General features: G+C 45.2%; 53 protein-coding genes (1 of these 53 running past the window's edge). 49 read left to right on the top strand and 4 right to left on the bottom strand.

Annotated features, from left to right (window positions below):
• The 29 genes from Q4486_RS07340 to rplQ form a co-directional block, all read left to right on the top strand.
• The coding region (locus Q4486_RS07340) for an elongation factor Tu (RefSeq protein WP_303518912.1) at positions 1–876 on the top strand (876 nt) is incomplete at its 5' end.
• Positions 877–1,093: 217 nt separating this feature from the next.
• A complete protein-coding gene (gene rpsJ, locus Q4486_RS07335) occupies positions 1,094–1,405 on the top strand; it encodes a 30S ribosomal protein S10 (RefSeq protein WP_067984205.1) in 312 nt (103 codons plus the stop codon).
• 119 nt (positions 1,406–1,524) lie between these two features.
• Positions 1,525–2,172, top strand: a complete 648-nt coding sequence (gene rplC / locus Q4486_RS07330; RefSeq protein WP_303416075.1) for a 50S ribosomal protein L3 — start codon at positions 1,525–1,527, stop codon at positions 2,170–2,172.
• Between the two features lies 1 nt (position 2,173).
• Positions 2,174–2,779, top strand: a complete 606-nt coding sequence (gene rplD / locus Q4486_RS07325) for a 50S ribosomal protein L4 (RefSeq protein ID WP_303416076.1) — start codon at positions 2,174–2,176, stop codon at positions 2,777–2,779.
• Entirely contained in the window at positions 2,776–3,072 is a 297-nt protein-coding gene (gene rplW / locus Q4486_RS07320) for a 50S ribosomal protein L23 (RefSeq protein ID WP_067862875.1), read from the top strand. The genes rplD and rplW overlap by 4 nt, the downstream gene beginning before the upstream one ends.
• A gap of 15 nt (positions 3,073–3,087) precedes the next feature.
• Positions 3,088–3,915, top strand: a complete 828-nt coding sequence (gene rplB / locus Q4486_RS07315) for a 50S ribosomal protein L2 (protein ID WP_303416078.1) — start codon at positions 3,088–3,090, stop codon at positions 3,913–3,915.
• A gap of 12 nt (positions 3,916–3,927) precedes the next feature.
• Positions 3,928–4,203, top strand: a complete 276-nt coding sequence (gene rpsS, locus Q4486_RS07310; protein WP_067862871.1) for a 30S ribosomal protein S19 — start codon at positions 3,928–3,930, stop codon at positions 4,201–4,203.
• Between the two features lie 11 nt (positions 4,204–4,214).
• A complete protein-coding gene (gene rplV, locus Q4486_RS07305) occupies positions 4,215–4,544 on the top strand; it encodes a 50S ribosomal protein L22 (RefSeq protein WP_067983794.1) in 330 nt (109 codons plus the stop codon).
• A gap of 23 nt (positions 4,545–4,567) precedes the next feature.
• The gene (gene rpsC, locus Q4486_RS07300; protein ID WP_067983795.1) at positions 4,568–5,248 is read left to right on the top strand and encodes a 30S ribosomal protein S3; all 681 of its coding nucleotides are present in this window, start codon (positions 4,568–4,570) and stop codon (positions 5,246–5,248) included.
• A gap of 11 nt (positions 5,249–5,259) precedes the next feature.
• The gene (gene rplP / locus Q4486_RS07295) at positions 5,260–5,673 is read left to right on the top strand and encodes a 50S ribosomal protein L16 (protein WP_067862864.1); all 414 of its coding nucleotides are present in this window, start codon (positions 5,260–5,262) and stop codon (positions 5,671–5,673) included.
• Positions 5,673–5,864, top strand: coding sequence for a 50S ribosomal protein L29 (gene rpmC, locus Q4486_RS07290; protein ID WP_067862863.1), 192 nt, complete (start codon positions 5,673–5,675; stop codon positions 5,862–5,864). The genes rplP and rpmC overlap by 1 nt, the downstream gene beginning before the upstream one ends.
• Before the next feature lie 2 nt (positions 5,865–5,866).
• Entirely contained in the window at positions 5,867–6,130 is a 264-nt protein-coding gene (gene rpsQ, locus Q4486_RS07285) for a 30S ribosomal protein S17 (protein ID WP_067862856.1), read from the top strand.
• Positions 6,131–6,204: 74 nt separating this feature from the next.
• Positions 6,205–6,573, top strand: coding sequence for a 50S ribosomal protein L14 (gene rplN, locus Q4486_RS07280; RefSeq protein WP_067983797.1), 369 nt, complete (start codon positions 6,205–6,207; stop codon positions 6,571–6,573).
• A 102-nt stretch (positions 6,574–6,675) separates the two neighbouring features.
• Entirely contained in the window at positions 6,676–6,990 is a 315-nt protein-coding gene (gene rplX, locus Q4486_RS07275; protein ID WP_067862852.1) for a 50S ribosomal protein L24, read from the top strand.
• Between the two features lie 14 nt (positions 6,991–7,004).
• Positions 7,005–7,544, top strand: a complete 540-nt coding sequence (gene rplE / locus Q4486_RS07270; RefSeq protein WP_067862850.1) for a 50S ribosomal protein L5 — start codon at positions 7,005–7,007, stop codon at positions 7,542–7,544.
• A gap of 12 nt (positions 7,545–7,556) precedes the next feature.
• Positions 7,557–7,862, top strand: a complete 306-nt coding sequence (gene rpsN / locus Q4486_RS07265) for a 30S ribosomal protein S14 (protein ID WP_303416081.1) — start codon at positions 7,557–7,559, stop codon at positions 7,860–7,862.
• A gap of 83 nt (positions 7,863–7,945) precedes the next feature.
• Positions 7,946–8,338, top strand: coding sequence for a 30S ribosomal protein S8 (gene rpsH, locus Q4486_RS07260; protein ID WP_067983804.1), 393 nt, complete (start codon positions 7,946–7,948; stop codon positions 8,336–8,338).
• A gap of 11 nt (positions 8,339–8,349) precedes the next feature.
• Entirely contained in the window at positions 8,350–8,883 is a 534-nt protein-coding gene (rplF, locus tag Q4486_RS07255) for a 50S ribosomal protein L6 (protein ID WP_303416083.1), read from the top strand.
• Between the two features lie 13 nt (positions 8,884–8,896).
• The gene (gene rplR / locus Q4486_RS07250; protein WP_067983808.1) at positions 8,897–9,247 is read left to right on the top strand and encodes a 50S ribosomal protein L18; all 351 of its coding nucleotides are present in this window, start codon (positions 8,897–8,899) and stop codon (positions 9,245–9,247) included.
• Between the two features lie 11 nt (positions 9,248–9,258).
• Positions 9,259–9,759 (top strand): 30S ribosomal protein S5, encoded by a 501-nt coding sequence (gene rpsE / locus Q4486_RS07245; RefSeq protein ID WP_067862841.1) that lies wholly within the window; start codon positions 9,259–9,261, stop codon positions 9,757–9,759.
• A 6-nt stretch (positions 9,760–9,765) separates the two neighbouring features.
• Positions 9,766–9,945, top strand: coding sequence for a 50S ribosomal protein L30 (gene rpmD, locus Q4486_RS07240; RefSeq protein WP_067983812.1), 180 nt, complete (start codon positions 9,766–9,768; stop codon positions 9,943–9,945).
• 16 nt (positions 9,946–9,961) lie between these two features.
• Positions 9,962–10,396 (top strand): 50S ribosomal protein L15, encoded by a 435-nt coding sequence (gene rplO, locus Q4486_RS07235; RefSeq protein ID WP_067983814.1) that lies wholly within the window; start codon positions 9,962–9,964, stop codon positions 10,394–10,396.
• Positions 10,397–11,725, top strand: a complete 1,329-nt coding sequence (gene secY, locus Q4486_RS07230) for a preprotein translocase subunit SecY (RefSeq protein WP_067862834.1) — start codon at positions 10,397–10,399, stop codon at positions 11,723–11,725.
• 21 nt (positions 11,726–11,746) lie between these two features.
• Positions 11,747–11,863 carry a 50S ribosomal protein L36 gene (gene rpmJ / locus Q4486_RS07225; RefSeq protein WP_007021200.1) on the top strand — a complete coding sequence of 39 codons (117 nt, stop codon included), beginning with the start codon at positions 11,747–11,749 and terminating at the stop codon, positions 11,861–11,863.
• 155 nt (positions 11,864–12,018) lie between these two features.
• Positions 12,019–12,375 (top strand): 30S ribosomal protein S13, encoded by a 357-nt coding sequence (gene rpsM, locus Q4486_RS07220; protein ID WP_303416084.1) that lies wholly within the window; start codon positions 12,019–12,021, stop codon positions 12,373–12,375.
• 25 nt (positions 12,376–12,400) lie between these two features.
• Positions 12,401–12,790, top strand: coding sequence for a 30S ribosomal protein S11 (rpsK, locus tag Q4486_RS07215; protein WP_067862832.1), 390 nt, complete (start codon positions 12,401–12,403; stop codon positions 12,788–12,790).
• A 15-nt stretch (positions 12,791–12,805) separates the two neighbouring features.
• Positions 12,806–13,426 (top strand): 30S ribosomal protein S4, encoded by a 621-nt coding sequence (gene rpsD, locus Q4486_RS07210; protein WP_067862831.1) that lies wholly within the window; start codon positions 12,806–12,808, stop codon positions 13,424–13,426.
• Positions 13,427–13,450: 24 nt separating this feature from the next.
• Positions 13,451–14,455 (top strand): DNA-directed RNA polymerase subunit alpha, encoded by a 1,005-nt coding sequence (gene rpoA, locus Q4486_RS07205; protein ID WP_067862830.1) that lies wholly within the window; start codon positions 13,451–13,453, stop codon positions 14,453–14,455.
• Positions 14,456–14,493: 38 nt separating this feature from the next.
• Complete coding sequence (gene rplQ, locus Q4486_RS07200; RefSeq protein WP_303416086.1) at positions 14,494–14,877, top strand: 50S ribosomal protein L17; 384 nt, start codon at positions 14,494–14,496, stop codon at positions 14,875–14,877.
• Between the two features lie 116 nt (positions 14,878–14,993).
• Here the strand turns inward: rplQ and uvrA are convergent, their stop codons facing one another.
• On the bottom strand, positions 14,994–17,816 hold the full coding sequence (uvrA, locus tag Q4486_RS07195) for an excinuclease ABC subunit UvrA (RefSeq protein ID WP_303518910.1): 2,823 nt from the start codon (positions 17,814–17,816) through the stop codon (positions 14,994–14,996).
• A gap of 292 nt (positions 17,817–18,108) precedes the next feature.
• Here uvrA and ssb point away from each other — a divergent pair, with 292 nt between their 5' ends.
• From ssb to rfbD, 12 genes are all read left to right on the top strand, one after another.
• Positions 18,109–18,663 (top strand): single-stranded DNA-binding protein, encoded by a 555-nt coding sequence (ssb, locus tag Q4486_RS07190; protein ID WP_303518909.1) that lies wholly within the window; start codon positions 18,109–18,111, stop codon positions 18,661–18,663.
• A gap of 271 nt (positions 18,664–18,934) precedes the next feature.
• Positions 18,935–20,677, top strand: coding sequence for a sensor histidine kinase (locus Q4486_RS07185; RefSeq protein ID WP_303518908.1), 1,743 nt, complete (start codon positions 18,935–18,937; stop codon positions 20,675–20,677).
• A 2-nt stretch (positions 20,678–20,679) separates the two neighbouring features.
• Positions 20,680–22,035, top strand: coding sequence for a sigma-54 dependent transcriptional regulator (locus Q4486_RS07180; RefSeq protein WP_303416090.1), 1,356 nt, complete (start codon positions 20,680–20,682; stop codon positions 22,033–22,035).
• Positions 22,032–23,276 (top strand): ABC transporter substrate-binding protein, encoded by a 1,245-nt coding sequence (locus Q4486_RS07175; RefSeq protein WP_303416091.1) that lies wholly within the window; start codon positions 22,032–22,034, stop codon positions 23,274–23,276. The genes Q4486_RS07180 and Q4486_RS07175 overlap by 4 nt, the downstream gene beginning before the upstream one ends.
• Positions 23,277–23,590: 314 nt before the next feature.
• Positions 23,591–24,880 (top strand): ABC transporter substrate-binding protein, encoded by a 1,290-nt coding sequence (locus Q4486_RS07170; RefSeq protein WP_303416093.1) that lies wholly within the window; start codon positions 23,591–23,593, stop codon positions 24,878–24,880.
• A 77-nt stretch (positions 24,881–24,957) separates the two neighbouring features.
• Positions 24,958–25,854: a branched-chain amino acid ABC transporter permease gene (locus Q4486_RS07165; protein WP_067983832.1), complete on the top strand. Its 897-nt coding sequence runs from the start codon at positions 24,958–24,960 to the stop codon at positions 25,852–25,854.
• Position 25,855: 1 nt separating this feature from the next.
• Entirely contained in the window at positions 25,856–26,794 is a 939-nt protein-coding gene (locus Q4486_RS07160; protein WP_303518907.1) for a branched-chain amino acid ABC transporter permease, read from the top strand.
• A complete protein-coding gene (locus Q4486_RS07155) occupies positions 26,791–27,573 on the top strand; it encodes an ABC transporter ATP-binding protein (RefSeq protein WP_303416095.1) in 783 nt (260 codons plus the stop codon). Before Q4486_RS07160 ends, Q4486_RS07155 begins: the two co-directional genes overlap by 4 nt.
• Positions 27,566–28,228 (top strand): ATP-binding cassette domain-containing protein, encoded by a 663-nt coding sequence (locus tag Q4486_RS07150; protein ID WP_303416096.1) that lies wholly within the window; start codon positions 27,566–27,568, stop codon positions 28,226–28,228. The genes Q4486_RS07155 and Q4486_RS07150 overlap by 8 nt, the downstream gene beginning before the upstream one ends.
• Entirely contained in the window at positions 28,228–29,388 is a 1,161-nt protein-coding gene (locus Q4486_RS07145) for an iron-containing alcohol dehydrogenase (RefSeq protein ID WP_303518905.1), read from the top strand. Before Q4486_RS07150 ends, Q4486_RS07145 begins: the two co-directional genes overlap by 1 nt.
• A 158-nt stretch (positions 29,389–29,546) precedes the next feature.
• A complete protein-coding gene (locus Q4486_RS07140; RefSeq protein ID WP_303416099.1) occupies positions 29,547–31,001 on the top strand; it encodes an NAD-dependent succinate-semialdehyde dehydrogenase in 1,455 nt (484 codons plus the stop codon).
• A 532-nt stretch (positions 31,002–31,533) separates the two neighbouring features.
• Positions 31,534–32,451, top strand: coding sequence for a dTDP-4-dehydrorhamnose reductase (rfbD, locus tag Q4486_RS07135; protein ID WP_303518904.1), 918 nt, complete (start codon positions 31,534–31,536; stop codon positions 32,449–32,451).
• A gap of 5 nt (positions 32,452–32,456) precedes the next feature.
• On the opposite strand, the gene Q4486_RS07130 is transcribed toward rfbD, so the two are convergent.
• A complete protein-coding gene (locus tag Q4486_RS07130) occupies positions 32,457–32,834 on the bottom strand; it encodes a SirB2 family protein (protein WP_303416104.1) in 378 nt (125 codons plus the stop codon).
• 162 nt (positions 32,835–32,996) lie between these two features.
• Between Q4486_RS07130 and moaA the strand changes: the two genes are divergently transcribed.
• Genes moaA through Q4486_RS07095 form a run of 7 tightly spaced genes read left to right on the top strand, consistent with a single transcriptional unit; the run spans position 32,997 to position 38,484 of the window.
• A complete protein-coding gene (moaA, locus tag Q4486_RS07125; protein ID WP_303518903.1) occupies positions 32,997–33,998 on the top strand; it encodes a GTP 3',8-cyclase MoaA in 1,002 nt (333 codons plus the stop codon).
• 44 nt (positions 33,999–34,042) lie between these two features.
• Positions 34,043–34,579: a molybdenum cofactor biosynthesis protein B gene (gene moaB, locus Q4486_RS07120; protein ID WP_067862802.1), complete on the top strand. Its 537-nt coding sequence runs from the start codon at positions 34,043–34,045 to the stop codon at positions 34,577–34,579.
• A gap of 11 nt (positions 34,580–34,590) precedes the next feature.
• The gene (gene glp / locus Q4486_RS07115) at positions 34,591–35,808 is read left to right on the top strand and encodes a gephyrin-like molybdotransferase Glp (protein ID WP_303518902.1); all 1,218 of its coding nucleotides are present in this window, start codon (positions 34,591–34,593) and stop codon (positions 35,806–35,808) included.
• Positions 35,809–35,863: 55 nt separating this feature from the next.
• A complete protein-coding gene (locus Q4486_RS07110; RefSeq protein WP_368500063.1) occupies positions 35,864–37,006 on the top strand; it encodes a 1-acyl-sn-glycerol-3-phosphate acyltransferase in 1,143 nt (380 codons plus the stop codon).
• Between the two features lie 2 nt (positions 37,007–37,008).
• Positions 37,009–37,488 carry a cyclic pyranopterin monophosphate synthase MoaC gene (moaC, locus tag Q4486_RS07105; RefSeq protein WP_303416113.1) on the top strand — a complete coding sequence of 160 codons (480 nt, stop codon included), beginning with the start codon at positions 37,009–37,011 and terminating at the stop codon, positions 37,486–37,488.
• A gap of 2 nt (positions 37,489–37,490) precedes the next feature.
• Positions 37,491–37,742, top strand: a complete 252-nt coding sequence (gene moaD / locus Q4486_RS07100; protein ID WP_303518900.1) for a molybdopterin converting factor subunit 1 — start codon at positions 37,491–37,493, stop codon at positions 37,740–37,742.
• Position 37,743: 1 nt separating this feature from the next.
• Positions 37,744–38,484, top strand: a complete 741-nt coding sequence (locus Q4486_RS07095; protein ID WP_303518899.1) for a 1-acyl-sn-glycerol-3-phosphate acyltransferase — start codon at positions 37,744–37,746, stop codon at positions 38,482–38,484.
• A 66-nt stretch (positions 38,485–38,550) separates the two neighbouring features.
• On the opposite strand, the gene fabB is transcribed toward Q4486_RS07095, so the two are convergent.
• A complete protein-coding gene (gene fabB / locus Q4486_RS07090) occupies positions 38,551–39,768 on the bottom strand; it encodes a beta-ketoacyl-ACP synthase I (RefSeq protein ID WP_303416116.1) in 1,218 nt (405 codons plus the stop codon).
• A gap of 128 nt (positions 39,769–39,896) precedes the next feature.
• Positions 39,897–40,412: a 3-hydroxyacyl-[acyl-carrier-protein] dehydratase FabA gene (gene fabA, locus Q4486_RS07085; RefSeq protein ID WP_067862790.1), complete on the bottom strand. Its 516-nt coding sequence runs from the start codon at positions 40,410–40,412 to the stop codon at positions 39,897–39,899.
• A gap of 128 nt (positions 40,413–40,540) precedes the next feature.
• Between fabA and Q4486_RS07080 the strand changes: the two genes are divergently transcribed.
• A protein-coding gene (locus tag Q4486_RS07080) for a thiopurine S-methyltransferase (RefSeq protein WP_303416117.1) crosses the window boundary here: on the top strand, positions 40,541–40,577 show its 5' end (the start). It continues 602 nt past the right edge of the window; only the first 37 of its 639 coding nucleotides appear in the window; the start codon lies at positions 40,541–40,543; its stop codon lies beyond the right edge, outside the window.

The raw sequence follows: 40,577 nt of genomic DNA, 5'->3' as shown, positions 1-40,577 counted from the left end.
CGTGAGCACATCCTGCTTTCTCGTCAGGTAGGTGTACCTTACATCGTGGTATTCTTGAACAAAGCTGACCTTCTTGCAGAAGATTGTGGCGGCGCTGATTCTGAAGAATACGAAGAGATGCTTGAATTGGTTGAAATGGAGCTTCGTGAGCTTCTAGACCAGTACGACTTCCCAGGTGATGACACACCAATCATCGCAGGTTCTGCTCTTATGGCATTGAACGGCGAAGATGAAAATGAGCTAGGTACTACTGCAGTTAAGAAACTAGTTGAAACACTAGACTCTTACATTCCTGAGCCAGAGCGTGCAATCGACGGTGCATTCATCATGCCTATCGAGGACGTATTCTCTATCCAGGGTCGTGGTACTGTAGTAACAGGTCGTGTAGAGCGCGGTATTATCAACACAGGTTCTGAAGTTGAGATCGTTGGTATTCGTGAAACACAGACAACGACTTGTACAGGTGTTGAAATGTTCCGTAAGCTGCTTGACGAAGGTCGTGCAGGTGAGAACATTGGTGCACTTCTACGTGGTACTAAGCGTGAAGATGTTGAACGTGGTCAGGTTCTTGCTGCTCCAGGTTCAATCACTCCTCATACACGTTTCGAAGGTGAAGTGTACGTACTATCCAAAGAAGAGGGTGGTCGTCATACACCTTTCTTCAAAGGTTACCGTCCACAGTTCTACTTCCGTACAACGGATATCACAGGTGCTTGTGAGCTTCCAGAAGGTGTTGAAATGGTAATGCCAGGCGATAACGTTCAGATGGATGTTACGCTAATCAACCCGATTGCGATGGAAGAAGGCCTACGTTTTGCGATCCGTGAAGGCGGTCGTACAGTAGGTGCTGGTGTTGTATCTAAAATTATCGAGTAATAACTCTTTAATTTAAGAAAGCCCTCTTTGGAGGGCTTTTTTTTGCTCATTGCTAGTTTGTGCCGCAGTTGTTGCGGTGTTGGCTGATTATTGAGCAAATAAATGGTTGCTGGTCTTGACCTAAGGGTTTTGTATCAGTAGAATTTGCGTCCCCCTTATAGTAGGGGGAGGTCGGCATTGTGCCGTAAATAAAATTTTTTGGAAATGTGTGATCGAAATGCAGAATCAGAAAATTCGTATTCGTCTGAAAGCCTTTGATCATCGCTTGATCGACTCTTCTGCGCAGGAAATCGTAGATACTGCAAAGAGAACTGGCGCTCAAGTACGTGGTCCGATCCCACTTCCTACCCGCAAAGAACGTTTTACAGTTCTGATTTCACCTCACGTGAACAAAGATGCACGTGATCAATATGAAATCCGTACTCATAAGCGTGTTCTAGATATCGTTGAGCCAACTGAAAAAACAGTTGATGCTCTAATGAAACTAGATCTTGCAGCGGGTGTTGAAGTGCAGATCAGCCTTGGCTAAAGGCAACTGCGCAGAATTAATATTTATTAATGAAGCGCTTTATTAGTGTGGAATGCTCTGGAAAGGGCAGCCGTAGTGGGTAACAGCCCCGTACACAACTGGCAAGAGGTTTTAAAGAAATGTCTGTAGGTTTAATCGGACGTAAAGCGGGTATGACTCGTGTCTTCACTGAAGACGGCGTATCCGTGCCAGTCACCGTCATCGAAGTGGAACCGAACCGTGTTACTTCTGTTAAAACAGAAGAAGCTGACGGCTATGCAGCAGTGCAGGTTACTACTGGTTCTAAGAAGGCTAATAGCCTGACTAAACCAGAAGCTGGTACCTTCGCTAAAGCTGGCGTAGAAGCAGGACGTGGTTTATGGGAGTTCCGCCTGTCGGGTGGCGACGAAGTCAACGTTGGCGATGAGCTAACTGTTGCGCGCTTCGAAGCTGGTCAGAAAGTAGATGTAACTGGTCAATCCAAAGGTAAAGGTTTCCAAGGCGGCGTTAAGCGTTGGAACTTCTCCATGCAGGATGCGACTCACGGTAACTCTCTTTCTCACCGTGCTCCGGGTTCAATTGGTCAATGTCAGACTCCTGGTCGTGTTTGGAAAGGCAAAAAGATGGCAGGGCAGATGGGTAATGTACAGGTAACTGTTCAGACCCTTGAAGTTGTGCGTGTTGATGCTGAACGTAACTTGTTATTGATCAAGGGTGCTGTTCCAGGCGCTACTGGCGGTGACGTAATCGTTAAACTAGCTGTTAAAGCTGGCGCCAAGGGGGTTTGAAATGAATCTGAATTTAGCTGGAGCTAATGGTTCGGTAGAAGTTTCTGAACTTGCTTTTGGTAAAGAATTCAACGAAACGCTAGTCCATCAAGTAGTTACTGCTTATATGGCTGGCGGTCGTCAAGGCACTAAAGCACAGAAAAACCGTTCTGCGGTTTCTGGTGGTGGTGCTAAACCATGGCGTCAAAAAGGTACAGGTCGTGCGCGTGCGGGAACAAGTCGTTCTCCAATCTGGCGTGCCGGTGGTGTAACTTTTGCGGCTCAGCCGCGCGACCATTCTCAGAAAGTTAACAAAAAAATGTACCGTGCTGCTATGCGTTGCATCTTTTCTGAGTTAGTTCGTCAAGATCGCCTGGTTGTGGTTGAAGATTTCACTGTGGAGTCTCCAAAAACAAAACAGTTTGTGGCTAAGCTTAATGAGCTTGAGCTGTCTAACGCGCTGCTGGTTACTGCAGATGTAGAACAGAATTTGTTCCTTGCTGCACGCAATGTTCCACATGTGGATGTTCGTGACGCACAGGGAGTTGATCCAGTTTCACTGGTTGGCTTCGAAAAGGTACTTGTTACTGTTGCTGCTCTGAAGAAAATCGAGGAGAAGTTGTCATGAAACAGGAACGCATTTATCAAGTGCTGCTGGGTCCGCACATCTCCGAGAAAGCTACTATTGTAGCTGATGGTTCTCAGCAGGTTGTTTTTCGTGTAGCAAAAGACGCTACTAAACCAGAAATCAAAACAGCAGTTGAAGAATTGTTTGACGTTAAAGTTAAAGGCGTCAACGTTCTTAATGCTAAGGGTAAGACCAAGCGTACACAGCGTGGTCTTGGCAAGCGTAGCGATGTGCGTAAAGCATACGTTGCTCTAGCTGATGGCTCTGAGATTGATTTCTTGGGTGGCGAGTAATAGAGGGTTTGAAAAATGGCAGTGACTAAAACTAAGCCGACCTCTGCTGGACGCCGTCATGTAGTGACAGTGACTAACTCTGAGCTACACAAGGGCAAGCCGCATGCAGCTCTTGTTGAGAAGAAGAGCAAAAGTGGTGGTCGTAACCATCACGGTCGCATCACTACTCGTCATATTGGCGGTGGTCACAAGCAGCAGTACCGTGTTATTGATTTTCGTCGTAATAAAGACGGTATTCCAGCGACAATTGAGCGCTTGGAATACGACCCGAACCGTTCTGCACATATCGCACTAGTTGTGTATGCAGATGGTGAGCGTCGTTATATCATCGCACCAAAAGGTGTTTCTGCAGGCGCTAAGATTATTTCTGGTGATTCTGTAGATATTAAACCAGGTAATACTATGCCGCTTCGCAACGTACCAGTAGGTTCTACTGTACATTGTGTTGAGCTAAAACCAGGTAAAGGTGCGCAGCTTGCTCGTTCTGCGGGTACGTCTGCACAGTTAGTGGCGCGTGAAGGTGCTTACGCTACTCTTCGTCTACGTTCTGGCGAAATGCGTAAAGTCCTTATTGAGTGTCGCGCTACTCTGGGTGAAGTGAGCAACAGTGAGCATTCCTTGCGTCAGCTTGGTAAAGCTGGTGCTACACGCTGGCGTGGTGTTCGTCCTACCGTTCGTGGTGTTGCGATGAACCCAGTTGATCACCCACATGGTGGTGGTGAAGGTCGTACTTCCGGTGGTCGTCACCCAGTGTCGCCATGGGGTGTTCCGACTAAGGGTTATAAAACTCGTAAGAACAAGCGTACTGACAAGTTAATTGTACGCCGTCGTAACGCTAAGTAAGAGGATACAGCTGTGCCACGTTCACTGAAGAAAGGTCCATTTATCGACCTTCACCTGTTGAAAAAGGTAGAAGCTGCGATTGAAAGCAACGAGCGTCGTCCAATCAAAACTTGGTCTCGTCGTTCTACGATTTTTCCTAATTTCGTAGGTCTTACAATTGCAGTACACAACGGCCGTCAGCATGTTCCGGTATTTGTTACCGAAGACATGGTTGGTCATAAACTGGGCGAGTTTGCCGTGACACGTACATATCGTGGCCACGTAGCAGACAAAAAAGCCAAGCGATAAGGAGTTAGATGATGGAAGTTGCCGCTAAGCACATGGGCGCCCGCATCTCCGCACAGAAAGCACGTCTGGTCGTTGACCAGATTCGTGGTAAATCTGTAGGTGAAGCTCTGAACATCCTGGCGTTTAGTCCAAAAAAAGGTGCGGATCTTGTCAAGAAAGTACTCGAGTCAGCTATTGCTAACGCAGAGCATAACGACGGTGCAGATATTGACGAACTACGTGTTTCTACAGTCTTTGTTGATGAAGCAATGACTATGAAGCGTATTAAGCCGCGTGCGAAAGGTCGCGCTGATCGAATTTTGAAGCGCTCCTGTCACATCACTGTTAAAGTGGCCGACTGAGCTGACAGCTAGGAGAGTTCGTTATGGGTCAGAAAGTACATCCGACCGGTATTCGTCTCGGGATTGTTAAAGATCACACGTCTGTGTGGTATGCCGACAAGAACGAATACGCAAGCAAGCTGCTAAATGATCTAGAAGTACGTGAGTACCTAGATAAACAGCTTGAGAAAGCATCTGTGAGCCGCATCGAAATCGAGCGTCCTGCACAGAATGCAAAAATTACTATTCATACTGCTCGTCCGGGTATTGTGATTGGTAAAAAAGGCGAAGATGTTGAGAAACTACGTAATACCGTATCAGAAATGATGGGTGTTCCGGTGCATATCAATATCGAAGAAATTCGTAAGCCAGAGCTAGACGCACGCTTGGTAGCCCAAGGTGTTGCTAGTCAGCTAGAGCGTCGTGTTATGTTCCGTCGTGCTATGAAGCGCGCTGTACAGAATGCAATGCGTCTTGGTGCCAAGGGCATTAAGATTCAGCTGGGTGGTCGTCTAGGTGGTGCCGAAATTGCTCGTAGTGAGTGGTATCGTGAAGGCCGTGTGCCATTGCACACATTGCGTGCTGATATCGATTACGCTACATATGAAGCGCACACTACATACGGTGTGATCGGCGTTAAAGTCTGGATCTTCAAAGGCGAGATTCTTGGTGGCATCGAACAGGTGCGTGCTGAGAAGAATGCGCCTAAGAAGAAAGGTAAGTGAGGTAGACGTCGATGCTACAACCTAAACGTCTTAAGTTCCGCAAGATGATGAAAGGTCGCAACCGCGGCCTAGCACAACGCGGTAGCACTGTAAGTTTTGGTGAGTTTGCACTGAAAGCGACCGGTCGTGGTCGTATCACTGCACGTCAGATCGAAGCAGCGCGTCGTACCATGACACGTCATGTTAAGCGTGGTGGTAAAATCTGGATCCGTGTGTTCCCAGATAAGCCAATCTCTAAGAAACCGCTTGAAGTACGTATGGGTAAAGGTAAAGGTGCAGTTGAGTATTGGGTTGCTCAGATTAAGCCTGGTAAGGTTCTGTTCGAAATGAGCGGTGTACCTGAACAGCTTGCTTCTGAAGCATTCACACTTGCTGCTGCTAAATTGCCTGTTGCTACAACCATTGTTAAGCGGACGGTGATGTAATGAAAGCAATTGAACTACGTGAAAAGTCCGTTGATGAGCTTCAGCAGGAGCTATTAGGTCTTCTAAAAGAGCAGTTTAATCTGCGCATGCAGAAGTCTACTGGCCAGCTAGCACAGAACCACCTTTTAGGTCAGGTTCGTCGTGACATTGCTCGTGTGAAGACAATACTCAACGAAAAGGCAGGTAACTAAGTATGAGCGCCGAAAAACGTACTCGAACTGTTACTGGTCGCGTTGTTAGCGACAAGATGGATAAAACCATCACAGTTCTGGTTGAGCGCAAAGAGAAGCATCCGATTTACGGAAAATTCATGAAGCGCTCTTCTAAACTGCATGCTCACGATGAGAAAAATGAGTGTAAGCAAGGTGACTTAGTTACTGTTGCTGAAACTCGTCCTTTGTCCAAGAATAAATCTTGGGCGCTTGTTCGTATTGAAGAGCGTGCAGCAAAGGTGTAAACTATTGCGCCTTTGCTCCATTAAGCCGGCCCGTCCGTTTAACGGACGGCCTCTAAATGTTTATGGAGTAGACCATGATTCAAACTGAATCTATGCTTGATGTCGCTGATAACAGCGGTGCTAAGCGAGTACAGTGTATTAAGGTCCTTGGTGGTTCTCACCGCCGCTACGCTTCTGTAGGTGACATTATTAAAGTCACTGTTAAAGAAGCGATTCCTCGCGGTAAAGTGAAGAAAGGCCAAGTACTTAACGCCGTAGTGGTACGTACCCGTAAAGGTGTTCGTCGTTCTGATGGCTCAGTAATCCGCTTTGATACAAACTCAGCGGTATTGTTGAACGCAAATGACGCGCCTATCGGTACTCGTATCTTTGGCCCAGTGACGCGTGAACTTCGTAATGAGAAGTTTATGAAAATCATTTCCCTGGCGCCTGAAGTGCTATAAAGATTGAACAATTAACTGTTCAATTTATGTAAAAACGCTAACACTGAGAAGTGTTGGCGTTTTTGAGCATGAGAGGGTAGCAGGAAGCGATATAGGTATATTATGCGCAAAATTAAACGTGACGATGAAGTAATTGTCATCGCAGGAAAAGACAAGGGCAAGCGTGGCACTGTCATGCGAGTTCTGGACGATCGTTTGGTCGTTTCTGGTATCAACATGGTGAAGAAGCATACTAAGCCGAACCCAATGTTGGGCAAAGCTGGCGGCATCGTTGAAAAAGAAGCGGCAATTGCTGTTTCTAACGTAGCTATCTTCAACCCGCAGACTGGTAAGGGCGATCGTGTAGGCTTCAAGATTCTTGAAGACGGCACTAAATCTCGCATCTTTAAGTCTACCGGCGAAATAATTGGCGGATAAGGGGAGCTGATATCATGTCTAGATTAAAAGCGCTTTATAATGATTCCGTTAAGCAGCAGCTTAAAGATGAGCTGAACTGCCCTAACGTAATGGCTGTTCCACGTTTGACCAAAATCACTCTTAATATGGGTGTTGGTGAAGCGTTAGGGGACAAGAAACAGATGGAAAATGCTGTTGCAGATATGACTGCAATCGCAGGTCAGAAACCTGTTGTTTGTCTTGCACGTAAATCTATCGCGGGCTTTAAAGTTCGTGAAGGTTGGCCAATCGGCTGTAAGGTTACTTTACGCGGCGAGCGTATGTGGGAATTCTTGGATCGTTTGGTAGATATTTCTATCCCTCGTGTTCGTGACTTCCGTGGCTTGAATCCGAAATCTTTCGATGGTCGTGGCAATTACAGCATGGGTGTTAAAGAGCAGATTATCTTCCCTGAAATCGAATTCGATAAGGTAGATAAAATGCGTGGTATGGATATTACTATCACGACTACTGCTAAAAATAACGATGAGGGTCGCGCCCTGTTGGCTGCCCTGAACTTCCCGTTCCGTAAGTGATAGGCATACATCATGGCTAAAGAATCTATGAAGGCACGCGAAGATAAGCGTGCAAAACTTGTTGCTAAGTTCGCTGAAAAACGTGCTGAGCTTAAAGCAATTATTAGTAACCCTAACTCATCAGAAGACGAGATTTGGGATGCAGCAATGGCGCTTCAGAAGTTGCCACGCGATTCCAGTGCATCTCGTCAACGTCGTCGCTGTCAAGTGACTGGCCGTCCACACGGTGTATACCGTAAGTTTGGCTTGTCTCGTATTAAGTTACGTGAAGCTGCGATGCGTGGTGATGTTCCAGGTTTGAAAAAGGCTAGCTGGTAATCTCCAGTTAGTAAAATGGTAAGCGCAGTGGTCTGGCCCTCTTGAGGGTACCGCATTGTGCTGCACAATGAGGAAGTAAATGCATGAGCATGCAAGATACTCTAGCGGATATGTTTACACGTATTCGTAACGGTCATATGGCTGAAAAGCAGGCCGTATCTATGCCGTCTTCCAAAGTAAAAGTATCTGTTGCCGAAGTTCTAAAAGAAGAAGGTTACATCACTGACTACTCTGTAGAAGGTGAAGTAAAACCGGTTCTGAACATCGAGCTTAAATACTTTGAAGGAAAGCCGGTAATTGAAGAGATTAAACGTGTAAGTCGTCCAGGTTTGCGTATCTATAAGAACGCATCAGAGTTGCCAAAGGTTTCTGCTGGTCTGGGTGTAGCGATTATCTCTACAAGTAAAGGTGTCATGGCCGACCGCGCTGCACGTAGTGCTGGTGTGGGTGGCGAAGTAATCTGCACGGTATTCTAAGAGGTATTTCAATGTCACGTATTGCGAAAAGCCCCGTAGTTGTACCTGCAGGTGTTGAAGTTAAGGTTGACGGTCAGTCCGTTAACGTTAAAGGTAAGAATGGTCAGCTTTCTTTAGACGTTCATCCTTCTGTTTCCGTTTCTCAAGAAGAAAGCGGACTGAAGTTTGCAGCTAAAGAAGGTACTAAGCTGTCTCTTGCTCTGTCTGGTACTACTCGCTCACTAGTAAACAACATGGTTATTGGTGTGACTGAAGGTTTCAAAAAGACTCTTCAGCTTCAAGGTGTTGGTTATCGTGCTGCCGCTAAAGGCAAAACGCTTAATCTTAGCCTTGGTTTCTCACATCCAATCGATTACGAACTACCGGAAGGTATTTCTGCTGAGACGCCTAACGTTACTACGATCATATTGTCAGGTGCTGACAAACAGATCCTAGGTCAGGCTGCAGCTGAAATTCGCGCGTTCCGTCCGCCAGAGCCTTATAAAGGTAAAGGTGTTCGTTATGCTGATGAGTATGTTCGTCGTAAAGAAGCGAAGAAAAAGTAAATAGGGCAGGGTTATGAACACTAAGAAACAATCTCGTATTCGTCGTGCTCGCCGCTCCCGTCTGAAAATGCGTGAGTTAGGTGCAACACGTTTGTGTGTTACACGCACACCGCGTCATATCTACGCTCAGGTTATCTCTGCAGATGGTGGTAAAGTCCTTGCGGCAGCCTCTACAGTAGAAAAAGATCTACGCGAGACAACTGGCGGTAATGTTGCGGCTGCTGAAACGGTTGGTACTTTGATCGCTCAGCGCGCTAAAGAAGCTGGTGTATCTAAAGTAGCTTTCGACCGTTCTGGTTATCAGTATCACGGTCGTGTTAAAGCTTTGGCTGATGCAGCCCGCGAAGGCGGCCTGGAATTCTAAAGGGATCGAATATGTCAAATCATGAACAGAAAGACGGCGATCTGCAGGAAAAGCTGGTTCAGGTTAACCGCGTCGCTAAAGTAGTAAAAGGTGGTCGTATCTTCGGCTTTACTGCACTAACCGTTGTTGGTGATGGTAAAGGTCGTGTAGGTTTCGGTCGAGGTAAAGCTCGTGAAGTTCCTGCTGCTATTCAAAAAGCAATGGAACAAGCTCGTCGTAACATGGTTTCAGTTGAACTGAACGGCGACACGTTGCAGTACCCAATTAAAGCACGTCATGGTGCTTCTAAAGTTTACATGCAGCCTGCTTCTCAGGGTACTGGTGTTATCGCAGGTGGTGCGATGCGTGCAGTTCTTGAATTGGCGGGTGTCCATAACGTACTTGCTAAGTGCTACGGTTCTACTAATCCGGTAAACGTTGTTCGTGCGACTGTTAAAGGTCTTGCAACAATGAAATCACCTGATGATGTGGCCGCTAAGCGTGGTAAGTCCGTAGAAGACATTCTGGGGTAATCGACAATGGCTAAAACTGTAAAAGTAACATTAGTACGTAGCCCTATCGGTACCCTTCCTAACCACAAATTGTGCGTTAAGGGTCTTGGGCTACGCCGTATTGGACACACAGTTGAAGTAGAAGATACTCCATCTGTCCGTGGCATGATAAACAAAGTTAACTACATGGTTCGTGTAGAAGACTAATAAGGGAGTTCACAACATGCGTCTGAACACTCTAAGTCCAGCAGACGGTTCACGTAAAGCACCTAAGCGTGTTGGTCGTGGTATTGGTTCTGGTTTGGGTAAGACTTGTGGCCGTGGTCACAAAGGTCAGAAATCCCGCTCCGGCGGATCTGTAAAACCTGGTTTTGAAGGTGGTCAAATGCCTTTGCAGCGTCGTCTGCCAAAATTTGGTTTTACTTCTCGTATTGCTCGCTATGTTACTGAGATTCGTCTTGGTGAACTGGCTAAAATCGAGTCAGAAGTAATTGATCTTGAAGCTTTGAAAGCTGCAGATATCATCAAGCAGGAAATTAAAACTGCTAAAGTGATTCTGTCTGGTGAGATCACGAAGGCTGTCACCGTTAAAGGTCTTAAAGTGACTAAAGGTGCACAGGCTGCTATCGAAGCTGCTGGCGGTAAAGTCGAGGCGTAAATGGCTAAGAAAGGACCAATACCGGCTGGAGTACAAAATGGACTAGGTGAGCTTAAGTCTCGCTTATTGTTCGTTTTGATCGCGATTGTGGTATACCGTATAGGGGCTCATATCCCTGTTCCAGGTATTAACCCAGATCGCCTAGCCGCTTTATTTGATCAGAATCAGGGCACTATCCTGAGTCTCTTTAACATGTTCTCCGGCGGCGCGCTGGAAAGAATGAGTATTTTGGCATTAGGTATTATGCCGTACATCTCTGCATCTATTATTATGCAGCTGATGACGGTGGTAAGTCCTACGCTTGCTCAGTTGAAGAAGGAAGGAGAGGCTGGTCGTCGTAAGATCAACCAGTACACTCGCTACGGCACTGTGCTACTTGCAACCGTTCAGTCATTTGGTATGGCTGTCGGCCTTGCTAATCAAGGTATCGCTTTCAGTGCGGATATCAGCTTCTATTTTGTTGCTGTTGTCACATTGGTTGCGGGTGCAGTTTTCTTGATGTGGTTAGGTGAACAGGTTACAGAACGGGGTATCGGTAACGGTATTTCTATTCTGATCTTTGCTGGTATTGTGGCTGGGTTGCCAAGTGCGATCGGTCAGGCCTTTGAAGCAGCGCGTCAGGGTGATTTAAATATTCTTGCGCTGTTAGCTATCGCTTTTATGGCGGTTGCTACTGTTGGCTTTGTCGTGTTTATGGAGAGAGGGCAACGCCGTATCACCATAAACTATGCTAAGCGCCAGCAAGGTAACCGTGTATTTGCGGCACAGACTAGCCACCTTCCACTTAAAGTGAATATGGCTGGTGTGATTCCGCCGATTTTTGCCTCGAGTATATTGCTGTTTCCTGCCTCCATGGGCCAATGGTTTGGTCAAGGTGAAGGTATGGATTGGCTGCAAAATGTTGCTTTAGCGCTTGGCCCAGGTCAGCCGCTCTATATTTTGCTGTTCTCGGTTGCAATTATATTTTTCTGTTACTTCTATACAGCGATTGTCTTCAATCCAAAAGATGTAGCAGATAACCTGAAAAAATCAGGTGCTTTTATTCCGGGTATTCGTCCAGGTGAACAGTCTGCGCGGTATATTGATACTGTGTTAGGCCGATTGACCTTGTTTGGGGCGCTATATATTACTGCGGTATCTTTGATGCCTCAGTTCCTTGTAGTTGCCGCTAACGTACCGTTTTATTTCGGTGGCACCTCACTCTTGATCGTGGTGGTCGTTGTGATGGACTTTATGGCGCAGGTGCAATCTCACCTGATGTCCCATCAGTACGAGTCCCTGATGAAGAAATCTAATCTTAAAGGTGGTAGCGCAGGAAGCTCGCGCTAAAGGCCACAACTGGAGTAGATCATGAAAGTACGTGCATCTGTTAAGAAGATCTGTCGTAACTGCAAAATCGTTCGTCGTAATGGTTCAGTTCGCGTGATCTGTAAAGTAGAGCCGCGTCACAAACAGCGTCAGGGTTAATCTTTAGATTAATTACTGATTTGGGCGTAGAAGGCGCAAAACACTTGATTTAATTTTAATCAGTGTGTATTATTGCGCGCCTTCTGCGAACAGAACATATATTTTACTGGTGTATGTAAATAACTACATATGCCTTTTTTTAACGGAGTAATAGAATGGCCCGTATAGCTGGCGTCAACATTCCTGACAATAAGCATGCGGTAATTTCTCTGACTTACATTTACGGTATTGGCCGCACGACTGCCACCAGCATTCTTGAAGCATCTGGTATTACACCAACTGTTAAAATTGCTGATTTGTCCGATGAACAATTGGACGTCATTCGTGGAGAAGTTGCTAAGTTGACTGTTGAGGGCGATCTGCGTCGCGAAGTATCCATGAGCATCAAACGTTTGATGGATCTTGGTTGTTTCCGCGGTATTCGCCACCGTCGTAACCTTCCGGTTCGCGGTCAGCGTAGTAAGACTAACGCGCGTACTCGAAAAGGCCCGCGTAAGCCGATCCGTAAATAAGTGGTAAGCGATAGGAATTCCCAATATGGCAAAGCCAGGTAATCGCACACGCAAAAAAGTGAAGAAGCAGGTTGCGGATGGGTTCGCCCATATTCATGCTTCTTTCAACAATACGATCATTACAATTACTGATCGCCAGGGTAATGCTCTTTCTTGGGCAACTGCAGGTGGCTCCGGCTTCCGCGGTTCTCGTAAGAGTACCCCATTCGCTGCTCAGGTTGCTGCTGAGCGCGCTGGACAGGCTGCACTTGAGTATGGCCTGAAAAACCTCGACGTATTTGTGAAGGGTCCTGGACCCGGCCGTGAATCTGCAGTTCGTGCACTGAACTCATGTGGCTACAAAATCGCAAATATAACGGATGTGACGCCTATACCACACAATGGTTGTCGTCCTCCGAAGAAACGTCGCGTTTAACCTGGAGACGGTAATATGGCTCGTTATCTTGGACCTAAGTGCAAACTGTCTCGCCGGGAAGGTACAGACCTTTTCCTGAAGAGCGGTGTTCGTGCACTGGACAGCAAGTGTAAAGCTGAGACTGTCCCTGGTGTTCACGGCGCACGTCGTGGTCGGTTATCCGACTATGGCTTGCAGTTACGTGAAAAACAGAAAGTTCGTCGTATGTACGGCGTTCTGGAACGTCAGTTCCGTAGTTATTATAAAGAAGCGGCTCGTCGTAGTGGTGCAACAGGTGAAAACTTGCTGCAGCTGCTAGAAGGCCGTTTGGACAACGTTGTTTATCGTATGGGATTTGGTGCTACTCGCGCTGAAGCTCGTCAGATCGTTTCTCATCGTTCGATCACTGTTAACGGCCAGGTTGTGAACATTGCATCCTACCAAGTTAAAGCAGGTGATGTTGTTGCAGTTCGTGAAAAAGCTAAAGCTCAGTTGCGTATTAAAAACGCACTTGAATTAGCTGGTCAACGTACAGCAATAGAATGGGTTGAAGTAGACGCTGCTAAAATGGAAGGGACTTATAAAGCCACTCCTGAGCGTTCTGATCTATCTGCAGATATCAACGAGCAGCTTATTGTTGAGCTGTACTCGAAGTAATTTTAACTTTAATTTGGTGGAAATATGCAGCGTTCGGTAAATGAGTTTCTAAGTCCACGTCATATTGACGTACAAGAAATCAGCAAAACGCGTGCTAAGGTGACTCTTGAGCCACTTGAGCGTGGATTTGGCCATACGCTGGGCAATGCATTACGCCGTATTCTTTTATCTTCTATGCCGGGTTGTGCCGTAACGGAAGTAGAAATTGAAGGCGTATTGCATGAGTACAGCACAATTGAAGGTGTTCAGGAAGATGTGATTGAAATCCTCCTGAACCTTAAAGGGGTTTCTGTGTTGTTGCACAACAACGACGAAGTTACCCTGACTCTGAGCAAATCTGAAGCAGGTCCTGTGACTGCTGGTGATATTCAACTGAATCAGGATGTTGAAATTGCTAATCCGGACCATGTGATTGCTCACCTAAATGAAGGTGCGAGTCTTAACATGCAGCTGACTATTGGTCGTGGCCGTGGCTACGTTCCAGCAGACTCTCGTGTTTCTGAAGAAGAAGAGACTCGTGCAATCGGTCGTCTACAGCTGGATGCTACATTCAGTCCTGTACGTCGCGTTTCCTACGTAGTAGAAAGCGCACGTGTAGAGCAGCGTACTGACTTGGATAAACTGGTAATCGACATCGAATCTAACGGTACGATCGATCCAGAAGAAGCTATCCGTCGCGCAGCTACTATCTTGCAGCAGCAATTGATTGTATTTGTTGACCTTGAAGATGGTGCTGATCAGGCTAAGGATGTTCCAGAAGAACCGGAGATTGATCCAATTCTTCTGCGCCCTGTAGATGATCTGGAGTTGACTGTACGTTCCGCCAACTGTCTGAAAGCAGAACAGATTTACTATATTGGTGATCTGATTCAGCGCACAGAAGTTGAGCTGCTTAAGACTCCGAATTTAGGTAAGAAGTCGCTGACAGAAATTAAAGACGTTTTGGCATCAAAGGGCTTGTCTCTTGGTATGCGTCTTGAGAACTGGCCACCGGCTAGCCTTAAGAACGACGATAAAGTCGCTTCCTGATTCGGCGATAAAACTGACTAGTTTGGTAGGTATTTATCATGCGTCATCGTAAATCTGGTCGTAAGTTAGGTCGTACCAGTGCGCACCGCAAAGCCATGTTTAAAAACATGTCAGTTTCTTTGTTTGAGCACGAGTTGATTCGTACAACTCTGCCTAAAGCGAAAGAACTGCGCGGCTATGCTGAGCCACTGATTACTCTAGCTAAAAACGACACTGTTGCGAACCGCCGTTTGGCATTCGCACGTACTGGCAGCAAAGTTGCTGTTGGTAAACTGTTCAATGAACTAGGCCCGCGTTACAGCGCTCGTCCTGGCGGTTATGTTCGCATTCTAAAATGCGGCTTCCGTCCTGGTGACAACGCTCCGATGGCTTATGTTGAGCTAGTTGACCGTCCTGAAGCTTCTGCTGCGGATGAGTCATAAGATTAAGTTTTCTTGATCAAAAAAACCCGGCTTTTGCCGGGTTTTTTATTGCCTATACTGTCTGAAAAATAGGTGCTTTTATTCAAAGCGCCCAGAGGCGCTTATCAAATCCCCTTCTATTTAAGCATCGCTTTCAAAAAGTGTCCGGTGTAGGATTTTTTGTTTTTGGCTACATCTTCCGGTGTTCCCTCTGCGATGATGTAACCTCCTTTAATCCCGCCTTCTGGGCCTAAATCTACTATCCAATCAGCTGTTTTTATGACATCAAGATTGTGTTCAATAACGACAATAGTATTGCCGTGATCTCGTAAGCGGTTCAACACATTAAGAAGCTGTTGGATATCATAAAAGTGAAGCCCTGTAGTTGGTTCGTCGAGTATATAGAGCGTCTGGCCTGTATCACGTTTTGATAGCTCTTTAGCTAATTTGATACGTTGGGCTTCGCCACCTGATAGTGTGGTAGCAGCCTGTCCTAAACGGATATAGGAGAGTCCTACATCGATCAAAGTTTGTAAGCGACGGGCTAGAGCGGGAATCGCGTCAAAAAATACACGTGCATCTTCAACGGTAAGGTCGAGCACTTCGTGTATATTTTTCCCTTTGTATTTTACTTCGAGGGTTTCACGGTTATAGCGTTTACCTTTACATACATCGCAAGGGACATAGATATCCGGTAGGAAATGCATCTCAACCTTAATAACACCATCACCTTGGCAAGCTTCACAGCGGCCGCCCTTAACATTGAAGCTAAACCTTCCTGGTTTATAACCGCGAGAGCGGGCTTCTTGTGTGCCAGCAAAGAGTTCGCGTACCGGTGTAAATATGCCGGTATAAGTTGCTGGATTTGATCTTGGAGTACGACCTATAGGGCTCTGATCAATATCGATAACTTTATCGAAATGTTGTAGGCCTTTAATACTCCTATGGGGGGCAGGATCCAGTGTTGTTGCGCGGTTTAGTTCTGTGGCAGCAATTGGATATAAGGTGTTATTAATTAGGGTCGACTTTCCTGAACCAGATACGCCGGTAATACATGTGAGTAGGCCTACAGGAATAGTTAGGTTTACTTCATTTAAGTTATTTCCTGTTGCTCCTTCAAGTTCCAGTACTTTATCTGGATTATAGGTTCCTCGTTTTTCTGGAATGGCTATTTTTCTGGCACCGCTGAGGTATTGCCCTGTGATTGAATCTGGATTGTTCATCACTTCTTCTGGTAGTCCCTGCGCGATAATCTCACCGCCATGCACACCCGCACCGGGGCCTACATCAATTACATAATCTGCTAGTCTAATCGCATCTTCGTCATGTTCGACTACAATAACGGTGTTTCCAAGATCTCTAAGGTGGATCAGAGTTTTAAGTAAACGTTCATTATCACGCTGATGTAGCCCTATAGAGGGTTCATCGAGGATGTACATTACACCCACTAGGCCTGCGCCAATTTGGCTCGCAAGTCTTATCCGTTGTGCTTCGCCGCCAGAAAGGGTGTCTGCGTTACGATCTAAAGAGAGGTATTCAAGACCTACGTTAACCAAGAAGCTTAAACGCTCTCGAATCTCTTTAAGTATTTTGTCTGCTATCTCCCCCTGCTTTCCTACTAATTCTAGTTGATTGAAATAATCTAAACTGTCGCCAATAGGTTTTTTTACTATCTGCGGTAATGTATGTTCATCAATAAAAACGTGACGAGCTTCTCTGCGTAAACGACTGCCATCACAGGAGGAGCAAGGTTGCATATTTAGATATTTAGCAAGGTCTTCACGAACGGTATCTGACTCTGTTTCTTTGTAGCGGCGCTGTAGATTATTGAGTACGCCTTCAAAAGGGTGGGCTTTATTAATAATATCGCCACGGTCATTCAGGTATTTAAATGTGACCGTCTCTTTACCTGTTCCTTCCAGAATCAGATCTTGATGCGCTGGTTTCAGCTTATTGAACGGTGTGTCCATATCAAAACCATATTGCTCTGCTACAGCTTTAAGCTGTTGGAAGTAATAAAGGCTTCTTCTATCCCAGCCTCTAATAGCACCTTCTGATAGGGTTAAACTGGCATCATGTACTACTTTGCTTTTATCAAAGTATTGCTTTACGCCTAAACCATCACAGCTTGGGCAAGCACCGTGAGGATTGTTAAAAGAGAATAAGCGGGGTTCTAATTCTTGAATGCTGTGGCCGCAGGTGGGACATGCGAAACGAGCTGAGAAGATCAGTTCATCTGTCTCATCTTCCATGTTAACTACTTTTGCAATGCCGTCAGTTAAATTGAGGGCGGTTTCAAAAGATTCTGATAAACGTGTTTGAAGATCGGGACGTACTTTAAAACGGTCTATAACAACTTCAATGTCATGTTTTTTGTTTTTATCTAATTCTGGCGCTGAATCTAAATCTACGACTATGCCATCGATGCGGGCACGGATAAAACCTTCCGCACGTAGGTTACTAATCGTGTGTAGCTGCTCACCTTTTCTGCCCTGAACTACAGGCGCTAGAAGCATAAGCTTAGTGCCTTCTTCTTTTTCAAGGACTTGGTCAACCATTTGGCTAATTGTTTGGGCCGCCAAAGGAAGATTGTGATCGGGGCAGCGCGGTTCGCCTGCGCGGGCAAAGAGTAGGCGTAAATAATCGTAGATCTCTGTGATAGTGCCTACTGTTGAGCGGGGGTTATGAGATGTTGATTTCTGCTCAATAGAGATTGCGGGTGATAGGCCTTCTATATGATCAACGTCGGGTTTTTCCATCATTGATAGGAATTGACGTGCATAAGTTGATAGTGACTCTACATATCGGCGCTGTCCCTCTGCATACAGAGTGTCGAAAGCAAGAGAAGACTTACCGGAACCTGAAAGGCCAGTGATCACGATTAACTTATCGCGTGGTATTTCAATATCAATGTTTTTCAGGTTATGGGTGCGAGCACCTTGGACCAGAATCTTATCCATGTATACGCCTGTTTTTATTCAAGTGAATCAGTAACGGTGCAAACCACTTGTTACTGTGAGCTATTTAGCTAAATCTTACTCAATATTTACTCGCTTAGTGTATACCTAAGGTCAAGCAAACATATCATTATAAAGACTTTTGCGGTTGCCTGAAGCTCTATCTTTATTTCTATACAGATAGATAAATTATGATTACTGTTTGCTATGGGAGTTCAACTGATCGCGTGGTAAGCTTTGCTGTTATATGCGTAGCTTTTAGCATCTGACGCGAACAAAGATTTTGGAGAGAACAATGGCACGTGGTGTTAACAAAGTAATTTTGGTCGGTAATCTGGGCGGGGATCCAGAAGTACGTTATATGCCTAACGGTAATGCTGTCACTAACGTAACGATTGCAACGTCTGAATCATGGAAAGATAAACAGACAGGTCAGCAGCAAGAGCGTACAGAGTGGCACCGTGTTGTCTTTTTTAACCGCTTAGCTGAAATCGCCGGCGAGTACATGCGCAAAGGCGGTAAAGTTTATGTCGAAGGTGCTTTGCGAACGCGTAAATGGCAGGATCAAAGTGGCGCTGATCGTTATACGACTGAGATCGTCGCCAGCGAAATGCAGTTGCTTGATAGTCGAGGAGCTGGGGATGGCGGTGGTTATCAGCAGCAGCCGCAAGCGGGTGGTTATGCGCCTCAGCAGTCTGCACCGGCCCCTCAACAACCAGCATCTCAGCCTCAGTATGCGCCTCAGCAATCTAAACCTGCTCAGCGTCCTGCAGCGCCAGCGCCACAACCGGCTCCGGCACCGCAAGCCGCTCCTGGGTTTGATGACTTTGATGATGATATTCCGTTTTAGCGTTCCATAAATGTAAAATGTAAGGTTTTACATTGTGTGATTCCAAAAGGCCCTGCTATTGCGGGGCTTTTTGTTTTTTGCGTTGTAATTATTGCCTGATAGTCTTGAGCGGTTTTCGATCGCTCAAAGATGTGCTTTTGATCGTTTTTCGCTCATCACGCCTAAATGAGCTACTCTTATAAGCCTGTTCCTTTCTTTTTATGGCATGGTGTTATTCTTGCTTACACATTTGATCGATAAAAATAATATTGTCCAATAATAGGATATTTCTTTGAACGGTGATCATTCAGTAGTTCGGCATATAAGATCACAAGAAAGTGAAACGGCGACTGAAGTTGAAATGTTGCCCCATGGGGTTTCAAAAAATCGCCTCGCATCGAAATATTTATGGTTATCCCTTTTAGTTGCGCTAATCCCTTTGATTGGATTTGCGAGCCTGTACGATTCCTACTTCTCTCAATTAGTCACCCGCTTAACGGAAGAGCAACTGGCGACAAGGGTCGCTGCTACTCAAAATGAGTTTCGTGTTTTTATTCGTGAACGTAAATTTGAAATTCAGGCGTTGACGGATCAATTTGATAGCCCTGAATATTTTGTTCCTGAGGGGCGACAGAATATCTCCTCTGAGCTTGAGAGCTTCCTGCGGCTGCAAGTGGATGCGAGAAGTGTCTATGGGGTTGTCTTTTTCGATGAGAAGGGGGAGGTTGCGTGGAGCTTTCCGGATAAACGGGAAATAGGTTTAATCTCTAAGAATAATGTTTATGAGTTTGAAGGCGCAGAATTGATAGGTCCGTCAGCATACTCTATTGAGCGCCCTTCGGGCGTTGTTTTACGGACTTCGCGACAGTTGGATGTTAATACAGATCAAAAGGGCAGTATTGGTCTGGTTCTTCGATTCAATTCATTTACAGAGATATTGCGTGGTTTGGATCAGGGAACCACGTTTCGGGTTTTGCTACAGGCTGGGGATGACAATACCTACGATGTGGTTGGTCAGCCGGTAAATATTACTGAAAATTCGGTGCAAAAATTTAGTTTGCTACCGGGATGGTCGTTACATGTAATACAAGATCGAGAGTTGGTCATGTCGCCGGTTGAAAGGATGCGTTATTGGCTAATTATTCTGATGATATTCACCGTAGCCGGGTTATTTTGGCTGCATATGAGTATCTCTCGGCGTTTAAATCGACAAGTTGAAAGTCTGATTGATAGTGTTGAGCAGGTAGCTCTTGGTAATTTGGAAACGCCTGTTGCCCATGTTCAAGGGATGGAGATGCTGCGCCTTACCCAGTCGATTGAGCGAATGAGACTTCAATTGAAAAAATTCATTCGGTCGACTTTAGCTATAGAGCGACAGGCGACTTTAGGCCAGCTAGCTGCAGGCCTAGCGCATGATATACGCAACCCCTTAACGACTATCCGCACAACTGTAGCAGCGCTCTCTCGGCGAGAAAAAAATCCAGAAAATAAAGAGATGATGAGCCTCGTTGAGGAAGAGATCGATCGTGTGAACGATGTGCTTGAAAATCTACTTAACTTTGCTCGACCTCGGGACCCTTTAGCAAGTCGAATCGATGCGAAGGAGCTACTTAGTAGTGTTGTCGCATTGGTTGGAGCATCTGCTCGCAATCAAAATATAGAGTTACGCATGCAGTGTCCTCCATCTATGTTTTTGATGGCCGATGAAGGGCATGTTCGGCAAGTATTAATGAATCTGTTATTGAATGCGCTCGAGGCGATGTCTGTTCAAGGTGATTTGATCGCACTGGATGGATGTCAAAAGGGTGCAGAAATTGCGTTATCTGTCCGAGATAATGGGCAAGGAATGCCAGAAGATATTTTGGCTCATATTATGGAGCCTTTCTATACAACGAAATCTGCCGGTACAGGGTTAGGGTTAGCGATTTGTAATACGCTGATTAAAAGTAATGGCGGGCGAATGAGCATTGAGAGTACCAAAAGTGAAGGCACAACGGTTACCGTGTTTTTACCTGTTGCAGAGGCTCAGGAGTAGTTATGAATAAGGCAATATCAGTTCTAGTTATTGATGATGAACGTAATTTAGTTCGTAGTATCAGTTTTTCCCTCCGTGATGAGGGGATGCTTGTCAGTGGAGCTTACACCGGTAACGAAGGGATAGAGCAAGCTAAAATATTAAACCCTGATGTTGTGTTATTAGATCTAGGCTTACCGGATATATCGGGTATAAAAGTGCTCGTACAACTGAGGGCACAGAACCCTGACCTTCCTGTCATTATGATTTCAGCCCATGGGGATACACGCTCGGCTGTTAAGGCGGTCAAAGAGGGGGCTATAGATTATATAACTAAACCGTTTGATATTGAGGAGTTGATCTTACTCATTCGTCGTAGCACTGAGCGTATTCGTATGCTGCGAGAGATCCGTTTTTTAAGAGAAAAAAGTACAGAAACGGGCCCTTTAGTGGGTAGTAGTAGAGAGATGACCGCCTTGCGTGATGCGATTGAGCGTGTTGGGCAAAGTTCGGGAAAAACCGTGTTGATAACGGGGCCTTCTGGTACAGGTAAAGCGCTAGTGGCGCGCGCGTTACATGATGTTCGCTTTACTGATGCACCCTTTATTGAAGTGAACTGTGCAGCACTGCCGGAACAATTGATTGAGGCTGAGTTGTTTGGTGCGGAGCGGGGCGCCTATACGGGTGCGAATCAGCGTCGCGCAGGTTTGATCGATCTAGCGGACGGCGGTACGTTATTTTTAGATGAAATTGGTGAAATTCCTCTTCATCTGCAAGCCAAATTGCTGAGTTTCTTAGAAAACCGTAATTATCGTCCCGTTGGCGCAGGCCGTGAACGGCAGGCGAATGTATTTGTAGTGGCTGCTACTAACTGTAATTTAAAAGCGAATGTCGAGGCCGGTACTTTTAGAGCCGATCTATTTTATCGTTTAAATGTATTACCTGTAGATATTCCGGGTCTGTCTGAGCGGGATCGAGATGTGACTTTATTGGTTGCCCACTTTAGTGAACTGTTTGCGCGTCAGGAGCATTGCGAGCCGATTGAGCTCGATGATGAGGTACTTAGTGTGCTTGAGAAATATGATTGGCCGGGCAATATTCGAGAGTTAAAAAATCTGATGGAGCGATTAACGATCCTCTATTCTGGTCAACGTATTACGGTCAAGATGCTTCCGGCAGAGTTTGATGAAGGTTCACGTATAGCGCCAGTGGTTAAAGATGATTATCGTGAGGCTGTTGAGGATCATGAGCGGCAGTTGATTTTAGACGCACTTAAAGAGTCTGATTGGCGGAAAGGGTTAGCAGCCGAGAAATTAGGTATCTCTCGTCATGCACTCAAGCGAAGAATACAGCGCTTAAATCTGGAGAATGGGGAATGATGCTCAGGCTTATCTGTGTTTGTTTGTTACTCATTAGCCGAGTCGAAGCTGGGGAGTTGGTATTGGGTGCATCGAAGGCTGATGCTCAAGCTAGCGTAGGCTGTCTTTTTCCTATGGGGGGGCGAGGAGGTATTTATGGGCAAGATAGTGTTATAGGTATTAAACTCGCGTTCGAGCGTTTACAGCAACCCCCTTTATCGTATCCGCCTATTCGCGTGTTGGTGGCAGATAGTAGTTCTAAGGCATCAAAGGCAGCGCGTCAGGTGCGGGATTTCGTTCGAAAAGACGGTGTACGTTTTATTTGTGGTGTCGTGAATTCGTCTATAGCTTTACAAGTGGCGGAAGTAGCTGAAGAGGAAAAAATCTTCTTTATTGGGACTGATCATGCATCCTCAAAGTTAACGAGTGGAAAGGCACGGGATTACTATTTTCGTGTCAGTAATAATGCTCAGCAATCGATGCAGGCTGCGGCACTCTATATTAAGAAAAAATTTAATAAGGGTGCGCGTGCTAAGCCCTTACGTCTTGCCTATATAGGTCCGGACTATGACTATGGCTATCAGGCATGGAGAGACTTACGAGATCGGCTTGATTATGAAGGTGTTAATTATCAAGTTGAAACTGTTCTTTGGCCTAAGCTCTATGAACCCGATTACTCCTCTTACCTCAGAGCACTTGTTGATAAGAAAGTTGATTTAGTCGTCAATGCTCTTTGGGGTGGAGATCTGGTTGCATTCATTCAGCAGGCGAATCAAACAACACTGTTTAAGCATGCTCGTTTCGCTAATTTTGATACGGGTGGTAATTATGAAGTGTTGGCCGCATTAGGTGAGGATATGCCTGCGGGGCTTATTTTATCGTCGAGGCATCATAATAACTGGCCGGAAACAGATTATAATAAATGGTTTGTTGAACGCTTCCATAAATTAACAGGGCGTTATCCCTCTTACGCAGCGGAGGGAGCGTATTCCGGTATTTTAGCTATCTCTGAAGCGCTGCGTTTAGCCGGGCCTGAAGCGAGTGATGAAGATATAAGGGAGGCTTTTAGTTCTTTACGACTTAAGCTGCCGGAAGACCCTGATGGTTTTGTTTCATTTATGAATCCACTTAATCACCAATTACAGCAGGTTATAGCGATAGGTGAAACTATACCTGATCGCCGTTTTTTGCCCGCCCGAATGATGCTAGGTAATTGGATGATTTATCATCCTAATTTGTCAGAACAGACTGAGCCCAAGTAGTTCTGTTGTTGGGACTTATTCCGATTTCTTTGTGTTCTATCCGTCTTTTGTACGTCTCTCCATTAGCCTTTGTTTGATCGGTAGCGTCTTTTTAGGCGCTCATGATTGAGCGGTTAACGATCGGTAGCTTGTTGCTGTGATCGGGTTTCCCCTTTTTATTTATAAAATTTCCTTTTTAAACAAATGGTTAGATGTTTTGTTTTTTCTTGGCACATGGCTTGCTCAATCCTGTCGAGTAGTGCAGTGAATGGGCGCGCATAAGCCGCTCATTTTATTCACAACCATAACGATAAGAATGAAAAGGCGAAAAAATAATGTTTATACCATTTGCTAAAAAGTCTGCTTTAGTGGGGTTACTTGTAGCCTCAGCCGTTGCTCAGCCTGTTCTGGCTGCTGATGAATACAAATTAGGTTTGGTTACTTTTCTTTCTGGCGGTGCTGCCGGACCTTTTGGTGTACCAGCGCAGAACGCTGCGAACCTTTTATTAGAAACGTTGAATGAAGGGGCCTTACCTGCGCCGTATAACGCTAAAGGGATTAATGGTCGTACCATTAAACCTATCTATGTAGATGAAGCTGGTGGTGCGACTAAGCAATCTTCAGAATATCGCAACTTGGTTGAGCGTCAAGGTGTTGATGCGGTTGTGGGTTATATCTCATCAGGGGATTGCCTAGCGGTACCTGCGGTTGCAGAAGAGCTAAAAACCCTAACGGTATTGTTTGACTGTGGTACGCCTCGTGTATTTGAAGATAACTCATTTAAATACGTTTTCCGTACGGGTCCGACAACAACGATGGATAGCGTAGCTGCGTCCTACTATATCAAAGATATTTTCCCTAATTTGAAAGCGGTATCTGGTATTAACCAGAACTACTCGTTTGGACATGAGTCTTGGGCTGATTTTTACGGTTCATTAAAAGGTCTGCAGGCTGATATTGATGTGCCAACTAAGCAGTTCCCTAAAATATATGCAGGCCAGTATGGCGCAGAAATTTCTGCACTGATGGTGAATTCAGCTGACGTGATTCATTCCTCTTTCTGGGGTGGTGATATGGAAGCCTTCCTACTTCAGGGTGCTGCACGTGGTTTGTTTGAAGATCAAACAGCCTTACTGACAACCGGTGAAAGTGCGATGTACCGTTTGTCTGATCAGATCCCTGAAGGCACGATCTTAGGCGGCCGTGGTCCATTTGGTATTTATGCACCGGATAATGCGCTGAACCGTTGGTTCCGTGATGCTTACAGTAAACGTTTTGGCACCCAGCCAACCTACCCAGCTTATAAAATGGTGCAAGGTATTCTTGGTTTGAAACTTGCGACAGAGCAAGCAGCGGCTAAGGTTTCTGGCCAGCCGACGACTGAAGATGTTGTGTCCGCGTTTGAGTACCTTGAATATGAAGGTCCGGGCGGCAAGGTTTCTATGAATATGGGTAAAGGCCATCAGGCAAGCATGGAAATGGTCTATGGCCGTTATGCACTTAAAGATGGTAAACCTGCTGTAACTGATGTTCGTCGCTATGCGGCTGAATGTGTTAACCCTTCCGATAATATGCCTGCCAATGAGTGGATTGAAAAAGGTATGCCTGGCGCTAAATGTAACTAAATGCGCATCCGACAAGCTAGCATCACGCTGGCTTGTCTTTTTTTTGCCCTTTTTTTTGTAAATCTGGAGCGTTGCTCATGAAATTGGTAATTGCGATGTTGATGGATGGCGTTATTTACGCCTCCTGGCTTTTTGTAATCGCAGCCGGCCTAACTCTCATCTACGGTGTGATGAGAATTCTTAATATGGCCCATGGTAGTTTTTATGCCATTGGTGCTTACGGCGGTGCCTCGCTGGTGGGGTTTTATTTAGCGGGTGGTTATCCACCGTGGGGAGCTTATTTTATGCTGCTAGGGGCTGCCCTCATTGGCGGAACCATAGTAGGACTTCTGATCGAGCGCGGTCTGTTAAGGATGATGTACGGTCGTGACGAAGTGGTCATGATTCTAGTGACCTATGCGATTTTATTGATACTGGAAGATGTTATTAAGCTGATTTGGGGCGTTGATGCGTATTTTGCTTATCAGCCATATACCCTTTTAGGACGAACAAAGCTGGCGGGCTTGTCGTTTGCAAATTATGACATCTTGTTGATTTTTGTATCAGCACTGATCTGTTTTGTACTTTGGTGGGGACTGAATAGAACCCGCAAAGGTAAGTTGCTACAAGCGGTTATTCATGATCGTGATACAGCTGCTTTCCTCGGTATTAACGTCACACGTATGTTTACAGTTACTTTTGTTATTGGTGCTGTTTTAGGTGCGTTGGCGGGTGCATTGACGGCGCCAGGCATCTCTGTTATGCCGGGCATTGGTGTTGAAGTTATTATTTTGGCGTTTGCTGTGGTGGTAATTGGCGGCTTAGGCAGTGTAGGGGGTGCATTACTGGGTGCCTTAATTGTTGGGCTGGCCCGCTCTGCGGCGGTACATCTTTACCCTGATGCTGAGTTGTTTGTTATTTATGGTGTGATGGGGTTAGTACTTGCGTTCCGTCCTCAGGGCCTCTTTGCCATTGCTACCGCGAGGAAAATTTAACATGAAATATGCAACGACGATGATCATAGGGGCAGGTATCGCGTTATTAGCGGCTGGCCTCTTTATGCCGGGATGGTTAACATTTTTATTGACCTTAGCATTCGCTAAAGGGCTCGTTGTGATGGGACTACTGCTGCTGATGCGTGCAGGGCTTGTCTCATTTGGTCAAGGTCTTTACTACTGCCTAGGTGCCTATTGTGTTGGTATCGCTGGCGACTATTTTGAAACCCAAAATGCATTGCTGCTGATCTTACTGGCGGTAGTGGTTTGTGTCGCTTTAGCGGCGGTTATTGGGCTGCTTCTATGCCGTTACAGGGATATATTCTTCGCCATGTTCTCGATGGCTTTCTCGATGATCCTTTACGGTGTACTGGTTAAAAGCTCTGCCTTTGGTTCATCCGATGGTTTTAATGTTAAGCCACCTTTGTTGTTCGGTTGGACGCCTACAGGTGAAAGCGGCCCCTTCCTTGCCTACGGTTTAGCTGTAGTTGCGCTTGTTGGGGTGGGTATCTTTGTGTGGCGCTATCTTCGATCCCCAATGGGTTATGCCGGTGAGGCGGTTCGAGAGAATGAAATTCGTGTCGAATATCTAGGTGCTTCAGTGCGTAGAATTATCTATACGAAATATCTATTAGCCGCTGCAATGGCTGGACTTGGTGGTGGTATTACGGCGCTAGCGGCCGGTCACATTGATCCTGAAATGGCGTATTGGACGACCTCCGGTGAGTTTGTCTTTATTGCCTTGATGGGTGGCGTTGGTCATGCTGCGGGTCCCGTTATTGGCGCGGTGCTATTTGAGTTGTTGCGAACTTATGCATTCCAAATATCCCCTTACACATGGCAGATGATTTTAGGTATAGCGTTACTGGTCATCATTCTCTATCTACCTAAAGGTGTTTGGTCTCTGGTCGAGCGCGTAACGAAAGGTAAGCCATTATGAGTGCTTTATTAGAAACACGTTCATTGGCTCGTAATTTTGGTGCTGTTACGGCGGCGGCTGATATCGATGTCACGATTAATGCGGGTGAAATTGTTGGTGTCATTGGCTCAAATGGCGCGGGTAAAACAACCTTTATCAATATGGTAACTGGCTATCTTGCACCCAGTAGCGGTGAGATCTTATTTAAAGGTAAAAGTATTGTTGGGAAAAACCCTCGGCAGGTTATGCGAGCAGGTATCTGCCGTTCATTTCAGGTCGCACAACTATTTCCTGAATTGACGGTACTAGATAATGTCTTGATCGCTTACGGCATCATGAAGCACAAGATTTTACCGTTGATGAGCCCCTTAGCAACAAAAGCCAATATTCAGCAGGCTGAACAGCTGTTGGAAGAGTATGGCATTACCAGCTATATGGCTGAAACGGTTGTGACCTTGCCTCAGGGTGTTAGGAAGTTACTTGATATCGCTTTAGCGATGTTGCGTAAACCTGAAATCTTGCTACTTGATGAGCCGACTTCAGGTGTGGCCATTGATGATAAGTTTGAGTTGATGGATACCGTGATGCGTGCTGTACGTAAGTCAGGGGCGGCTGTGTTGTTCGTTGAACATGATATGGAAGTGATTGCGCGTTATTCAACCCGCCTTATTGCTTTTTATGATGGTCGAGTATTAGCCGATGGTGCAGTAAGTGAAGTCATGAATGATGAAAAAGTAAAAGAGCTTGTTACGGGCCACCACCTAGATATCGATTACGAACAGGAGGTGCAACATGCTTAAGTTGTCATCGATTAATACAAATATTGCCGGTACGCCCATATTGCGTGATGTTAATCTGGCCATCGAGCCGGGTGTTCTTGTGGGTCTGATTGGCCGCAATGGTGCAGGTAAAACGACACTGATGCGGACCGTAATGGGCTTGCTTGCGCCTGAGTCGGGCAGTATTACGATCCACGGTCAAGATATGACGACGTTAGCGCCTCACTTCAGATCACAGGCGAAAGTGGGCTATATGCCTGAAGACCGACAGCTCGTACCAACGCTAACGGTCGAGGAAAATATTCTTATACCAGCTTGGGCTAATACGCTACCAGGCGCTGAAGCGCGTTTGGCTTGGGTTTATGAGTTGATGCCAGAAGTAGAAGCATTTGCAGACCGAAAAGCACTGCAGTTGTCCGGTGGCCAGCAAAAATTGGTAGCTCTTGCTAGGGCGTTGATGACGGGTAGTCACTTATTACTATTAGATGAGCCTTTTGAAGGTGTAGCGCCGGCCTTATCCCGTCGATTGGCGAGTGTTTTACATACCTTAAAAGATGAAGGTCTAACGGTATTACTGTCTGAATCGGATTATAGCCACTCGGCTGATTTGGTCGATAAAATTTACACTATAGAGCGTGGCGCAGTATCTGCACAGAAGCAGGTAGGAGAAGAGTAATGACTGATTTTGTTTTTAATTTTCCTAAGCAACTGATTTGTAAACCAGGTGCAGCAAAAGAGCTGGGTGAGATTTGCCTGCGTACTATAGGTCAGCGGGTGATGGTGGTTACTGACCAAGGGATTGTTAATGCAGGTTTGCTAGCACCTATATTGGACACACTTAAAGCTGCAGGTGTTGAAGCTTTAGTTTTTGATCAGGTTCTAGCGGATCCAGCGGAACAGATTGTACTAGCCGCAACTCAGCAAGCTATAGATGCGGGTGTTGAGGGTGTGATCGGTTTAGGTGGTGGTTCCTCGATGGACGTTGCTAAGCTTGTTGCATTACTAGCAAAAGGCGAAGAATCATTAGCTGATATTTATGGGGTTAATATGGTGAAAGGTCAGCGCCTTCCACTGATTCAGATCCCTACGACGGCTGGTACTGGTTCTGAAGTGACTGCTGTATCCATCATTACGGTTGGGGAAGGGGAGAAAAAAGGGGTTGTCTCCTCTCAATTACTACCTGATCTGGCTCTGTTGGATGCTGAATTGACCTTAGGCTTACCGGCGATGGTGACTGCTACAACTGGTGTTGATGCGATGGTGCATGCTATTGAAGCTTATACCTCTGCAAGCCCTAACCATAATTTGATTTCTGATGCGTCCGCCAAAGAGGCCTTACTGCTCTTAGGTGCTAACATTGAGTCGGCGGTTCATGATGGTACGGATCTTCAAGTACGCTCAAATATGTTATTGGGATCAATGCTAGCTGGGCAAGCGTTTGCTAATTCCCCAGTGGCTGCTGTTCATGCATTGGCTTATCCATTGGGTGGTATCTATCATCTGCCTCATGGTTTAACCAATGCGCTAGTGTTACCGCATGTGATGCGTTTTAACCAGTCTGAGTGTGCTGAGCAATATGCTGAGTTAGCGCCGTTGGTTTTTCCTCAGTTAGCAGAAATTGCTGATGTTGTAGAGCGAAGCAATGCATTCATCGAAGCGCTAGATAAGCTAAACCGCTCCCTCGGAATATTACCGCAACTACGTGATTACGATATCGAAGAGTCGGCAATACCTACTTTAGCCCTGGATGCGATGAAGCAGACTCGTTTATTAGTCAATAATCCACGTGAAGTTAGCCTTGAGGATGCAACAGCTATCTATCAAGCGGCGTGGTGATAGCTCATTTTGATATGAAATTGGAGTGCTTTGGGGGGGTAAAAACTTCGCCTTAAAGACAGTTTATTCATGTCTATATTGATAGAGCCAACTAAATGCCAGTAACCTTGTTCGTGTTAGGTTCAAGGTTACGGAAAATTGCCGTATGAGGCCTTTAAATGCAATTAAATAATCCTACTTTATTACAACAGCAGTCCTTTATTGATGGGCAGTGGTGCGATGCAAGTAACGGCGATGTTTTTGTCGTTAAGAATCCGGCGACAGGGGACGTTCTTGCAGAAGTCGCGGACTTAGGTGCTGATGATACTCGTCGCGCGATTACCGCTGCTGAAGCGGCTCGTTCCGATTGGAGTGCTTATACCGGTAAAGAGCGTAGCGCGTTGCTACGTCGATGGTTTGATCTGATTATTGAAGCGCAAGATGATCTTGCTGTTTTGATGACGTCAGAGCAAGGCAAACCGGTTAATGAAGCACGTGGTGAAGTGCTGTATGGCGCATCGTTTGTTGAATGGTTTGCCGAAGAAGCGAAGCGTGTCTATGGGGATATTATTCCGCCACATGGTCGTGATAAGCGTCTGCTAGTACTTAAGCAGCCGATTGGTGTTGCTGCAGCCATCACGCCGTGGAACTTCCCTATAGCGATGATTACTCGTAAAGTGGCTCCGGCCCTAGCGGCGGGCTGTCCGGTAGTCATTAAACCATCGGAGCTTACACCCTTGTCAGCGCTGGCACTTGCTCAGCTTGCACTCGAAGCGGGATTCCCTAAAGGGGTGTTTAATGTTGTTACATCCACGAATGCACCAGAAGTTGGCAAAGTACTGTGTGCGGACTCTCGTGTACGTAAGCTATCGTTTACCGGCTCTACACCTGTAGGTAAGTTATTAGCGGAGCAGTGCGCTAGCAATGTTAAGAAGGTTTCGTTGGAGTTGGGAGGTAATGCACCTTTTATTGTTTTTGATGATGCTGACTTAGATGCAGCGATTAGCGGAGTGATTGCTTCAAAATTCCGTAATGCGGGGCAGACTTGTGTTTGTACTAATCGGATCTTTGTTCATGAAGCGGTTTACGACACTTTTGCTGAGAAATTAAAGACAGCGGTACAAGCGCTTGCGGTAGGTAATGGGTTTGATGAAGGTGTCGCAATAGGCCCACTTATTGATGACCGTGCGTTGAATAAAGTTGAAAGCCTAGTTAATGATGCGTTGGATAATGGCGCAACATTGCTGAGTGGTGGTGAACGCTTTACGACTGTAATAAACGGCTATCGCCCAACGATTTTAAGTAACGTTGATAATAATATGCGTATTGCTCAGGAAGAGATCTTTGGCCCAGTGGCGACTTTGATCCCATTTACTGAAGAGCAAGATGTAGTACAGATGGCTAATGACACACCATTTGGGTTGGCTGCGTATTTCTATTCGCGAGATATAGGACGTGTTTGGCGCGTATCGGAAGCTTTAGAGTACGGTATGGTTGGGATTAATGAGGGTATTATTTCAACAGAAGTAGCGCCATTTGGCGGTATCAAAGAGTCGGGTTTAGGTCGCGAAGGTTCTAAATACGGTATCGATGATTATGTTGAGATTAAGTACCTTTGTATGGGTATTAGCTGATTTGTAGTTTAGGCTTTCTTCAGTGCTATATTGCCCCTTAATAGGGGCTTTTTTATTCCGTCATAAAATTGATTACGGTCTTTATATGGCATCTGTAAAACAGGTAGATTATGGAGACAAAAGCTTATTAGGGTGGAATGTTATAGCCGAAGATAAACTCTGTATCGGGCTAAAGGTAAGAGTGTATATCGCTGGCTATCTTTTTAGTGAAGGTGAGTCGTGAAGTAATGAGATATTGCACTGTTTACTTCGTTGCTTTCATTAATTGTTTTCCATAAACTCGAAGCTCATAAATCAGTTTTAGATTGAATGCCTCGCATTGCGAGGTTTTCTGTTTCTAGGGGCTGTTACTGTAAATATATAAGATCTTTTAATTACTTATTGATCAATGTGGAAAGTTTCGCTGGCTTAATAGGCGGATTAAGGTATATCTTTTAATTATTCCCTCGTTACCTTGAGGAATAGCTTTTTTGTCTTCAATTTACAGTGCAGCAGTACTTACCTAACAAGTGTGTATTGTCGAAATAAACGAATGGATCTGGAATTACTTCTTAAACCTGTCAAAATTTTAATCACCGGTGCTAAAGGGCAAGTTGGTACGGGTTTAACTCGCTTGGGGGAAACGGATTCATTTTTTGAAATTATTGCGCTAGATAAGTCCGCTTTAGATATCACCAACGAAGAGCAGATCAGAGATCAGCTGGCACATTATCTACCTGATTACGTTATTAATTGTGCTGCATTCGATCATGTGGATGAAGCAGAGCATAAAGCTGATTTATGTTATGCGGTTAATGCAAAAGGTGTAGAGAAATTAGCTTTGGCCTGTGGTGACCTTTCCATTCCGATGTTTCACCTCTCAACTGATTATGTGTTTGATGGTCATTATGCGAGTGGTTATACAGAAGATGATGAGGTTGCCCCGCTAGGTATCTATGGTGATAGTAAGTGGCAAGGTGAAGAGCTTTTGCGTCAAGTATTGCCAAAGCATCTTATTTTACGAGTGAGCTGGTTGTTTAGTGAGCAAGGTAATAACTTTGTACTAAGAACCTTAGATGCGGCTAGAACACAGGATGCCCTCGAGGCGGTAAGTGATCGTCGGGGCTGCCCAACATCAGCGTCTGATGTCGCTAGAGTTATTTTGGCTATGCTGAAACAAGTTCATAGTGGAGCCGAGGCTTGGGGCACTTATCACTACTGTGGTGCAGAGATCACAAACCGTTATGACTTTTGCAAAGAAATTTTGATCGCTGCGGGTAGCTATGAGAATTTTAAAGTTGAAACGCTAGTGCCGATCTCAAGTAAAGATTATGTAACTGAAGCTCAAAGGCCTAATACGTCAGTGCTGACTTGTAAAAAGCTTTTGAGCGTTTTTGGTATACGGCAACGCCCATGGCGACAAGAGTTGAAATGGCTGATGCGTATTATCTACAGTTCATCAAAACCTTAGAGCTTTTAGCTCCAAGGTATTGCTGAATGTGTAAAGGCGACAGTTAGTATATACGCAAATGTCGCAACAGCAGCAAAGAAAGCCCCCAGTTTGATAAGTGGTGTTTTCCCTCTTTTTAATGCGATTGTGCCTAAAACTATATATAAGACTAGAGCGAGTAATTTTGCGGTTAGCCAGTGATCTACAAAGGGGTACTGTTGTAGTAAAACGGCTAGCGTTATTGCACTAATAAGCAACACAGAGTCAATAATATGTGGTGCAACTTTTACCCAACGTTTTTCCATCATTTTAGGTTTCAGAAAAACCCAAAAAGCTCTTAATAGAAAAAAACTGATGCTTAATACTATGGCTGTTAGGTGTATATGCTTTATTGCTATGTACATAATGGTGTTTATCTTCTCTGTAGTGTTTTATATATCAAGGTTAATAAACCTTTCTAGCTAAGATAGCGATTTAAACAAATCAGCGTTATTCACAGCTTGCTTAGATTCTATGTTATTTTAGGCCTCTAAAATAAAGCTTTATACTGCGTATGCAAGAGATTCATGCCTAATACTTCAAAACACACTACTCTCGTCGATCGTTTTGGACGCACTGTTGATTATATCCGCTTATCGGTTACCGATAGGTGTGATTTTCGGTGCGTGTATTGTATGGCTGAGAATATGACATTTTTACCCCATGCTCAGGTTTTATCTTTAGAAGAGATTGAGCAAGTTGCCGCAGCTTTTGTCGGTTTAGGTGTAAAGAAAATTCGCCTGACAGGAGGTGAACCGCTTGTACGTAGGGATGTTATAAAACTGATTCGTGGGGTTGGGCAGCTCAATGCGGAGTTATCCATCACCACTAATGGTTCGCAATTACTGGATATGGCAGCCGACCTGAAAAATGCAGGTGTGAATCGCTTAAATATTAGTATTGATAGCCTTAGAACTGACCGCTTTAAAGAGATGACCCGTACCGGCAAGTTAGCTCAAGTATTAGCGGGTATTGAGGCTGCTGTAAAGATTGGTTTCGACCGTATAAAACTGAATACAGTCGTGATGAAAGGTCGCAATGACGACGAGGTGCTTGATCTTGTTGAATATGCGCGTGACGCTGGAGTTGATATCAGTTTTATTGAAGAGATGCCGCTAGGTAATATCTCTGAGCATGATCGCGCCAAAGTGTATTGCTCTAGTGATGAGGTAAGCGCACTTATTAGCGAGCGTTATCAGCTCGATCCAACCTCTGAGCGAACCGCAGGTCCATCCCGTTATTACCGAATGCAAGACTCGGAAAGTCGAGTTGGTTTTATCTCCCCTCATAGTCATAATTTTTGTTCAGAATGTAATCGCGTTAGAGTGACAGTTGAAGGTCGATTGCTGCTTTGTTTAGGTAATGAACACTCAGTTGATCTGCGTGAAACCTTACGTCAATACCCAGATGATATAGAGCGTTTGCAGCAGGTTATTGTGAAGGCGATGGATTTAAAACCGGAGAAACATGAGTTTGATCTGGATGAAGAGCCCCAAATTGTCCGTTTTATGAATATGACGGGCGGTTAGACTGTCCCCTATTTTTAATAATTTAGTTTTAGGATTATTCCCGAATGTCACATACACCTAAAGATGCTGAATTTACACCGCTAAATATAGCGGTACTGACTGTCTCTGATACAAGAACGATTGATACAGATACATCAGGGCAGGCTTTAATTGAACGCTTAGAGAGCGCGGGCCATCAATTGGCAGCACGCCAGATTGTTATTGATGACGTTTATGAGATGCGGGCGATTGCTTCCAAGTGGATCGTAGATCCTGAGATACATGTCATTATTTCAACTGGAGGAACGGGATTCGCTGGACGTGACTCTACACCAGAAGCGATGCAGCCATTATTTGATAAAACGATTGAGGGGTTTGGTGAATTATTCCGTCAGATCTCAGCCCAACAAATTGGCACATCTACTATTCAGTCACGGGCATTGGGGGGCTTGGCAAATGGTACAGTTATTTTCTGTCTGCCAGGATCCACTGGTGCTTGTCGGACGGGGTGGGATGATGTTATTTCTGATCAACTGGATAGCCGCCATAGACCCTGTAACTTTGTCACTATGCTCATGAAGCACCGTGCGGATAATCAGTAGGTGGTGAGGGCATGAATAGCTGTGATACACAATCAGGTTTACTACCTATTGGAACCGCATTAGAGCGCTTGGTTGAAAATTCTAAACCTATAGCGGGCATTGAAACTATTACTATCGCGGAAGCATTGGGTCGTGTGCTTGCAGAATCACCTATAGCTTCAGTATCAGTACCACCTGCAGACAATAGTGGTATGGATGGTTATGCACTTAATACGGCAGACCTTACTGATGGCGTTACTCGGCTAGCGATTAGTCAACGGATTCCTGCTGGTTCATCTCCTCAGCCTTTACAGTCGGGAAGCTGTGCTCGTATTTTTACGGGTGCGGAAATACCTGTTGGAGCTGATACCGTTGTGATGCAAGAGAATGTAACGCTCGACGGTGATCTCGCGGTGTTTCCTGAAGGGATCTCTGTTGGGGGTAATATTCGCCGAGAAGGGCAGGATATAAGAACTGGCGATTCTGTTTTGGCTGCGGGTGTTCGTTTACAACCTGCGGATCTCGGTGTTTTAGCCTCAGTGGGTTTAGCCGAAGTTAGTGTTTATAAACGTTTAAAAGTGGCTATTTTGTCCACCGGAGATGAGTTAGTCGAGCCGGGTTTACCTTTAGCTTCAGGGCAAATTTATAACTCTAATCGATATATCCTTACGGGCTTACTGAAAAGCTTAGGTATGGACGTGATCGATTTAGGCTGTATTGCTGATACACGAGAAGCGACATTAGAAGCACTCGAACGAGCGGCTAATATAGCGGATGCCATTGTAAGTACGGGTGGGGTCTCTGTTGGTGAAGAGGATCATGTTAAAGGCTGTATTGAAGCCTTAGGTGAACTTGATATGTGGAAAATACGTATCAAGCCTGGTAAGCCGGTTGCTTATGGTCGAGTAAAAGACACTCCCTTTATAGGTTTGCCGGGTAATCCTACCTCTACCTTAATTACATTTTGCCTATTAGCTAGACCTTGTCTACTTGGATTGCAGGGAGCGGCTTATCAACCACCTATAGTGCTTTCTGTGCCCTCCGGTTTTGTCCGGAATAGGGCGATTCAACGACAAGAATATCTCCGAGTTCGTTTCGAGGATGGAAAGCTGATCCCACACGCGAATCAGAGCTCAGGCGTTTTAGCGTCAGCAAGCTGGGCTCACGGTTTAGCAGTTGTACCTCCGAATACACAGGTTCAGATAGGCGATAGTATTGGTTTTATACCTTTCTCGGAATTGCTAACTTAGTTTATTGCGGGCATTACTTAATTTTCCTGCAGAGTCGATGGGAAAACTGTAAAATATGCCCTTCATTAAGCGCAGTGCTGAGGAACACATGACAGACCAGCAGGATCCGTATAAAGAGATAAGACCATTTAACGATGCTGAAGTAGCCGATGCCCTCACTCATATATTACATGATGATGAGTTCATCTCAGCGGTTACGCGATACCAGTTTCCTAATCTGTCTAGGCGTTTAGGCTGGTTACTTAAGCCGTTTGTGCGTATTGCCCTTGCCCGTAAAGTGGGTGATGTGGAAAGTATTGCTGATTTTCAGGCGCTGGTGGGTGATTATATGAAAAAGATGATCGCTCGTAGTACGACTAAGCTAACCTGTAGTGGGATCGACCAATTTGATCCCGAAGACTCCTATCTTTTTATCTCTAATCATCGTGATATCGCAATGGATCCAGCGTTTGTTAACTGGGTGCGTTATCAGTATGGAATGGATACTGTACGTATCGCAATAGGCGATAACTTACTCAGTAAGCCTTATGTTTCTGACATTATGCGCCTGAACAAAAGCTTCATTGTTAATCGCTCAGCAACAGGTCGAGAGATGATGAAGGCTTTAACTCAGTTATCCTCTTATATAGATCATAGTATCCAGAGCGGCCACTCTATTTGGTTGGCGCAGAGGGAGGGGCGCGCGAAAGATGGTAACGATACAACTGACCCCGCCATTTTAAAAATGCTTTATATGGCTCACCGTAAAGTGAGAAGCTTCTCTGAACAGGCTAAACGCTTAAATATTATTCCAGTCTCAATCTCTTATGAATATGATCCTTGTGATTCGCTGAAGGCAAATGAGTTATATGCCAAAGAAACGGAAGGAAATTATGAAAAATCTAAGTTTGAAGATATTGAAAGCATAGTGAGAGGAATTACCGGCCACAAAGGACATGTTCATGTGGCGTTTGGGGATCCAATAGAGGGAGACTTTGAAACACCTGAAGCATTAGCTGAAGAGATCGATCGCCAAATTATCTCTAATTATTATTTGCATCCGTCTAATTTGTTAGCGGCGGGCGAAGATTGTGAAGTGACAGAAGAGGCGCGACAAGGGTTGGAGGAGCGATTGAATAATACAGCTAAAGGCGCGGAAGATATTTTGCGAAAAATGTACGCTAACCCCGTGTTTAATCAAAGAAAAATCCAGGAGTAAACATGAGCAAGCTGAGTCATTTGGATGATCAAGGTCATGCAAATATGGTGGACGTCTCGGAAAAGCAGGTTACATTCCGTGAAGCTGTCGCTTATGCAGAAATCCAGATGCGTCCAGAGACTTTGGCACTTATTGTTGATAAAGGGCATAAAAAGGGCGATGTGTTAGCTGTTGCACGTATCGCGGGTATTCAGGCGGCGAAAAGAACCAGTGATCTTATACCTCTCTGTCACCCTTTGATGTTGAGTAAAGTTGCTGTGGATTTACAACCTAATTATGAACGTAATTTAGTAGAAATCACTGCAACTTGTAAGCTGTCAGGGCAAACTGGTGTTGAGATGGAGGCACTAACTGCTGCTTCGGTTGCGGGTTTGACGATCTATGATATGTGCAAGGCTGTTGATAAAGAGATGGTTATTGGCTCTGTAAAAGTGCTTGCAAAGTCGGGTGGTAAAAGCGGTGATTGGAAGGTAGAGAAGTAGAAATGATAAAAATTCTATACTTTGCTAGTTTGCGAGAACGTTTAGGTATTGAGCAGGAGCTGTTAGAGCTACCTGCGGAGGCTACAGTTGCCGGCGTAATTGATAGGTTGGTGGACCGACATGGCGATCAATGGAAAAAAATACTAAAAGATGATCAGGTTTTGACTGCGGTTAATTTAGAGATGTGTAATCTTCAGCAGTCTGTCTCAGATAATGATGAGGTGGCCTTTTTTCCACCGGTAACGGGGGGCTAAAATGTCAGAAAAGAAACCGAGTGTATTGCAGTATATACGAGCCTTTTTCTATTATTTAGGCTTTTATCCGCTAACGATTATTCACTCCTCGTTGAGTCTGATTGTTAGTCCAGTGCTTAACTTTCAGCAGCGCTTTAAATTTATTACCTTAATTAACTACTTTTATATCTTTTGGTTGAGAATCTGCTGCGGTGTAGATGTAAAAATTACAGGCCGTGAGCACTTACCTAAAGATGGAGCTTATGTTGCTGTAGCTAATCATTCTAGTGAATGGGAAACCCTGTTTTTACAAACATTTGTACGACCTCAGTGTGCAGTTCTAAAGAAAGAGCTCCTGAGCATACCCTTTTTTGGTTGGGCACTCGGGTTGCTAAAGCCTATCGCGATTGATCGTAAACAACGTAGAGGCGCGCTTAAACAGCTGCTTACTGAAGGTAAATCCCGCCTAGAAGAAGGTATTCCCGTTGTAATCTTTCCGCAGGGAACACGAGTTCCAGTAGGGAAAATGGGAAAATTTAATAAAGGTGGCGCTATGCTGGCCTTAAGTGCAGGGGTTCCTGTCGTACCTATAATCCATAATGCCGGTATTTACTGGCCAGGCAAAAGTTTCACTAAAACCCCTGGGGTTGTACAGGTGCATGTAGGCGAGTCTATTCCTGTTGAAGGGCGTACAGTTGATGAAGTGCATGCTGATGTAGTGGAGTGGCTTGAAAAGCATATGAAAGAGTTGGGTTTGGTTTAATCGATATGCTCGTTGTTACGCATAAAAAAACCGCCATGTAGGCGGTTTTTTTATGCTTGATATGAATTAACTATCAAGTTTTTCAAATACTAATGTAGCGTTAGTGCCGCCGAAGCCGAAGCTGTTAGACATAACTCGCTTAAGGTCAACATTATCCTGTTTCTCAACAGCAATAGGTAGGCCTTTTGCTTCATCATCTAGTTCGTCAATGTTGGCGGATGCAGCGATAAAGTTATTTTCTTGCATAAGCAGAGAATAGATCGCTTCTTGAACGCCCGCTGCACCTAGAGAATGGCCTGAAAGTGATTTAGTTGAAGTGACTGTTGGCATGTTGCTGCCAAAGGCTTCTTTCATCGCTTTAAGCTCTTGCATATCGCCCGCTGGCGTTGAAGTACCATGCGCATTGATGTAATCAATGTCGCCATCAACTGTAGCCATCGCTTGCTTCATGCAGCGTGCAGCACCTTCACCTGAAGGAGCAACCATATCGTAGCCGTCAGATGTTGCGCCGTAGCCAACAATCTCAGCGTAGATTTTAGCGCCACGGGCTTTGGCATGCTCTAGCTCTTCAACAACAAGAACGCCGGCACCGCCAGAGATAACAAACCCATCGCGGTTTGCATCGTACGCGCGTGATGCTTTTTCAGGTGTTTCATTGTATTTGCTAGATAGAGCACCCATTGCGTCAAACATTGCTGTTTGTACCCAATGTAGTTCTTCACCACCGCCAGCAAAAACCATATCTTGTTTGCCTAGTTGGATCTGCTCTACGGCATTTCCTATACAGTGAGCGCTTGTTGCGCATGCAGAGGTAATTGAGTAGTTAACGCCTTTAATTTTAAAAGGTGTTGCTAGGCAAGCGGAAACGGTTGAACCCATTGTGCGAGTAACACGGTAAGGGCCGACACGCTTAACGCCTTTAGTGCGGGTAATATCTGCTGTTTCTACAATGTTGTCAGCGGATGCACCACCAGAACCTACAATTAAACCTGTACGTTCATTGGAAACTTGATCTTCGCTTAGGTTTGCATCAGCTATAGCTTCTTGCATAGCAATGTAGGTATATGCTGCGGCATCACCCATAAAGCGTAGCAGTTTGCGATCGATTTTATCAGTGAAATCGATATCGATGCTGCCGGCTACTTGGCTACGGAAACCGCGCTCTTTGTAATCTTCCTGGAACTTGATGCCAGAACGACCCTGCTGCAGTGATTCCAGAACAGTTTCTTTGTCTGTACCCAGACAAGAAACAATTCCCATACCGGTAACAACAACGCGACGCATATGCTTCTCTCTCTTATTCTAAATTGAGGTACTTATTTTCCGTGAATCGGTAGCGTTTGGCTAGCGGATTTATTAAAAAACTCGACGAAAAATAGGAGAAGACCCTTATATTTAAGGGTCTATTCTGATCAGAAATTGTCAGTAGAGGTGAATAGACCTACCCGCAGATTTTGTGCGGTGTAGATTTCACGGCCATCAACTGACATGCTGCCGTCAGCAATACCCATAACCAACTTACGCTCAATAACACGTTTCAGTTGGATGCGATAAGTAACTTTTTTCGCTGTTGGTAGTACTTGGCCGAAGAATTTTACTTCACCTGAACCTAGTGCTCGACCGCGACCTGGGTTGCCTTTCCAGCCAAGGAAGAAGCCAACGATCTGCCACATCGCATCAAGGCCTAGACAGCCGGGCATAACCGGATCTTCTTCAAAATGACAGCCGAAGAACCAAAGGTCAGGGTTTATATCCAGTTCAGCGATAATTTCGCCTTTGCCGAATTCTCCACCATCTTCGGTGATTTCCAGGATGCGATCCATCATTAGCATGTTGCCAACAGGAAGGCGTGCATTACCTGGTCCAAACATCTCGCCGTGGCCGCAAGAAAGCAGTTCGTCGCGATTAAAAGAGGAAGGTCTTGTCATTAGCTTCTGTTTATCCGGAAGTTTATAGTAAAAATATCGCGTGATTATACAGACTTGATCGGCTTGAGGCACGATCTGTGTCATATTAATTGAGTAAAAAGCTTACGACTTAAGGTGTAAAAGCAGCTATGGATCACGAATTTTGGCATGAGCGCTGGGCTGAGC

This window comes from Neptuniibacter sp. 2_MG-2023 (assembly GCF_030547495.1).
Lineage (GTDB): Bacteria > Pseudomonadota > Gammaproteobacteria > Pseudomonadales > Balneatricaceae > Neptuniibacter.
The sequence above is the reverse complement of the archived record's forward strand: the minus strand, read 5'-3'. Positions and strand labels throughout refer to the sequence as shown.

Bases quoted from the DNA above. Each gene is read 5' to 3' on its own strand.
- Q4486_RS07180 (WP_303416090.1), top strand. From the start codon at position 20,680: ATGAATAAGGCAATATCAGTTCTAGTTATTGATGATGAACGTAATTTA.
- rplO (WP_067983814.1), top strand. From the start codon at position 9,962: ATGCGTCTGAACACTCTAAGTCCAGCAGACGGTTCACGTAAAGCACCT.
- Q4486_RS07155 (WP_303416095.1), top strand. From the start codon at position 26,791: ATGAGTGCTTTATTAGAAACACGTTCATTGGCTCGTAATTTTGGTGCT.
- fabA (WP_067862790.1), bottom strand. From the start codon at position 40,412: ATGACAAGACCTTCCTCTTTTAATCGCGACGAACTGCTTTCTTGCGGC.
- rpmD (WP_067983812.1), top strand. From the start codon at position 9,766: ATGGCTAAAACTGTAAAAGTAACATTAGTACGTAGCCCTATCGGTACC.
- rpsE (WP_067862841.1), top strand. From the start codon at position 9,259: ATGTCAAATCATGAACAGAAAGACGGCGATCTGCAGGAAAAGCTGGTT.
- rpsQ (WP_067862856.1), top strand. From the start codon at position 5,867: ATGAGCGCCGAAAAACGTACTCGAACTGTTACTGGTCGCGTTGTTAGC.
- rpsJ (WP_067984205.1), top strand. From the start codon at position 1,094: ATGCAGAATCAGAAAATTCGTATTCGTCTGAAAGCCTTTGATCATCGC.
- Q4486_RS07160 (WP_303518907.1), top strand. From the start codon at position 25,856: ATGAAATATGCAACGACGATGATCATAGGGGCAGGTATCGCGTTATTA.
- moaD (WP_303518900.1), top strand. From the start codon at position 37,491: ATGATAAAAATTCTATACTTTGCTAGTTTGCGAGAACGTTTAGGTATT.
- rplQ (WP_303416086.1), top strand. From the start codon at position 14,494: ATGCGTCATCGTAAATCTGGTCGTAAGTTAGGTCGTACCAGTGCGCAC.
- rplP (WP_067862864.1), top strand. From the start codon at position 5,260: ATGCTACAACCTAAACGTCTTAAGTTCCGCAAGATGATGAAAGGTCGC.
- Q4486_RS07130 (WP_303416104.1), bottom strand. From the start codon at position 32,834: ATGTACATAGCAATAAAGCATATACACCTAACAGCCATAGTATTAAGC.
- Q4486_RS07095 (WP_303518899.1), top strand. From the start codon at position 37,744: ATGTCAGAAAAGAAACCGAGTGTATTGCAGTATATACGAGCCTTTTTC.
- rpsK (WP_067862832.1), top strand. From the start codon at position 12,401: ATGGCAAAGCCAGGTAATCGCACACGCAAAAAAGTGAAGAAGCAGGTT.
- rplB (WP_303416078.1), top strand. From the start codon at position 3,088: ATGGCAGTGACTAAAACTAAGCCGACCTCTGCTGGACGCCGTCATGTA.
- rplR (WP_067983808.1), top strand. From the start codon at position 8,897: ATGAACACTAAGAAACAATCTCGTATTCGTCGTGCTCGCCGCTCCCGT.
- Q4486_RS07140 (WP_303416099.1), top strand. From the start codon at position 29,547: ATGCAATTAAATAATCCTACTTTATTACAACAGCAGTCCTTTATTGAT.
- rpsH (WP_067983804.1), top strand. From the start codon at position 7,946: ATGAGCATGCAAGATACTCTAGCGGATATGTTTACACGTATTCGTAAC.
- rpmJ (WP_007021200.1), top strand. From the start codon at position 11,747: ATGAAAGTACGTGCATCTGTTAAGAAGATCTGTCGTAACTGCAAAATC.
- rpsN (WP_303416081.1), top strand. From the start codon at position 7,557: ATGGCTAAAGAATCTATGAAGGCACGCGAAGATAAGCGTGCAAAACTT.
- secY (WP_067862834.1), top strand. From the start codon at position 10,397: ATGGCTAAGAAAGGACCAATACCGGCTGGAGTACAAAATGGACTAGGT.
- Q4486_RS07165 (WP_067983832.1), top strand. From the start codon at position 24,958: ATGAAATTGGTAATTGCGATGTTGATGGATGGCGTTATTTACGCCTCC.
- ssb (WP_303518909.1), top strand. From the start codon at position 18,109: ATGGCACGTGGTGTTAACAAAGTAATTTTGGTCGGTAATCTGGGCGGG.
- glp (WP_303518902.1), top strand. From the start codon at position 34,591: ATGAATAGCTGTGATACACAATCAGGTTTACTACCTATTGGAACCGCA.
- rpsC (WP_067983795.1), top strand. From the start codon at position 4,568: ATGGGTCAGAAAGTACATCCGACCGGTATTCGTCTCGGGATTGTTAAA.
- rplX (WP_067862852.1), top strand. From the start codon at position 6,676: ATGCGCAAAATTAAACGTGACGATGAAGTAATTGTCATCGCAGGAAAA.
- rplN (WP_067983797.1), top strand. From the start codon at position 6,205: ATGATTCAAACTGAATCTATGCTTGATGTCGCTGATAACAGCGGTGCT.
- rpmC (WP_067862863.1), top strand. From the start codon at position 5,673: ATGAAAGCAATTGAACTACGTGAAAAGTCCGTTGATGAGCTTCAGCAG.
- fabB (WP_303416116.1), bottom strand. From the start codon at position 39,768: ATGCGTCGCGTTGTTGTTACCGGTATGGGAATTGTTTCTTGTCTGGGT.
- moaC (WP_303416113.1), top strand. From the start codon at position 37,009: ATGAGCAAGCTGAGTCATTTGGATGATCAAGGTCATGCAAATATGGTG.
- rplV (WP_067983794.1), top strand. From the start codon at position 4,215: ATGGAAGTTGCCGCTAAGCACATGGGCGCCCGCATCTCCGCACAGAAA.
- Q4486_RS07145 (WP_303518905.1), top strand. From the start codon at position 28,228: ATGACTGATTTTGTTTTTAATTTTCCTAAGCAACTGATTTGTAAACCA.
- rplW (WP_067862875.1), top strand. From the start codon at position 2,776: ATGAAACAGGAACGCATTTATCAAGTGCTGCTGGGTCCGCACATCTCC.
- Q4486_RS07110 (WP_368500063.1), top strand. From the start codon at position 35,864: ATGCCCTTCATTAAGCGCAGTGCTGAGGAACACATGACAGACCAGCAG.
- moaB (WP_067862802.1), top strand. From the start codon at position 34,043: ATGTCACATACACCTAAAGATGCTGAATTTACACCGCTAAATATAGCG.
- uvrA (WP_303518910.1), bottom strand. From the start codon at position 17,816: ATGGATAAGATTCTGGTCCAAGGTGCTCGCACCCATAACCTGAAAAAC.
- rplF (WP_303416083.1), top strand. From the start codon at position 8,350: ATGTCACGTATTGCGAAAAGCCCCGTAGTTGTACCTGCAGGTGTTGAA.
- rpsM (WP_303416084.1), top strand. From the start codon at position 12,019: ATGGCCCGTATAGCTGGCGTCAACATTCCTGACAATAAGCATGCGGTA.
- Q4486_RS07150 (WP_303416096.1), top strand. From the start codon at position 27,566: ATGCTTAAGTTGTCATCGATTAATACAAATATTGCCGGTACGCCCATA.
- rfbD (WP_303518904.1), top strand. From the start codon at position 31,534: ATGGATCTGGAATTACTTCTTAAACCTGTCAAAATTTTAATCACCGGT.
- Q4486_RS07170 (WP_303416093.1), top strand. From the start codon at position 23,591: ATGTTTATACCATTTGCTAAAAAGTCTGCTTTAGTGGGGTTACTTGTA.
- rplE (WP_067862850.1), top strand. From the start codon at position 7,005: ATGTCTAGATTAAAAGCGCTTTATAATGATTCCGTTAAGCAGCAGCTT.
- rplD (WP_303416076.1), top strand. From the start codon at position 2,174: ATGAATCTGAATTTAGCTGGAGCTAATGGTTCGGTAGAAGTTTCTGAA.
- rpsD (WP_067862831.1), top strand. From the start codon at position 12,806: ATGGCTCGTTATCTTGGACCTAAGTGCAAACTGTCTCGCCGGGAAGGT.
- rpoA (WP_067862830.1), top strand. From the start codon at position 13,451: ATGCAGCGTTCGGTAAATGAGTTTCTAAGTCCACGTCATATTGACGTA.
- moaA (WP_303518903.1), top strand. From the start codon at position 32,997: ATGCCTAATACTTCAAAACACACTACTCTCGTCGATCGTTTTGGACGC.
- Q4486_RS07175 (WP_303416091.1), top strand. From the start codon at position 22,032: ATGATGCTCAGGCTTATCTGTGTTTGTTTGTTACTCATTAGCCGAGTC.
- rplC (WP_303416075.1), top strand. From the start codon at position 1,525: ATGTCTGTAGGTTTAATCGGACGTAAAGCGGGTATGACTCGTGTCTTC.